Source organism: Agromyces aurantiacus (genome assembly GCF_016907355.1).
Lineage (GTDB): Bacteria > Actinomycetota > Actinomycetes > Actinomycetales > Microbacteriaceae > Agromyces > Agromyces aurantiacus.
On the sequence record NZ_JAFBBW010000001.1, the window covers coordinates 3,444,335 to 3,499,465 of the forward strand.

The following is a 55,131-nucleotide window of genomic DNA, read 5'->3' on the forward strand; positions in this document are numbered from 1 at the left end:
GGCCTCGCGCAGCGAGAGCTCGAGCACCTTCTTGGCGCGCGGCGTGAACGGGATGTGCCCGGTCGGCTGCTGCTGGCCCTGTCCGATGATGTCCTGCACCTGCTCGCGCACGGCGTCGAGCGAGATCCCGAGGGACTCGAGCGCCTTGGCGGCCACGCCCTCACCCTCGTGGATGAGGCCGAGCAGGATGTGCTCGGTGCCGATGTAGTTGTGGTTGAGCATCTTGGCCTCTTCTTGGGCCAGGACGACGACACGTCGGGCGCGGTCGGTGAATCTCTCGAACATCATCAACTCCTCACGGCGCCGGGTAGGGGCGTCGATACAACAACGGTAACGACCGCGATCGCGCGGCGGGTGCGTGTTCGCCGTGGGCGCATCGCTGCCGGGGCGCGCTTCGTCATGCGAGCCGGGCGGATGTCGCGAGCCCCCGGGATGCCGATTGACAGCGACGCGCGGCATCCGTAGCTTATCGAATATCGTTGTTATCGTTCTTCGATATGAAAGGCAACTCCATGGACCCGAACTCCGTCACCGCAACACGCCTCCCCTCGCGCGCCGACACCGTCGGCATCTGGGCCTTCATGGTCGCCGGCACCGGCATCGTCGCCTGGGCGGTGGTCGGCGCCGTCCTGCGGATCACGGACGCGCTCTCCTCCCCCGAGGTCCGCGTGCTCGCCGAGTTCGCCGGAACGCCCGCCGAAGCGCCGATCGGCCCCGGCGGTGCGCCCGTCGCGATCGAGCTCGACCGCGCGTTCCTCTTCACCGACGAACTGCCCGGCCCGTCGCTCGTGGCGCTCGTGCTCTCGGAGATCGCGTTCGCGGTCAGCGTCGCCGCCGTGGTGGCATGCCTGCTCCTGCTGAGCGCGTCCACCCTGCGCGGCCGGGTGTTCAGCCGGCGCAACACGCGCCTCGTCGCCACGGCCGGCACGGCCGGCCTGGTCGGTGCGGCCGCGGTGCCGTTCCTCGCCAACATGGTCGCCAACGGCGCGTTCGCGCGCATCTCCGACGGCGAGTTCGACAACGTGCTGATGTCCGTCGACCTCATGCCGTTCGTCCTCGCCGCCTTCGTGGTCGCGATCATCACGACGGCCTTCGCCGTCGGCGAGCGCCTGCAGCGCGACACCGAGGGCCTCGTCTGATGGCGCCGGCCGAGCCCGATGACGCGCACGACGTGCACTGCCGCCTCGACGAGCTCCTCGCCGCGCGCGGGATGACCCTGACGAGGCTCGCCGAGCTCGTCGGCGTGAGCGTGGTGAACCTCAGCGTGCTGAAGAACGATCGCGCGCGCGCCATCCGGTTCTCGACGCTGCAGGCGATCTGCCGTGCCCTCGACTGCGAGATCGGCGAGCTGCTGGTGCTGCGACGAACGGATGACCCGGGGGCCGCGTCGGAGGCGACGGCCCGCTGACCGCCTCGACGCACCGGCCCGCGCGTGGTTGGATGCACGCATGCCCAGACTCGTGCTGACCGTCATCGGAGACGACCGCGCAGGCCTCGTCGAGGCCCTCGCCGACGCCGTGAACGCCCACGGCGGCAACTGGGAGCAGAGCCAGATGGCCGAGCTCGCCGGCCAGTTCGCGGGGATCGTCGTGGTGACGGTGCCGGCCGAGCGGGCCGACGAGCTGCGCGAGGCGCTCGACGGGCTCGAGGGGCTGCTCGAGGTCGCGGCGCACCCGGGCTCCGAGGAGCCGGCGGGGGCCGACCACTGGCGTCGCCTGCGCATCGACCTCGTCGGCAGCGACCGGCCGGGCATCGTGCACGACGTGTCGGCCGTGCTCGCGCGTCACGGGCTCAGCATCGAGACCATCACGACCGAGCGCCGCGACGCGCCCATGTCGGGCGGCATCCTCTTCGAGGCGCACATCGCGGTGCGCGTGCCCCCGGGCGGCGACCCCGCCGACGTGCGGCAGGACCTCGAGCAGGTCGCGAGCGAGCTGTTCGTCGACCTCACGGTCGGGCAGGAGTAGGGCGCCCGGGCCGTCGGCCGGCTCCGGCGCTACTTGATCGGCACCGTGACGACCGCGTCGCCGACGGTGACCTCGAGCGGCTCGGTCGTCGTCACGTCGTAGGGCGTCGAGAATACCGTCGTGTGGGGCACGAAGTCGGCCGTGCACGGGCCATCCTCGGGCTCGGGCAGCACGGCCTCGACGGCGTTGCCCTCGCCCGCCGGCGCGGTCACGCGGAGGTCGGTCGACACGACGGGGCAGGTCGACGAGCCCCAGATGGTGATCGCGAGCCGGCCGCCGTCCTGGAGGTACTGCACGTAGGGCTCGTCTCCGGTCGGCTCGGGGACCTCCTCGGCCGAGCCCTGCTCGGTCTCATCCTCGGTCTCGCCACCCTGGTCGGTGTTCTCGGCCTCGCCCGCGGCCTCCTGCTCCTCGTCGAGCACCGGGAGGCCCGCGAAGTCCTCGACCGGACCCGACCCGGGCGCGCAGCCCGCGAGCAGGAGCGTCGCGGCGACGGCGACGGTGGTGAACAGGAGGCGGCGGACGTCTGCGTGCGGGGCCATGTGCGACATGCTAGCCCGCGGCATCCGCTCAGGGCAGGATGTCGCGCCGCGACCCGCGCGTAGGATGCGGGAATGAGCAACCTCGAGCGCGACCCCGTCGAACTGCTCTGCCCGCCCGAGACGCCGCACGGCCCGGCCGTGCAGGTGCTCGAGTTCCGCGAGGTGCCGCTCGGCGGGCCGCGCGCGATGCCGGTGCGGCGCACCCTCCCGCAGCGCGGGCGCACGACCATCGGCGCGTGGTGCTTCGCCGACCACTACGGGCCCGACGACGTGTCGGACACGGGCGGCATGGTCGTGCCGCCGCACCCCCACACGGGCCTGCAGACCGTGAGCTGGCTGTTCGAGGGCGAGATCGAGCACCGCGACTCGACCGGCAGCCACGAGCTCGTGCGCCCCGGCGGGGTGAACCTGATGACCGCCGGTCGCGGCATCTCGCACTCCGAGGTCTCGACCGCCGCGACGACGCGACTGCACGGCGTGCAGCTGTGGGTCGCGCTGCCCGAGGCCTCCCGGCACGTCGCGCCGTTCTTCGAGCACGCCGACACGACGCCGTTCCGGCTGGGCGACGCCACGGTGCGCGTCTTCGTGGGCGAGCTCGCGGGCGAGGGCGAGTCCGCCGCGTCGGCCGAGACGACGGATGCCGCGTCCGCGGCGGTCACCGTCTTCTCGCCGCTGCTCGGGGCCCAGGTCGACCTGCCCGCGGGCGGCACGGTCGACGTGCCGCTCGACCCGCGCTTCGAACACGGCGTGCTCGTCGACGCCGGACCCGCGCACGTCGAAGTCGCCGGGGCAGGTGCCGCGACCGAGGTTGCGTGGTCGAACCTGGCCTACCTCGAGCCGGGGCACGCGAGCCTGCGGCTGCGCGCCGACGCCGACCCCGTGCGCGTGGTGCTGCTCGGCGGCGTGCCGTTCGGCGAGGAGCTCGTGATGTGGTGGAACTTCATCGGACGCTCGCACGACGAGGTGGTCGAGTTCCGGCGCCGTTGGCAGTCCGACGTGATCGACCGAAACGACCCCGACGGGCCGTTCGGCACCGTGGCGGGCTACGACGGGCGCCCGCTGCCCGCGCCCGAGCTGCCGACGGTGCGGCTGAAGCCGCGGCGGTGAGGCGCGCGCCGCGACATCCGCAGACGCGCCGACGGCCGGTGCCCAGGAGGGAGCACCGGCCGCCGGGGTGATCGCGTGGCCGATCAGGCCACGGCCACCTCAGGCGCACCCACCGCCTGCTCTTCCCGCACCGGGCGCCGGTGGGCCCAGCGCTTGAGTGCGATGACCACCAGGGCACCGACCACCGAGCCGGCGATGATCGCGAGGACGAACCAGAGCAGGTTGCCGATCGCGAAGAACACGAAGATGCCGCCGTGGGGCGCCTGCGACGTCACGTCCATGCCCATGCAGATCGCGCCGGCCACGGCACCGCCGATGACGGTCGCCGGGATGACCCGGAAGATGTCGGCCGCCGCGAACGGGATCGCACCCTCCGAGATGAACGCCGCACCGAGCAGCCACGCGGCCTTGCCGTTCTCGCGCTCGACCGGGGTGAACAGCCGGCGATCGATCACGGTCGCGAGGGCCATGGCGAGCGGCGGGACCATCCCGGCGGCCATGACCGCGGCCATGATCGCCCACGGCGCCTGGTTGTCGGGCGAGCCCGCACCGAGGCCGGCGACCGCGAACGCGTAGGCGACCTTGTTGACCGGACCGCCGAGGTCGAAGCCCATCATCGCGCCGAGGATGAGGCCGAGCAGCACCGCGCCGGCACCCGAGAGGCTCGACAGCCAGTCGTTGAGCGCGGTCGAGAACGCCGAGATCGGTCCGGCGAGCACGACGATCATGAGGCCGGAGGCCACGATCGACGCGAGCAGCGGGATGATCACGACCGGCATCAGGCCCTTGAGCCAGCGCGGCACGTCGAGTCGCGCGAGCATGAGCGCGATCCATCCGGCGAGCAGGCCGCCCACGAGGCCGCCGATGAAGCCGGCGCCCATGAGCCCCGCGACCGAGCCCGCGACGAAGCCGGGCGCGATGCCCGGGCGGTCCGCGATGGCGTAGGCGATGTAGCCGGCCAGCGCCGGCACGAGGAAGCCCATCGAGATCGCGCCGATCGAGAAGAACACGGCGCCGAGGTAGATGCCCAGGCCGCCCTCGGGGAGGTTCCAGAGCGCGTTGGTCGTGACGATCTCGGTCGCGTTCTCGGTGATGTCGTACCCGCCGAGGAGGAACCCGAGCGCGATGAGCAGACCACCGCCCGCGACGAACGGGATCATGTAGCTGACGCCGGTGAGCAGCACGCGCTTGATCTTCTGGCCGAAGTGCTCGTGCGCCACCGCGGCCGCCGCACTCTCGGCGGCGGCGTCGCCCGCGACGCGCGGTGCCGCCGGGTCGTCGATCGCGGCGACGGCCTCGCGGATCATCTCGGCGGGGTGGTCGATGCCGCGCTTGACCGGTCCGGCCACGACGGGCTTGCCGGCGAACCGGGACTTGTCGCGCACGTCGACGTCGACCGCGAAGATGACGGCGTCGGCCCGCTCGATGACGGACGGCGCGACCGGGGTCGCTCCCGCCGAGCCCTGGGTCTCGACGTGCAGCTCGACCCCCGCCTCATCGCCCGCCTTGGCGAGCGCGTCGGCGGCCATGTACGTGTGGGCGATGCCCGTGGGGCACGCGGTGACGGCGATGATCACGGGCTTGCCCGTGTGGTGCGCGGCAGCGGGCGCGGTCGCGGTCGCGGTCCCGCCGGACGCAGCGGTGGCGGCCGCCGTCGCGCCGGTCGCCGCGGCCGCGGCCGCCGCGGGAGCGGGCTCGGGCGCGAGCGCGGCCTCGACGTGCGCGACGAACGTCGCGGCGTCGGGCGCCGATCGCAGCGACGCGACGAAGTCGTCCTTGATGAGCGAGCGCGCGAGCGTCGAGAGCACCGCGAGGTGGTCCTGCGTCGAGGCGGTCGGCACCGCGATGAGGAACACGAGGTCGGCGGGCCCGTCGAACGAGCCGAAGTCGACCCCCTCGGGCAGGCGCGCCGCCGCGAGCGTCGGACGCGTGACCGCGTCGGACTTGGCGTGCGGGATGGCGATGCCGCCGGGCACCCCCGTGGAGTCCTTCTCCTCGCGGGCCCATGCGTCGGCGAAGAGCGCCTCCGCGTCGGTGGCGCGGCCGGCCGCGACGACGCGCTCGGCGAGCGCGCGGATCACGTCGGCCTTGTCGGCGCCGAGCGGCGCGTCGAGGCTCACGAGCCCCTGGTCGATGACGTCGGACATCGGATTCCCTCCTATGGGATGACCGGGGCGACGGCGCCCCGGATTCGGGTGACGGTGATGGCGGACGCATCGGCGATCTCCCGCGAGGGGACCGCCGAGCCCGGGAGCGACGCAGCCGCCGCCCCGTGTGCGACCGCCTGGGCGAGCGCCCGCTCGGGCGCCGCCCCTTCGGTCACGGCGAGCAGGAAGCCGGCGAGCGAGCTGTCGCCCGCGCCGACCGTGCTGCGCGGCACGATGCGCGGCGCCGGGGCGAACCACGCCCCGTCGCCGTCGACGAGCACGGCTCCGGTGGAGCCGAGCGTGACGAGGGCCGAACGGATGCCGCGGGGCACGAGCGTCGCGGCGACCTCGGCGACCCGCTCGGGGTCGGCCTCGAGTGCCTCGGCGTCGGCCAGGCCGACCAGCTCGGCGAGCTCCTCGCCGTTGGGCTTGATGAGGTCGACGGGCTCGCCGGCCTCCACGATCGCGGCGAGCGGGGCGCCCGAGGTGTCGACCGCGATGCGGGCGACGACGCCCGCGGCGCGCGCCTCACGCACGACTCGCACGTAGAAGTCGGCCGGGAGCGACGGCGGCAGCGAGCCGGCGAGCACGAGCCACGAGGCATCCGCCGACTGGGCGATGACCGCCGCGATGAGCGCCCGCTGCTCGGCCTCGGTGAGCTCGGGGCCGAGCTCGTTGAGCTTGGTGGTGACGCCGTCGGGCTCGGTGACCGTGATGTTCGAGCGCAGGCGCGCGGTGATCGGCACGGTCGCGACCGGCACGCCGGCCGACGCGAGCGCCACGACGAGCGGGTCGTCACCGCGGCCCGGCAGCACGGCGACGGATGCCGCGCCCGCGGCGTCGAGCGCCCGCGTGACGTTGACCCCCTTGCCGCCGGGCTCCTCGACGCTGCGGAGGACGCGCTGCACCTCGCCGCGCGAGAGCGCCTGCTCGAGCTCGACCGTGCGGTCGAGCGACGGGTTGACGGTCAGCGTGATGATCATGCGACCCGCACCTCCACCTCGGCGTCGTCGAGCGCCTCGGCGAGTGCCGGGGGCGGCGGCGCATCCGTGATCAGCACGTCGACCTCGTCGAGGCATGCGAACCGGTGCAGCGCCTCGTCGTCGTGCTTGGAGGCGTCGACGAGCACGACCGCGAGCCGCGACCGCTCGACCATGGCGCGCTTGACCTGCGCCTCGAGCTCGTCGGGCGTCGAGAGCCCGAACTCGGCGCTCACGCCGTTGGTGCCGACGAACGAGATGTCTGGGCGGATGTCGGCGAGCTGGGCGACCGCGGTCGGTCCGACCGCGGCACTGGTCACGCCGCGGACGGTGCCGCCGATGACGCGGACGATGAGGTCGGCGTTGCCGTGCAGGAGCGCCGCGATGGGCACCGAGTTCGTGTAGACGGTGAGCGGTGCGATGCCGGCCGCCGGGTGCCATCCGGCGAGTGCCTCGGCGAATGCGCCCGTGGTCGTGCCCGCGTCGAGCAGGATCGAGCCGGTGAACGTGGGCGGCACGAGCGCGAGCGCAGCCTGCGCGATCGCGCGCTTGGCGTCGGTGTGGCGCTCGGTGCGCTCGAGCACCGTCGTCTCGGCGAGGCTCGCGCGCGACGCGCTCACGGCGCCGCCGTGGACGCGACGGACGTGGCCCGCCTTCTCGAGCGCGTCGAGGTCGCGCCGGATGGTCTCGGCGGTGACGTCGAGCTCGGCGGCGAGGTCGGCGACCGAGACGCGGCCCGTGCGGGCGAGCGCGTCGAGGATGTGCTCGTGTCGCTCCATCGCGTACATGCGGCCCCCTTGCCGGATCGAACTGCAACCTGCGTTTGTGTGAGTTTAGCTCGTTATCTCAGCGTAATGCAAGACATTCGCAGAAATTCCCACAGACCCCAACATTCTCGCGTGCGCCGAGCCCTTCACGAGTCCCGGGTTTCTGCGGGTGCACCCGCAGAACCGCGGGACTCGCACGCATGGAGGCGCAGCCGGCCCCCGATCCCACCACCCGAATCCCGGATTTCTGCGGGTGCATTCGCGACAACCCGGGACTCGCGCACCCCCAGGCACACCCGAACGCCCCCAGACCACCCGAATCCCGGATTCGTGCGGGTGCACCCGCGACAACCCGGGACTCGCGCACCCTCAGCACACCCGAACGCCCCCAGACCACCCGAATCCCGGACTCGCGCGGGTGCACCCGCGACAACCCGGGACTCGGGAAGGCGACCGGGCGCGCGAGAGAGCGAGGGCGCGAGAGCGAGCGAGCGCGCGAGCGCGGCGCGCGCGCCATCCGCCCCGCTACTGCAGCGCCGAGGTGAGCCGCGCGAGGTTGTCGAGGATGGTGGAGCGCAGCGGCTGCCGCATCCACTCCTCGAGCGTGAGCTCGCGGCTGTCGCGCCGGTAGCCGTCCTCGACGGCGCGCATCTCGCGCACGAACGACTCGCCGCGCACCAGCAGCGAGACCTCCATGTTGAGCTCGAACGAGCGGATGTCCATGTTGCTCGAGCCGATGACGGCGACGTCGTCGTCGATCGTGAAGTGCTTCGCGTGCAGGATGAACGGCGCCTTGTACATGTAGATGCGCACGCCGGCGCGCAGCAGCGCCTCGTAGTACGACCGCTGCGCGTGGTACACGAGCGCCTGGTCGCCGATCTCGGAGACGAACAGCTCGACGTGCACGCCCCGCTGGGTCGCTCCGCTGATGGCGCGCAGCATCGCCTCGTCGGGCACGAAGTACGGGCTCGTGATGATGATGCGCTCGCGCGCCGCGTAGAGCAGCGCGAGGAAGAGCTTGAGGTTGTTCTCGTTCGCGTAACCGGGGCCGCTCGGCACGACCTGGCAGTCGAGGTCCTGCTGCTCCGCCTCCTGCTCGAACGGGATCAGCTCGTCGCGCGAGGGCGCCTCGCCGGTCTCGAGGTACCAGTCGGTCGCGAAGATCGCGTCGAGGCCCGACACGATCGGCCCCTCGACCTCGGCGACGAGCTCCTGCCACTTCAGTCCGCGGCGGATGTTGCTGCGCTTGTGGTAGCTGCGGTCGACGATGTTCTGCGAGCCGAGGTAGCCGATCTCGCCGTCGACCACGAGGATCTTGCGGTGGTTGCGGAGGTCGGGCCGCTGGTACTTGCCCTTGAGCGGCATGACCGGCAGCATGAGCCGCCAGGCGACGCCCATGTCGGTGAGGCGCCGGATGGTGCGCCGGTAGCCCTTCACGCGCCGCGACGCGATGTGGTCGATGAGCACCTTCACCTCGACGCCGCGCGCGACGGCGTCGCCGAGGGCGTCGACGAAGCGCTCCGTCGTCGAGTCGTACGCGAAGATGTAGAACTCGGCGTGCACGTAGCGCTCGGCGCCGGCGATGGCGTCGGTCATCGCGTCGAGCGAGGCCTGGTAGTCGCCGATGAGGCGTGCGCCGTTCGAGCCGATGAGCGGCATCGCGCCGAGGTTGCGGTTCAGGCGCACGACGCCCTCGAACCAGGTCGGCCACTTCGTGCTGTCGCTCACGCGCTCGACGCCGTGGGTGCTCTCGCGGATGAACCGGTCGACCTCGTCCTGCTTGGCGCGCCGCGCCTTGGGCAGCTTGGGGTTGCCGATGAGCAGGAAGAACAGGATCCCGAGGTACGGGATGAAGAAGATGGCGAGCAGCCACGCCATCCCGGCAGTGGGCCGGCGGTTGCGCGGCACCACGATGATCGCGATGACGCGGATGACGAGGTCGACGATCACCAGCAGGGCGGCGATGATCGCCGTCGTCTGCGCCTCGGTCATGCCGGGCTACGCGGCTCGGTGTTCAGCGGCTCGCTTGGCCCGCTCTTCGGCCTCGATCTTGGCGTACGCGTCGCGTTCGCTGCGGTCGGCGCGCACCACCGCGCGCATCACGAACCAGAACAGCAGTCCGATCAGCACGGTCGGCGCGAGCGACCAGATCGCGTTCACCCAGAAGTCGTCCATAGCCACTCCAGAATACGGGGGTTTCCTCGGGTTCGCTGCGTCAGCCGCCCGTGACGATGCCCCAGATGCCGGACCCGAGGAGGTAGAGCCCGACGGCGCCGACGATGATCCAGATGGCCACGCGCGTGTTCGAGGGCTTCCGCGGGTCGCGGGGCTCGAGCTCGGACTTCGGCAGGTAGTCGTTCATCGCGGCGTCCGTCTCACTTGACCAGCGGGAAGAGGATGGTCTCGCGGATGCCGAGGCCGGTGATCGCCATGAGCAGGCGGTCGATGCCCATGCCCATGCCGCCCGTGGGCGGCATGCCGAACTCGAGCGCCCGCAGGAACTCCTCGTCGAGGCGCATGGCCTCGGGGTCGCCGCCGGCCGCGAGGCGCGCCTGCTCGACGAAGCGCTCGCGCTGCACGACGGGGTCGACGAGCTCGGAGTAGCCGGTCGCGAGCTCGAAGCCGCGCACGTAGAGGTCCCACTTCTCCACGACGCCGGCGCGCGTGCGGTGCTGGCGCACGAGGGGCGACGTGTCGAGCGGGAAGTCCATGACGAAGGTCGGCCGCTCGAGGCGCGACTTCACGTGGTGCTCCCAGAGCTCCTCGACGTACTTGCCGGGCAGCGGGTGGTCGACGTCAATCTCGACCGCGTCGGCCAGTTCCTTCAGGCGCGACATGGGCGTCTCGGGCGTGATCTCCTCGCCGACGGCCTCGGAGAGCGAGTCGTACATCGACAGCCGCTCCCAGTCGCCGCCGAGGTCGTACTCGGTGCTGTCGGCCCACGTGACGACGTGCGAGCCCGCGACGGCGTACGCGGCATCCTGCACGAGCTGCTGCGTGAGGTCGGCGATGCCGTGGTAGTCGGTGTAGGCCTGGTAGGCCTCGAGCATCGCGAACTCGGGGCTGTGCGTGGAGTCGGCGCCCTCGTTGCGGAAGTTGCGGTTGATCTCGTAGACGCGCTCGATACCGCCCACGACCGCGCGCTTGAGGTAGAGCTCGGGCGCGATGCGCAGGTAGAGCTCGGTGTCGAACGCGTTCGAGCGGGTGACGAACGGGCGCGCCGACGCGCCGCCGTGCATGACCTGCAGCATGGGCGTCTCGACCTCGATGAAACCGAGGCTCGAGAACGTCGAGCGCAGGCTCGCGTTCACCTTCGCCCGGTCGACGACGTTGCGGCGCGCCTGCTCGCGCGCGATGAGGTCGAGGTACCGGCTGCGGACGCGAGTCTCCTCCGACAGCTCGTTGTGCAGGTTCGGCAGCGGGTTGATGGACTTCGAGGCCATGCGCCACTCGGTCACCATGATCGACAGCTCGCCGCGGCGGCTCGTGATCACCTCGCCGGTCACCGCGACGTGGTCGCCGAGGTCGACCAGCTCCTTCCACGCCCCGAGCGACTCCTCGCCGACCTCGCCGAGCGAGACCATGGCCTGGATGCGGCTGCCGTCGCCCGACTGCAGCGCGGCGAAGCAGAGCTTGCCGGTGTTGCGCAGGTGCACGACGCGGCCGGCGAGCGAGACGGTCTCGCCGCTCTGCTCGTCAACGCCGAGGCCGACGAACCGCGAGCGGACCTCGGGGATCGTCGTCGTGATCGGCACCGTCACCGGGTAGGCGCCGGCACCGAGGTCGTCGGATGCCGCGTTGAGCCGCTCGCGCTTGGCCAGCCGCACGGCCTTCTGCTCCGAGATCTCCTCGGCGGTGGGCTCGTGCGTGGTCTCGTCGGCCATGGGGTCTCCGGATGGTTCGGCGGGCATGCGGGCACGGCGTCCGTGCGGACGCCATGGACCAGCGTAGTCCGCCGCCGTGCGGCGATCCTGACCGGCCGCCGGATGCCGCCGGCCTCAGCCGAGCGTGACGAGCGCGTTGTCGACGAGGCGGGTCGTGCCCACGCGCGCCGCGACGAGCACGCGAGCGAGCCCCGTCGTGCCCTCGACCACGGGCAGGAACGTGTCGGGGTCGACCACGACGAGGTAGTCGAGCTCGATGCCGTCGTGGTCGCCGAACGCACCGGCCGCCTCGGCGAGCACCTCGTCGAGCCCGTCGGCTCCCGCGGCCTCGGCGGCCGCGAGCGACTCGGAGAGCGCGAGCGCGATGCGCCGCTGCGCGGCGTCGAGGTAGCGGTTGCGGCTCGACAGGGCCAGGCCGTCGGGCTCGCGCACGGTCGGCACGACCTCGATGCGGACGGGGATGTCGAGGTCGCGCACCATCCGCTGCACGAGGAAGACCTGCTGGGCGTCCTTCTGCCCGAACAGCGCGTGGTCGGGCGTGACGATGTGGAACAGCTTCGAGACGACGGTGAGCACGCCGTCGAAGTGGCCGGGGCGCGATGCGCCCTCGTAGAGCGTGCCGACGTGCCCGGCCGTGACGCGGGTCTCGACCTCGCCGACGGGGTACATCTCGGCCGCGGTCGGCGCGAACACGAGCGCGACGCCCTCGCGGGCGAGCGCGGCGAGGTCGGCCTCGAGCGTGCGCGGGTAGCGGTCGAGGTCTTCCCCGGTGCCGAACTGCAGCGGGTTCACGAAGATCGAGACCACGACGACGTCGGCGAGCTCGCGGGCGCGGCGCACGAGCGCCAGGTGGCCGTCGTGCAGCGCCCCCATGGTGGGCACGAGCGCGACGGTGCGTCCCGCCATCCGGTGCTCGCGGACGGCGCCGCGGATGCCCGCGATCGTGTCGGCGACCAGCGGTGCGGATGTCGCGGTGCCGCCGCCTCGCGTCGCTTCGCCCGTCACACCGCACCTCCCGACGGCCAACCGTCGTCGGCCCCGTCGATCGTAGCGGCCCCGTCGACGCCCGCGCCCGGGTCGTGCCGGGCGAGCGCGTTCTCGACCGCGCTGCGCACGAGTGGTGCGAGCACCGAGCCGGCGCGCGCGACGCCGATGCGGTCGAGGATCCCCGACGCCTGGTCGACGATCGCGGTCGAGAAGGACACGGCCGTGTCGATCGCCTCGGCGTAGGCCGGCCGGTCCGCCTCGGCGACCACGAACGGCTCGCCGCCCATCTCGACGACGAGGGCCTGGGCGATGGGCAGCACGGGTGCCGGCGCCGTCACGGCGAACCAGGTGCCGGCGAGCCGGCCGAGGTCGATGCTCGTGCCCGTGAAGGTCATGGCCGGATGGATGGCGAGCGGGATCGCGCCCGCGCGGAACGCCGGCTCGAGCACGTCGACGCCGTGGCGCGCCGCCGTGTGCACGACGAGCTGGCCGGGTCGCCACGCGCCCGCCGCGGCGAGTCCGTCGACGAGCGAGGGGAGCTCGTCGGCCGGCACCGCGAGCAGCACGAGCTCGCTGCGTTCGATGATCTCGGGGATCGGGAGGATCGGCACCTCGGGGAGCATGGCGGACGCGCGTTCGCGGCTCGCGTCGGAGACCGCCGCGATGCCCGTGAGCGCGTGCCCCGCACCGCCGAGCGCCGACGCGAGCACCGCGCCGACGCGTCCGGCGCCGATCGTGCCGACGCCGAGGCGCCCGGCCCGCTGCTCAGCGCGCATCGAGGCCGACCCCCCAACGGTCGCTCCGGTCCCGGATGGCGCGGGCCACCGCCTCGGTCGCGATCGCGTCGAACGCGGCGTCGGCGTCGGCGCGTGCGAGCGCAGGCACGTCGGGCGTGACGGGTCCGGCGACGGTGTGCAGGCGCAGCGACGCGAGCCCGAGCGCGCGACGCACGGGGCCGCGCGCGACCGCGACGGACTGCAGGCGCGCGAGCGGCACCAGCACGAGGCTGCGCAGCACCCAGCCCCGGCGCAGCAGTGCGACGCCGCCCGCGAGCGCGAGGCCGATCCGTCGCCACGAGGTCGGACGGATCCACGCCGCACGGCGCGGTGCGGCGACGAAGCCGCCGTCGCCGCCGCGGCCGGTGAGCCCGGCGTCGAGGGCGGGGCCGATCTCGACCGCGGCGTCGGGCGCGAGCAGGCCGACCACGCGCCGCACGTCGTCGGCGGTGCCGACGGGCAGCACGAGCGTGCGCTGGATGGCGTCGCCGCCGCCCGTCACGGACTGCCCCGCGACGTTGATGCGGACCGTCCACCACCCGAACGGCCGCCACAGCAGCCACTGCGTCGCCTCGATCGCGTGCACGCGCCCGGGCGGGATGGTCTGGTTCGTGGTCGACAGCAGTCCCGAGCCGATGCGCACGCCGTCGGGCGTGCCGGCGATGGAGTACCGCAGCGACTTCGTGATGCGCGACCAGAGGTAGCTGACCAGGCCGATCGCGGCCGGCACGAACGTGAAGAGCAGCCACGGCGCGCCAGTCGCCACCCCGATCGTGATCGCCGCGACCAGCACGACGAACCAGACCATCGAGCCGCCGAGCAGCGACGAGGCGATCACGCGCGCCAAGGGGATCCGCACGACCGACTCGGGCGGGGCGAGCGTCGGATCCAGCTCGGGCGCGAGGAACTCGTCGACCCGCCGGTTCACGAGGCCGCCCGCGCGGGCCGCGAGCGACGCCGCCGACGGCGCGCCATCGAGTGCGGCGCCGGGCGCGGCATCCGGACCGACGGATTCGGCGGCGGCACGGCGCGCGCCCGACGCGAGTCGCAGCAGGTCGGCGCGCAACCGGTCGGCCTGCGCGGAGCCGAGATACGACAGGTCGACGTTGCCCGACTGCCCCGCGACCGAGACGTCGAGCTTCGCCGCGCCGAAGAGCCTCGCGAACACCGGCCGGGCGACGTTGATGCCCTGGATGCGGTCGAGGCGCGCGCTGCGGTGCGAGCGGATCAGGATGCCGCTGCGCACCTCGAGCGCCTCGTTCGTCACGCGGAAGCTGTGCATGCGCCACGCCAGCCAGAAGCCGAGCACGACGAGCACGATGACGGCGGCGAGGCCGGCGAGCGCCCAGCCCACGAGCCCGTTGGCGACGATGCCCGTGATCGGATCCTCGGCCCAGTCGCCCTCGAAGTCACCGGGCGCGAACCCGCGGTCGTCGCCGCCGGGTGCGACGAGGAGGAGGAACACCTCGACGAGCCGTTCCCGCAGGTTCGCGAGCACGAAGCCGAGCACGGCGATGAACACGAGGCCGCCGCGGAGCAGCGGGCTCGCGGGGTGCAGGCGGTGCCACTCGCCGTCGGCGAGGTCGCGCGCCGAGGTGCGGGGATCGACGGAGGTCACGGCGCTCCTCCGCCCGCGCCGCCGCTCGGGCCGCGCGCCGTCGGCGTGCGCCGTGCCCGCCGCCTGCTCACAGCCCGGCCCGGCGGGTCTCGGCGAGCGCGACGAGGTGGTCGCGCAGGCGCTCCGCCTCCTCGAGCGGCAGGCCGGGCAGCGTGACCGCGGTGGCGGCGGCGGCCGTGACGAACTTCAGGTCGGCGAGCCCGAGCGCGCGCGAGACGGGGCCGCGCGTGATGTCGACGAGCTGCATGCGGCCGTAGGGCACCGCGACCTGGCGCTGGTACATGATGCCGCGGCGGAAGACCAGGTCGTCGGCGCGCAGCAGGTACCGGATGGAACGGACGCGCCGCGGCTCGAGCGCAATCGAGACGAGCGCGAGGAGCCCGACGCCCGCCGCGATCCACGCGAGGAACGGCAGGCCGAGCCACGCGCTCGCGACGAGCAGCCCCGCGACGGCGAGGCCGGCGCCGATGATCGAGCCGACGACCTCGACGACGACGTGCTTGGGCGAGACGCCGCGCCACTCGGGCTCGGCCGGCCCGGCTGCGTGCGCTGGCGGGACCTCGGGCCCGGGACCGGCCGACTCGATCGTCTCGGCCGGCTCGGCCGCCTGGACCGGCGGCACCTGCTCGGGCTCAGGCATGCGCCGACCCCTCCTCCTCGTCGGGTTCGTCGGGCGGGAGCGTGCAGAAGTGCTCGGCGACCAGGCCGCCCGCGAGCAGCAGCGCCGCGCCCACGGCGGTGGCCACCGCCATCCAGATCGTCCCGGCCGGCGGCAGCACGCTGCGCGTCAGCAGGAACAGCGTGATGCCGAGCCCGACCCCGAGCACGAGCGCGCCCGTCACGCTGCTCGCCTTGGCGAGCACGGCGACCCGCGCCGCGCGGAACGGGTCGATACGGCGCGTGGTGCTGCCGCGCACGGCCTGCCGGATGGGCCAGGCCATCGCGACCACGATGGCCGCGACGCCGACCAGCGTGACCGCGAGCGAGACGGGCGGCACGATCGCGGACGCGCCGCCGCTGACGAGCGCGAGCTCGCCGAGGTAGCCGAACGCGAGGCCGCCGACGGTGAACGCGACGAGCGTGGAGGGGTGGGTGCGCTTCATCGCCGCTCCACCTCGTCGGTCGCGGCGGCGCGCAGGTCGGCGACCCGGCCGCGGCCCGCGAGCTCGGCGTCGGGCTCGACGTCGAGCCAGGGCTGGAGCACGAAGGCCCGCTCCCACGCGCGCGGGTGCGGGAGCACGAGCCGCTCGTCGGCGAGCACGAGGCCGTCGACGTCGATGAGGTCGAGGTCGAGCGTGCGGTCGCCCCAGCGCGTCTCGCGCGTGCGGCCGTGCTCGTGCTCGATGCGCTGGAGCAGGTCGAGGAGCGCGTGCGGCTCGAGGCGGGTCTCGACCACCACGACGCCGTTGAGGTAGCGGGGGGCGTCGGCGTCGACGCCGTCGAGCTTGATCGCGGGCGTCTCGTAGACCGGCGACACCGCGACGAGCCGCACGCCGGGCGCGTCGGCGAGCTCGCGCGTGGCGGCGGCGATCGTGCCCTCGCGGTCGCCGAGGTTCGCCCCGAACGCGATGACGGCGCGGCTCATGCGCGCCCTCGCACGATCGTGACCGACACGTCGTCGAACGGCACCGCGATCGGCGCCTGCGGCTTGTGCACCGTCACCGTGGCCTCCTCGACGCCCGCGAACCCCAGCGCGACGCCCGCCACGCGCTCGGCGACGGTCTCGATGAGGTCGACGGGATCGCGCTCGACGGCCTCGGCGACCGCGACCGCGAGCTCCCCGTAGTGCACGGTGCGCGCGAGCTCGTCGCCCGATGCGGCGGCCGCGAGGTCGACGGCGACGGTCACGTCGATCACGAACTCCTGCCCCTGCTCGCGCTCGAAGTCGAAGACGCCGTGGTGCGCGCGCACCCGGATCCCGGTCACCGAGATCCGATCACGAGTGCTGGCCACGTCGTCCACTCTGCCATGCGCGGGCGACGTCGAGCGCGACCCGGGTCGAGGCGACATCGTGCACCCGCACGCCCCAGGCGCCCGCCTGCGCGGCGAGCGCGCTGACCACGGCCGTGGGCAGGTCGCGCTGCTCGACGGGCGTGCCCTCGGGCAGCAGCGCGCCGAGGAACCGCTTGCGCGAGGCGCCCACGAGGATCGGGTGGCCGAGCCCGGCGAGCACGTCGAGGTTCGCGAGCAGCTCCCAGTTCTGCGCGCCGCGCTTGGCGAAGCCGAGGCCCGGGTCGAGGATGATCCGGTCGGCCGCGACGCCGGCGTCGAGCAGCGCGTCGACGCGTCGTGCGAGCTCGTCCCGGACCTCGACGGCGACGTCGGCGTACTCGGCGAGATCGTCCATCCGGTCGGAGTGCCCGCGCCAGTGCATGGCGACGTAGCGCGCGCCGGTCTCGGCGGCGATCCGCGCCATCGCCTCGTCGGCGAGGCCCGCGGACACGTCGTTGATGATCTCGGCGCCGGCCGCGACCGCCGCGGCGGCGGTGGACGCGCGCATGGTGTCGACGCTCACCCGCAGGCCGCGCGAGGCGAGTTCGCGGATGACGGGGATCACGCGCCGCAGCTCCTCGTCGGGGTCGACGCGCGCGGCGCCCGGCCGGGTCGACTCGCCGCCCACGTCGAGGAGGTCGGCCCCGGCCTCGGCGAGCTCGACGCCGTGCGCGACGGCGGCGTCGGCGTCGAACCAGCGCCCGCCGTCGCTGAACGAGTCGGGCGTGACGTTCACGACGCCCATCACGAGCGTCCCGCGACCGGGGTCGGCCGGCGCCGCGGGGGGCGCGCCCGCCTCAGGCACCTCGGCTCGATCCGATGAGCCCGATGATCTCGGCCCGTGCGGCGGGCTCGGCGAGCGCGCCGCGGCTCGCGATCGTGATCGTCGAGCTGTGCTCCTGGCGGGCGCCTCGCGTGGTCACGCAGCCGTGCACGGCGTCGAGCACGACGAGCACGCCCCGCGGCTCGAGACCAGCCTCGAGCGCGTCGGCGATCTCCTCCGCGAGGCGCTCCTGCACCTGCGGGCGACTGGCGAGCGTGTCGACGACGGCCGGGATGCGGCTGAGGCCGACGACCTTGGCGCCGGGCAGGTACGCCACGTGCGCGGTGCCGATGAAGGGCAGCAGGTGGTGCTCGCACACCGAACGGAAGTGGAGGTCGCGCAGCACGACGGCGTCGCCCGTGGCGGGCTCGCCGTCGTCGGCCGAGCCGGTGTCGACGGAGTCGGCGAGGAGGGCCTGCGGGTCGGCGCCGATGCCGCGGAAGTACTCGGCGTACGCCTCGGCGACGCGGGCGGGGGTGCGCTCGAGCCCGGGCCGTTCGGGGTCCTCGCCGATGGCGAGCAGCAGCTCGCGCACGGCGCGCTCGATGCGGGCGGTGTCGACCCCCGTCATGGCACCCTCCTCACCGGCCGGCTCACGCCGTCGCGGGACGCGGCTTCGTGCGCGGCGTGCGGGACGCCTTCGCCTCCTCGACGGGCTTGCCCGAGTCGACGCCGCCGTCGACGGCGCCCTGGTCGATCGGCGCCTTCTGGTGCGGGAACTGGATCGGCGGGCGGTCGGAGACCGGCCGCTTGTCGCTCGAGAGCCAGAGCGGGCGCGGCGGCAGCTTCGAGACGTCCTTGAAGATCTCGGCGATCTGGTGCTGGTCGAGCGTCTCGTGCTCGAGCAGCTCGGCGGCGAGGCGGTCGAGGATGTCGCGGTTGTCGTTGAGCACCTGCCAGGCCTCGTCGTGCGCCTGCTCGATGAGCGCGCGCACCTCGGCATCGACGGTCTCGGCGATCTCCTCGGAGTAGTCGCGCTGGTGGCCCATGTCGCGGCCGAGGAACACCTCGCCCTGCGACTGGCCGAGCTTGACGGCGCCCACGGTCGCGCTCATGCCGTACTCGGTGACCATCTTGCGGGCCGTCGACGTGGCCTTCTCGATGTCGTTCGACGCGCCGGTCGAGGGGTCGTGGAACACGATCTCCTCGGCGACGCGGCCGCCCATGGCGTAGGTGAGCTGGTCGAGCAGCTCGTTGCGCGTGACGGAGTACTTGTCCTCCAGCGGCAGCACCATCGTGTAGCCGAGCGCGCGGCCGCGCGGGAGGATCGTGATCTTGGTCACGGGGTCGGTGTAGTTCATCGCCGCCGCCGCGAGCGCGTGACCGCCCTCGTGGTACGCCGTGATGAGCTTCTCCTTGTCCTTCATCACGCGCGAGCGGCGCTGCGGGCCCGCGATCACGCGGTCGACGGCCTCGTCGAGCGCGCGGTTGTCGATGAGCTGCGCGTTCGAGCGCGCGGTGAGCAGCGCGGCCTCGTTGAGCACGTTCGCGAGGTCGGCGCCGGTGAAGCCGGGCGTCTTGCGAGCGAGCACCTCGAGGTCGACGCCCTTGGCGAGCGGCTTGCCCTTGGAGTGCACCTCGAGGATCTTCTGGCGGCCCTTGAGGTCGGGGGCGTCGACGCCGATCTGGCGGTCGAAGCGGCCGGGGCGCAGCAGGGCCGGGTCGAGGATGTCGGGACGGTTCGTGGCCGCGATGAGGATCACGTTGGTCTTGGGGTCGAAGCCGTCCATCTCGACGAGCAGCTGGTTCAGCGTCTGCTCGCGCTCGTCGTGCCCGCCGCCGAGGCCGGCGCCGCGGTGGCGGCCGACCGCGTCGATCTCGTCGACGAAGATGATCGCGGGCGCGTTCTGCTTGGCCTGGTCGAACAGGTCGCGCACGCGGCTCGCGCCGACGCCGACGAACATCTCGACGAAGTCGGAGCCGGAGATCGAGTAGAACGGCACGCCGGCCTCGCCCGCGACGGCGCGCGCGAGCAGGGTCTTGCCGGTGCCGGGAGGGCCGTAGAGCAGCACGCCCTTGGGGATCCGCGCGCCGACGGCCTGGAACTTGGCCGGGTCCTTGAGGAAGTCCTTGATCTCGTGCAGTTCCTCGATGGCCTCGTCGGCGCCCGCGACGTCGTCGAAGGTGACCTTCGGGCTCTCCTTGGAGACGAGCTTGGCCTTGGACTTGCCGAACTGCATGACGCGGTTGCCGCCGCCCTGCATGCCCGAGAGCATGATCCAGAAGAAGAGGCCGATGAGCACGAGCGGCAGCAGGATGCCGAGCATCGAGAGGAACCAGTTCGGCTGGGGCACCTCGTCGTTGTAGCCGTCCTTCGGGTTCGCCGCGTCGACCGCGTTGATCACGTCTTCGCCGCGCGGCGTGACGTAGTAGAACTGCACCTGGGTGCCGAGGTCCTTCTCGGCCTCCTTCAGCGTCAGGTCCACCCGGTTCTCGACGTCGACGATCTTCACCGCGGCGACCTTGCCCTGGTCGAGGAGCTCGAGGCCCTTCTGGGTCGAGACCTCCCGGAAGCCGGACTGGCTGATGAGGCTGGATCCGATCCACACGGCGACGATCGCGAGCAGGATGTAGAGGATCGGCCCGCGCAGGATCTTCTTCACGTTCATGGTCCTGCAAGGCTACAGCGGTGCCGCTGTGGACCGGCTCCCTGTTCGCTGAAAGCGGTGCGGGGCGGATGCCGCGGCGCGCCTACGACGTCGGCGGCTCCTCGAACGGCTCGCGCGGTCCGCGCTCCTGCCACTGCCCGAGGCGGTCGTCCATGTCGACCTCGGCCTGCCGCGCGCTGGGCGTGTACCCGAGCACGATGGGCAGGAAGCGGTCGCACGTCAGCGCCTGCAGCCGGAGGTCGCTCGTGGCCAGCACGGTGGCCGTGCGCGGGGTGCGCCGCAGCAGCGCGATCTCGCCGAAGCCCTCGCCCGGGCCGAGGGCGGCGACGACGCGCCCGTCGCCGACCACGTCGGCGTCGCCCGACTCGATGACGTAGAACCGGTCGCCGGCCTCGCCCTGCGTGAACACCGGCACGCCCGCGGGGACCGCGACCGGCTCGAGCGCCCGCGCGAGCTGCTCGATCGAGGGCAGCGGCAGCGTGTTCAGCATCGGCACCTGCCGGAGCAGCCCGACGTGCTGGTCGAGGTCGCCGACGGTGCGGTCGAGCGCGCGCAACCGGCGCCACGACAGCGCGGCGAGCACGGGGCACAGCAGCCCGATCGCGATGAGGGCCGCCTGCACGCCGAGCCACTCGACGAGCACGGATGCCACGACCGCGCCGATCCCGACGAACACCGCGACGAGGCTCTCGAGCACGCCGAAGATGCGGGCGAGCACCTCGTCGGGCGCCATCCTCGCGATGAGCGTGAAGCCGGCGACGTCGACGAGGGCGTTGCCGATCCCGACGAACGAGAGCAGCGCCAGCGCGGTCGCCTGCTGCGGGAACACGCCGATGAGCGCGATCGGCAGGCCCCACAGTCCGATGCCGACCGCGAACCATCCGCCCAGCCGACTCGTGCCGACGAGGAGCGACGCCCCGAGCGACCCGAGCACGGCGCCGACACCCACCGCCGTCATGAGCGCCCCGACGCCGGGCTCGCCCGTCGCGAGCAGCTCGATCGCGACCACGACCGAGAACACGGTGAGCGCGCCGCGCGTGAGCGCCTGCGCGGCGGCGAGCGCGAGGATCAGCACGAGGTCGCGGTTGCGCGCGACGGCCCTGAGCCCGTCGGCGGCCTCCCTCGCGAGGTTCGGGCGGCTCGGCGCCGGAGGACGCGGGGGCGCCTCGTAGCGGAGCCCCACGAGCACGGCCGCGGCGGCGAACGAGGCGGCGGCCGCGACGGCGAACACCACGTCGACGCCGGTGAACTGGAGCAGCACCGCCGCCAGGAGCGGACCCACGAGCGTGGCCGCCGAGTCGAGCAGGCCCCGGACCATGTTGGCGCTCGCGAGCTCGTACCCGGTGCGGCAGAGCGAGGGCAGCAGGGCGGAGTGCGCCGGCCGGTAGAGCGTCGCCGCGATCGTCGAGACGACCGCGAGGGCGTAGACGATGCCGGTCTCGCCTCCGACCGCGACGACCACGGCGGCGCCCGCGGTCGCGACCCCGCGGACGAGCGAGACCAGGATGAGCACGCGCTCGCGCCGGCCGCGGTCGGCGATCGGCGCGAGCAGCGGCGCGAAGACCGCGGACGGCACCATCCGGAGCAGCCCGACGAGCCCCACGGCCACCGCGCCGCCGGCGCGATACGCGACGATCCCGAGCGCCACGGTGAACGCCCACTCGGCGGTCCAGGCGCCGAGGAAGCTGAGCTGCGCACGGCGCAGGTCGGGATTGACCCACTTGCTCGCGAACGCGGCGGCGGCGCCGCGCACCCGGCTCCGACGCCCCCCTCGGCTCATGAGGAGACTCTAGGCCGGGGCGGCCCGGCTGTCAGCTGTAGACGTGCGGCGCGAGGATCGCGACATCCCGCAGGTTGCGGTACTTCTCGGCGAAGTCGAGCCCGTACCCCACGACGAACTGGTTCGGGATGTCGAAGCCGAGGTACTTCACGTCGACCTCGACCTTCGCCGCGTCGGGCTTGCGGAGCAGGGCGCAGATCTCGACCGACTCGGCGCCGCGCGACTCGAGGTTGCCGCGCAGCCAGCTGAGGGTCAGGCCCGAGTCGATGATGTCCTCGACGATGAGCACGTGCCGGCCGGTGAGGTCGGTGTCCAGGTCCTTCAGGATTCGCACGACGCCCGAGGACTGCGTGCCGGCGCCGTACGAGGACACCGCCATCCAGTCCATGTTCACGTGCGGCCGGAGCTCGCGCGCGAGGTCGGCCATGACCATGACCGCGCCCTTCAGCACGCCGACGAGCAGGATGTCGAGGCCCTCGTAGTCGGCCTCGATGCGGCGGGCGAGCTCGGCGAGCTTGTCGCGGATCTGCTGCTCGGTGACCAGCACCTCGGTCAGGTCGGCCTCGATCTCGCGCGAATCCATCCCGGGCTCCTCCATCTGGTCCATGGGCGAACGGATGGCACGAGCCTAGCCCGCGCGCGTTCAGGCCGAGGCGCCCGCCGTGAACTCGATCCGGGCGCCGACCCGCGCGGCGCGGCATCCCGGCAGGTCGATCGGGCCCTGCCCGCGCCAGTCGGTCACGAGACGGGCGACCTCGAGCGTCTGCCGGCGGCTCAGCGCGACGCCGAACTCGCTCGCGACCACGTGCCGGATGATCCGCTGGCGTAGGGCGGCAGGGTTCGCGGCAAGCGCGCCGACCGAGACGGCGATGCCGGCCTCGGCGGGCTCGCAGATCTCCTCGATGAACTCCTCGATCTGCTCGGCGAACGCCTGCTCGTCCTCCCGGAGCTGCTCGGCCGTGCGCGCGAGGGCCTCGGCGACGCCCGGCCCGAGCTCGGCCTCGAGCACCGGCAGCACGCGCTCGCGCACGCGCACGCGCGCATACGCGGGATCGGTGTTGTGCGGGTCGTCCCACGGCACGAGACCCGCGTCGAGGCAGGCCTGCCGCGTGGTCGCGCGGCGGATGCCGAGCAGCGGCCGCGCGTACCGCCCCGACCGGGGTGCCATGCCGGCGAGGCTCGCGGCGCCCGAGCCGCGCGCGAGTCCGAGCAGCACGGTCTCGGCCTGATCGTCGAGCGTGTGGCCGAGCAGCACGAGCTCGGCTCCGGTCTCGCCGGCGGCCGCGTCGAGCGCGGCGTAGCGTGCGGCGCGCGCGGCGCCCTCGGGTCCCGCGCCACCGGGTGCGGCGCCCGCGTCGACGCGGCGCACGAGCACCGGCTCGAGGCCGAGGTCGCGGGCGACGGATGCCGCGGCATCCGCCTGCTCGCCCGACCCCGGCTGCAGGCCGTGGTCGACGATCACCGCGCCCGCGCGCCATTCGGCCCTCGGGGCCTCGAACGCAGCGGCCGCGGCGAGCGCGAGCGAGTCGGGCCCGCCCGACAAGGCGACGAGCGCGAGGGGGGCATCCTCCCGGGACGCCAGCACCGAGCGCACCGCGCGCCGCACGTCGGCGATCGGCGGCGTCAGGCGTGGACGGCGCTCGGAGGGCATCACGTAACCTTATTCCGGCCATCCGGGCGCGAGCGCGCCATCCGGACACGAGGAGAACAGCATGGGCGAGTACGCCGCCGTCATCGAGATCCCCAAGGGGAGCCGCAACAAGTACGAGGTCGACCACGAGACCGGCCGGGTCTTCCTCGACCGCGTGCTCTACACGAACTTCGTCTACCCGACCGACTACGGGTTCTTCGAGAACACGCTCGGCGACGACGGCGACCCGCTCGACGTGCTCGTGCTCACCCAGTACCCGCTGTTCCCGGGCGTGGGCGTGAAGGTTCGCCCGGTCGGCGTCTTCAACATGGTCGACGACGGCGGCGGCGACGCGAAGATCATCGCGGTGCCCGCGGGCGACCCCCGCTGGGACTACATCCAGGACGTCGACTCGATCCCCGAGTACACGAAGAAGGAGATCGAGCACTTCTTCGAGCACTACAAGGACCTCGAGCCCGGCAAGTGGGTCAAGACCGAGGGGTGGGCGAACGCGGCCGAGGCCGAGGCGCTCATCGCGAAGGCGATCGAGGCGTTCCCGGGCCACGGGCACTGAGCATCGGGCGGATGTCGCGACATCCGCCGCACGCATCGAACGGGGCGAGCCGACCGGCTCGCCCCGTTCCGCGTCTCAGCCCAGGTAGACCCCGCGTGCCGCCATGAAGGGCACCGGGTCGATGCGGCTCCAGCCGTTGTAGACCTCGAAGTGCAGGTGGCATCCGGTGGATGCGCCCGTGGTGCCGCTCGAGGCGATGACCTGGCCCGAACTCACCCACTGGCCGTAGCCGACGAACAGGCCGCCGTCCCGGATGTGCGCGTAGCCGGTGTAGATGCCGCCGCCGTGGTCGATCTTCAGGTAGTTGCCGTAGCTGCCCGACCAGCCGGCGTAGACGACCGTGCCGGAGTAGGCGGCGTAGATCGGCGCCGAGCATCCGGTGGCGATGTCGGTCGCGTAGTGGAACGGGTTCGAGCAGTAGCCGCCACTGCAGATCACTTCGCGCGGGCCGTAGTTGCCCGAGATGTAGCCGTACGCCGGCTTCGACCATCCCGAGGAGGATGGCGCACCCGCGCCGCCTCCACCACTGCCGCCTCCGCCGCCGGCCGCTGCGGCCTCCGCCTCGCGACGGCGCCGCTCCTCCTCGGCCTTGCGCCGGCGCTCCTCCTCTTCCTTGCGCTTGCGCTCGCCCTCCTGGTACGCGGCGGTCGTCTTCGCCTCCGTGTCCTTCAGGAACTTCAGCTGCTGGTCGAGCTCGATCTTGCGCGCCTCCGACTCGGCGAGCGCCGCCTCGGCCGCGGCCTGCGCGGCCTGCGCCGCGGCGAGCGCCTCCTCGGCGGCGATGCGCAGCTTCTCGCGCTCGGCCCGCGCGACCTCGGCCTGGTCGGCGAGCGATTGCGCGGTGTTGGTCGACTCCTTGGCCTCGGCGTAGATGTCGGCGGTGCGCTCGACGAGCTTCTCCATCGAGCCGAGCTTCGCCAGCAGCTCGTCGGTGCGCGCGGACTCCCCCGCGTCGAGCATGAGGTTCACGCCGAGGTCGGTGCCGCCCGTGCGGTACAGCTGCGCGGCGAGCTGGCCGGCGTTGCGCTCGGCGTCGGCCGCCTCGGCCGCGGCGCTGTCGGCCTGCGCCTGGATCTCGTCGGCGCGGCGCACGGCATCGTCGTACTGCTGCTGCGCGACCAGCAGCTCCTCGGTGCGGCGCTCGGCCTCGGCACGCGCGACCGCGACGTTCTCCTCGAGCTGGGCGATGAGCCCGATGATCTGGTCCACGGCCTTCGCGGCGGCGGCGGTGTCGGCCTTGGCCTTCTGCACCTCGTCCCACGTGGGGTAGTCGGCGGCGATCGCCGGAACCGGATCGGCCACGACGCCGCCCGTCGCCGCGATCACGAGGGCGAGCACGGCGGCGAAGGCACGCAGGCGCGAGCCCACCCGGCCGAACGCTCGGCGCTCTGCGGTTCGCGACATGATTCCCCATCCGCGCGGGCCCTGCGGCGCCGCGCTCATGACTCTCGTGCGGGCAGTGGCCCTTGCCACACTAAGGACGCACGGGCCGGTCCCCCGGCATTTCCGCGGGCATCGGCGTGTCGCGGACGCGCTCGTTTTGGAATCTCGCAGCCGACCGCGTATGCTCTCTTCTCGGCGGTCGTGCCCAGCACGGCCACTGCCGGAACATCCGGCCCCATCGTTTAGCGGCCTAGGACACCGCCCTTTCACGGCGGCAGCACGGGTTCGAATCCCGTTGGGGTCACTCGATGGGTCCGGTACAATTGAACAGCTTCTTTACGAGGCCCTGTGGCGCAGTTGGTTAGCGTGCCGCCCTGTCACGGCGGAGGTCGCGGGTTCAAGTCCCGTCAGGGTCGCTCAGGCGACAAGCCCTTTCCCTTTCGAGAGAAGGGGCTTTCTCCTTATCGAGGCACCGTCCGGTTCGCCGGCGGATGTCGCGAGGCTCTGTAGCTCAGTTGGTAGAGCGTTCGACTGAAAATCGAAAGGTCACCGGATCGATGCCGGTCGGAGCCACATCGAGATGAAGACCCCCGGGCAGGCGCCCGGGGGTCTTCTCGTTCCGGCCGGGCCGGCGGGTGCGGTTCCGCGGCCGATTCAGGCAATCCGCGCGCACGCAACGTGATCGGAGACCACGGCCGCCTCGGAGCCTGGGGCACCCGTCAGCCATCGCGACGGCCCCGGCGTCGGATGGCACGTCCGTGGGGCACCCCGGCCGTGCGCCGTCTGACTGGTTTCGGGCGAATCGGAATACCCCCTAGGGGTATTTGGTTACACAGGTATCCCGACCCGGTCCTCGCAGGAGGAAGACCATGCGACTGTTCAAGATCCGCGACTACCGCCACCTCTTCAGCGCGCAGGTGATCGCACTGTTCGGCACCGGGCTGACGACCGTCGCCCTCGGCCTGCTGGCCTATGATCTCGCCGGACCCCAGGCCGGTCAGGTGCTCGGCACGGCGCTGACGATCAAGATGGTCCTCTATGTGATCATCGCCCCGATCGCAGCGGCATACATCGACCGGCTTCCCCGGCGGGTGTTCCTCGTCACGCTGGACGCCCTGCGCGCCATCGTCGTCCTCGCGCTTCCGTTCATCACCGAGGTCTGGCACGTGTACGTCCTGATCGGCCTCCTCCAGGCCTCCTCCGCGGCGTTCACCCCGACGTTCCAAGCGGTGATCCCCGACATCGTGACCGACAAGGCCGACTACACGCGGGCCCTGTCCGCCTCGCAGGTCGCCTACACGATGGAGAGCCTGCTCAGCCCGGTGCTGGCCGCCATCGCGCTCAGCTTCATGAGCTTCAGCTGGCTGTTCCTCGGCACGTCGCTCGGCTTCATCCTCTCCACCCTGCTCGTCCTCTCGACCCGCATCCCGAACGCCGGCCGAGGCACGCGCTCCGGCGCCTGGGACCGTGCCACCTCGGGGATCAGGACATTCCTGCGCACACCGAAGCTCCGCGGCGTGATCGCCCTCAACCTGGTCGTCGCGGCCGCCGGCTCGATCGTGATCGTCAACACGGTCACCTACGTGCGCGACGAACTCGGCGGCTCGCAATCGGCCGTCGCCTGGATGCTCGCCGCGTCCGGCACGGGCTCACTGATCGCAGCCCTCACCCTCCCCCGCGTGCTGGACCGGATCGCCGAACGCACGGTCATGCTGACCGGCGCCGCAGTGCTGTCGGTCGCCACGATCACGGCCGCCGCGCTCACCGCCGCCGGGATCATCACGTGGGCCGGCACCGCCATCCTCTGGCTCCTGATCGGATCGGGCATGGCCATGATCGTCACGCCCACGGGACGGATCCTTCGCGGATCAGTGGAACCCACGAGGCTGCCCCAGGTCTTCGCCGCGCAGTTCTCGCTGTCGCACCTGGCCTGGCTCCTGACGTACCCGATCGCGGGATGGCTCGGTACGGCCATGGGGCTTACGATCACCTGGTCCGCGCTCGCCATCCTGGCGGTGGCCGGAGCAGTCGCCGCCCGCTCGCTCTGGACCCGGAACGGAGCGCGCGGACCGGCTCAGGCACCGGCGACCTCGCTCCGGGCTCGCGGCCCGCTGGGCTCGGTCGAGCACGCCTGATTCCCAGACCTTCGCTGATCTAGCCGGTGACGGCGGTCATCCGGATGGAGACGAGGATGCCGGGGAATTCGACGCCGAGCTTCGCGACGTACCGCGTCGGCGGAGCCGACGGGAACCAGCGTGCGTACTCTTCGTTGAGGCCGGGGAAGTCCTCGGGGCGGGTGAGCAGCACGCCGACCTCGACGACGTCGTCGAGCGTCGCCCCGCCCGCCTTCAGGATCGCCTCGCAGTTCGCGAGCGCCTGCCGGGTCTGCTCCTGGATGGTGTCACCCGCGAGCACCCCGCTTCTCACGTCGACGCCCACCGTGCCCGAGACGTAGACGTGCGCCCCGACTCGCACGCCCTGGCTGTAGAACGGCGACGTCGGTGCATCCGGGGTGCTGATGATCTCCTTGGCCATTGCGAGCCTCCTCCCTCGGCGCACGCACCCGATCGATGGTGTGCATCGTGGCAGAGGTCGGCGCGCGCCGCACGCCTCATTCCGATCGATCGCGCTTCCACGCGTCGATCTCGCCGTGGAGTCGCGCCCGTCCGACCGGATCGAGGAAGGCGGAATCGACGGAGTTCCTCGCCAACTGCTCGACCGCTCCGGCATCCAGGCCGAACTGCGTGACGACGGCGTCGAAGTTCGCGTCGAGGTAGCCGCCGAAGTACGCCGGGTCGTCGGAGTTCACGCTCACGAGGAGGCCGAGCTCGAGCATCCGGGGCAGCGGATGGTCGGCCATCGTGTCGACCGTGCGCAGTCGCACGTTCGACAGCGGGCAGACGGTGAGCGGAACGCGATCGCGGACCAGGCGCTCGACGAGGTCGGGGTCCTCCAGGCTCCGGATGCCGTGGTCGACGCGTTCGACGTGCAGCAGGTCGAGCGCCTCCCGGACGTACTCGGCCGGGCCCTCCTCGCCGGCGTGCGCCACGACGTGGAGCCCCGCGTCGCGAGCCATCCGGTAGACCTCGACGAAGAGCGACGGCGGGTAGCCGACCTCCGCCGAGTCCAAGCCGATGCCGTCGATCGGCAGGCCGGCGTCGAGCACGTGGGCGAGGGCATCCATCGCATCCCCCGGCGGGAGGTCGCGCCAGAACGACATGATGAGCTTCGTCGTCATCCCGTGGTCGGTGAGGCCTCGGTCCAGTGCGCTGCGGATGCCGCCGATCACTGTCTCGGCCGGGATGCCGCGTCGCGTGTGCGCCTGGATGTCGAAGAAGATCTCGGCGTGCCGCACGCCCGCGGCCGAGGCGCGAGCGAGGTAGCGATGGGTGACCGCTGCGAAGTCGTCCGCGTCGCGCAGGACCTCGAGGTTCACGTAGAGCAGGTCGAGGAACGACTGGAGATCGGTGAAGTCGTACTGCGCCTCGAGGTGCTCGAGCGACCGCCACGGGAGGTCGATGCCGTTCTCCCCCGCAGTCTCGATGATGAACGCGGGCTCGAGGGTTCCCTCGAGGTGGACGTGGAGTTCCGCGACCGGGGGTCTCGCGACGCGTAGACGATCGGTCATCCGGATGCCACCGGGAGGGGGAAGTGCGTCCAGGATCCCTCTGACACGACTCGGACCGCGCCGGCGGCGACCACGATGGCCGTGTCGTCGTCGATGGCGTATGCCGCGTTCGGCAGGGTGGCGGCCCATCGTTCCGCGTGGGCGAGGGTGTTCTGCGGGAGGTTCGGATGGTCCAGGTGCGGGAAGATCGAGAAGTCGACGACGCCCAGGGCCTCGTTTCCGCCGCCGGGCGGCTGCCACTCGACGAAGTACTCGCCGATCCGGGGCGTGAGCGCCATGCTCCCGGCGCTCAGGCCCACCCAGACGGTATTCGACAGGGTGGGGAGCAGGTCGACGAACCCGGACTCGCGCATCCAGTGCGCCAGGTACAGGGAGTCACCTCCGCCGGCCAGCAGGACGTCGGCCTGCTCCAGGACCGGGACCCAGAGCTCCCGCTCGATGCTCGGCAGGGCGGTGAGTTCCAGGACGCCCAGGGACTTCCACCCCTGGTCGACCATGTGCAACGGGGAACGCCCGCTGATGAAGCGCCATGCTCCCTCGCTCGAACCGTGGCCGTACGCGGCCGTGGGGATGCACAGGGCGCTGCACTCCTCGATGGGCTTGCCCAGCAGGTCGACCAGTGCAGCGCGGATCGTCGGATTGCCGACGCCGGCAGAGGTGAGCAGGAGCTTCATCGGGTCTCTCCATTCCGTCTTCGCAATCGATCGTGAAATGGAAGTGGTCGTCGGGGCGACCGTACCAAACGAGGCAGCCAACGCGCCGCACGGTCACGGACGAGCGGATGAGAGGTCGGCGAGATCGACGTCCTGATCCGCGCTCCGAGCGGCGCCCGAGCGGGAACCGCCGCGGTCGGCCCGAGGCACGAGAAGCCAGGAGGCGACGGCCGCCGCGGCAGCGAAGCCGGCTGCGACCCGGAAGGCCGCGGACAGGTCGGAGGTGAGCACCGCCGCCTGGTCGGCGCCGGTACCCGTCGCGACGGCGGCGAGCACCGCCAGGCCGATGGCGCCGCCGACCTGCTGCGAGGTGGTGTAGACGCCTCCGGCGATCCCCGCCCGCTCGACGGGCACCCGGCTCGTGGCGGCCACGGTGCCGGCGACGAAGGCGAGGCCGAATCCGATGCCGGTGACCAGCTGCGGCAGCACGAGGTCGGCGAGGAAGGACGACTGCGGGTCGAGGATGGAAGTCCACGCCAGCCCGACGGCCGCGACGAGCAGGCCGACGGCCAGCGGCATCCGCACCCCGAACCGCCCGATGATGCGCGGGGCGAGGGCATTGAAGAGGACGAGCATCGCCACGGTGGGCAGGACGCCGAGGCCCGCGACCACCGGTCCGGCGCCGCGAATCGCCTGCAGGTAGACGGTGAGCAGGAACCACATCGGCATCATGGCCATGGCGCTCAGCAGCACGGCGAGGTTGGCGCCGCGCAGGCCGCGCACGGCGAGCAGCGACGGCGGGAGGAGCGGGTCGGCCGCGCGCCGCTCGAGCATCGCGAACGCCGTCAGCAGGAGCACTCCGGCCAGGAGCGGGAGCAGCACCCTGATCGAGAGCCATCCGTCCTCCGAGACGCCGATCAGGCCGAACACGACGGCGACCAGTCCCCCGGTCGCGGTGATCGCCCCGCCGAGGTCGAGGGCGGGCCGCGCGGCACGGAGCGGGGTCGCCGGCAGGCGCACGAGCGCGCCCACGACGATGAGGATGCCGATCGGCATGTTGATCCAGAGGATCGCGGGCCACCCCCAGGCTTCGGTGAGCAGGCCGCCGAGGATCGCCCCGGATGCGCCGCCGAGCCCGGCGGCCGCGCCCATCAGGCCGAGCGCCCGGTTGCGCCGCGGCCCCGGCGCGAAGATCGTCATGACGAGGGCCATCGCCGCGGGCGCGGTGAGGGCCGCACCGAGCCCCTGGGCCGCCCTCGCGGCGACGAGGGCGCCGGCGGTCGGCGCGAGCGCGCCGACGACGGAGGCGACGACGAAGACCAGCAGCCCCGCGACGAACACGCGCCGCGCACCGGCGACGTCGGCAAGGCGACCGCCGAAGAGCAGGAGGCCCCCGAAGAGCAGCGCGTAGGCGTTGACGACCCACGTGACGCCGCCCGCCGTGAAGTCGAGATCGGCCTGCATCGAGGGCAGGGCGACGTTCACGATGGCCGAGTCCAGGACGAGGACGAACTGGGTCGCGGCGAGCAGGAGCAGCGCGAGGCGCGACGGGCGCGCGAGGTGCGGATACGACGGGTTCATGGTCCCCTCCGGGAATAGAAGTACACAATCTGTGTCGTTTCTGAACGACACACCATGTAACCTCTATTCCCGGAGGTGCGATGGATCCGCAGAACGCCCGGAGCCGGCGCACGCGCGCCGCGCTCCTCGAGGCCGCGCGCGAGATCGTCGAAGGGCAGGGCCTCGAGGCCCTCACGATGGGGGCGGTGGGCGACCGGGCCGGCGTCACCCGGCGCACGGTCTACCTCCGCTTCGAGTCGCGCACCGCCCTGGTCACCGCGCTCTTCGAACACGTCAACGAGGCCGAGGAGCTGGCCGAGTCGCTGCGCCCCGTGCACGACGCATCCGATGCCGCGGCCGCCCTTGCCGCCTGGGCCGCGCATGTCGCCCGCTTCCACCCCCGGATCGCGCGCGTCGCCCGCGCCGTCCAGGCCATGCGCGACGCCGACGCGGATGCCGCCGAGCACTGGAGGCTCGTCCAGGCGGACTGGTACCGCATCTGCCGCGAGCTCGCCGAACGCACGCGCGACGAGGGCGTGCTCGCCGACGGCTGGACCGTCGAGCGCATGGCCGACATGCTGCAGGCGTTGATGTCCTTCGACATCCTGGACACCCTGGTCGGACTCCACGGCTGGTCGGCCGATGCCTGCGCGGCGCAGCTGGGGCGACTGGCGCACTCGACCTTCCTGCGCCCCGGCACGCCGATCACCGCTCAGGCGGGCGCCGGCACCACCGAACGGCGGGGTGCCGGACGGCCGAGCGCTCGGAACTCCCAGCCGGCGCCGCGATAGGCATCCGCGTCGAGCGCGTGGCGACCGTCGACGATGCGGCGGCGGCCGACGAGCTCCCCGAGCGCCTCCGGATCGGCCTCGCCGAATTCGCGCCACTCGGTCAGGAGCGCCACGACGTCGGCATCGGTCACGGCCTCCGCGAGCGAATCGACGTAGTCGAGGTCGGGGTACGCGCGGTGCGCGTTCGCGTTCGCCTCGGGGTCGTACACGACGACGTGCGCCCCCTCGAGCGAGAGCATGCGCGCCACGTCGAGCGCCGGGGCGTCGCGCACGTCGTCCGAGTCCGGCTTGAACGCGGCGCCGAGGGCCGCGATGCGCGCACCGTCGAGGTCGCCTCCGGCGAGCTCGCGGACCAGGTCGACCATCCGCAGCCGCCGGCGCGTGTTGATGTCGTCGACCTGGTGCAGGAAGGCGACGGCCTCGCCCACGCCCAGCTCCTCCGCGCGGTGGGCGAACGCGCGGATGTCCTTCGGGAGGCACCCGCCGCCGAACCCGAGCCCCGGCTTGAGGAAGCGGCCGCCGATGCGGGCGTCGTGCGACAGCGCGGCGGCGAGCAGGTCGACATCGGCGCCGGTGGCCTCGCACACCTCGGCCATCGCGTTGATGTACGAGATCTTGGTCGCGAGGAAGGAGTTCGCGGCGACCTTGACGAGCTCCGCGGTGGGCAGATCGGCCACCACGAGCGGCGTGCCCTGCGCGAGGATCGGCGCGTACACGGCGCGCAGCTGGCGCTCCGCCCACTCCGAGGCGACCCCGAACACGAGCCGGTCGGGGTGCAGCGTGTCCTCGACCGCGAAGCCCTCACGCAGGAACTCGGGGTTCCAGGCCAGTTCGAGCCGGTCCCCGATGGGCGAGCGCTCGCGCACCATCCGCGTCAGGCGCTCGGCGGTGCCGATGGGGACGGTCGACTTGCCGACGAGCAGGGCCCGTCGGTCGATGCGCGACGCCAGCGCCTCGAACGCCTGGTCGACGAAGGCGAGGTCGGCGGCATCCGAGTCGCCGGCCTGCGGCGTGCCGACGCAGACGAAGTGGACGTCGCCGAAGCGCGCGGCCTCGTCGAACTCGGTCGTGAACGCGAGCCGTCCGGTCGCCAGCATCTCGGAGAGCTTCGCCTGCAGACCGGGCTCGAAGAACGGCACGCGGCCGGCGGCGAGCTCGGCGACCTTCCGCTCGTCGACGTCGACGCCGAGCACGTCGAAGCCGAGCGCGGCCATGCAGACGGCGTGGGTCGCGCCGAGGTAGCCGACGCCGACGACCGTGATCCTCGGGCGCTCGGCGATGGGATGGCTCGTGGACTCGGGGTGTCGGGTGGTGCCCATGTGTTCCTCCTGGGATGGCATCGGGTTCGGGGTCATTCGTCGCGGCACTCGACATTGCTCAGCTCGGCGCCTGAGCCGGAGACGGTGTTGTCGCAGGTCACGACGTTGTCGCGCTCGGGCTTCAACGAGAAGCCGAGGCCGTCGGCGCCGAGGTCGGCGGTGTTGCTGCGGAAGACGTTGCCGGTTCCCCAGCCGTCGAGGATCTCGTGGGTCTGGAAGCCGTCGGCCGGCGAGGTGGTGCCGGTGTTGCCCTCGATCAGCCAGCCGTTGCCCTTGACGTCGACCCACGAGTCGGCCTCGACCATCCCGGCGCCGTCGAACGTGTTGTCGCGCAGCACGCCGTCGGACGTGCCCTCCTTGAGGTCGACGCTCTCGGAGGTCGTGTTCGAGATGGCGTTGCCCTCGATCAGGTTGCGGTCGCTCGCGTCGGGCTCGCAGTCGCTGATGTCGCACCAGTTCGATTCGGCGGTGCCGATGTAGATGCCCTCGCCGAACTTCGGCTTCCGCAGTCCGGTGTCGCTGATCGTGTTGTGCAGCACCTGGTTGTCGGTGCTGCCGGCGCGGAGGTGGATGGCCTCGTCGCCGATGTGCGAGACGTCGAGGTCGCGGATGACGGTGTCGGTCGTAGCATCCGCCATCACGCCCTTCTGGCCGTTGCGCACGGTGAAGCCCTGCAGCACCCAGTGGCTGGCGCCGTCGAGGTGGACGACGTAGCCGTCGTCGGTGCCGCCGCCGTCGAGGATGGCGTCTCGCGACCCGCACAGCGTGATCGGGGCGTCGGGCTTCCCAGCGGCGGTCATGGTGAACCGACCGTCGTACCGCCCGGGTGCCATCGCGATCACGTCGCCCGGTCGCGCCGCATCGAGCGCGGCCCGGAGCTCGTCGGCGTCGGTGACGTCGACGGTCGCCTCGGTGCAATCGGGGCCGTCCGCCTCCCCGGTCGGCGCGTCGCTCGCGCCGCTCGAGCCGCTGCCGGCCGAGCCGCCGCTCTCCCCTGAGCCGCCGGAGGTTGCATCCTGCCTCGCCGCCCAGCCGATCGCGGCCGCACCGGCGACGATCACCGCGAGCACGGCGACGACGATGGCGACGAGGGCGCCGCGACCGGGAGCGGCCGCCGTGTGCTGCTCCGCAAGGTTGCTGCCTGCGTGGTTCGTCATGCCTTCCCTCTCAGTTCCTCGGCGGTCACGATGCCGGGCGAGAGCTCGGTGAGCGGTCGACGCTCGGCCTCGCGCTCGGCCCGACCGTGGTGATGCCGGAATCCGGCGACGGCGGTGAACAGCAGCAGGACCCCGAGTGCCACCCAGACGATGGTCAGGGGCTGCGCGATGGTGCGCACCACCGAGGTGGCCGTGACGCGCTGCTCCCAGGCGTCGACGTCGTTGCGCGCGAAGTACCCGCCCGACGCACGGTCGGAGAACGGCTTGGCGCCGTCGCCCGCGACGGTGTTGCCCGTCACCCGCACGCCGGTCGCGGTGCCGACCAGCGTCACGGCATGGTTCGTGATGTCGGTGAACTCGTTGTCGGCGACGACGGCCGACGCGTCGTGGATGCGCACGCCGGTGTCGACACCGGAGATCCGGTTGTCGTGCACCCGGCCCTCGACACCACCGTTGATGGACAGGGCCTGCCGGCTCTGCCCCGCCAGCCGGTTGCCCGCGACCTCCACGCCGGAGGCGCCGTCGTCGAGCGCGATGCCGACCACGCCGCCGGTGACGTCGGTTCCGGTCACCGTGATGCCCTCGCCGCCGTCGATGCGCAGGCCGTATCCCGCGTTGCCGGCCACGGTGCCGCCGTCGAGGTGCACGTCGCCGTACTCGACCGCCGGCGAGCCCGTCGCGCTCGGGCCGAGCGCCATCGGGCGCGCATCGATCGAGAGGCCGTTCCGGCCGTTGTGCGAGGCGGTGACCCCGGTCATGGTGATGCCCGAGCTCGATCGCTCGACGACGATGCCGTCCACGGCGTTGCCGGTGGACTCGGAGGACTCGATGGTGGTGGCCGTCACCGAGCGGTTCAGCACGATGCCGTCCACGAGGCTGCCGTGCACCCTGAGGCCGCTGACGGCGAGCTTCGTGGTCCACGACGCGAACAGGCCGAACGCGTTGCCCGTCGCCGTGACGTCGCTGATGGTTCCGCTCACCGTGCCGCCGGGGCGGGCGACGCCGTCGGTCAGCGCGGCGAGCTCCGATGCCGAGAGGGTCGGCGTCACGCCCGACTCGGTGCCCGCGTCGCCCGTCTCGGGCTGGGCGGGCACGTCGGTGCCTGTGAGGGCGAGACCGCCGGTCTCGCCGCTCCAGAAGCCGAGGTCCTCGAGCGCCGCGTGCTGGAGATCCACGGTGCCCCCGATGACGCGGAGGTAGGCGCGACCGTCGGAGGTGTCGGCATCCGTCCCGCCCGAAGCAGGGTCGAAGCTGGTGATCGCGAGCGGCGCCTGATCGGCGCCGTGGGCGATGAGGCCGCCGCCGAGCGTGATGATGGAAACGAACCCGTCGGCACCGCTGCGCAGCCGGAGGGCATCACCGCCCGTGCTCAGGTCGAGCGTGGCGCCGGCCAGCGCGACGACGTTCTCCTGGACCAGGATGGACCCGTCCGCCTGGGTGGCGACGCTGTCGGGCGCCGCCTCCTCGAGTTCGGCGAGGGTGTACGGATCCTCCCGGGGCGGGAGCACGAGCGTGGCTGCGGGCGTCGTGGGAACGCGGTACGGCCCGGTGAGCCAGGTCATCCTCGACGGCGCGGTCGCCGACACCTCGCGCACGAGATCGAGGCGACCGCGTTCGGCGCTCACGAGTGCCGCCTCCCGCTCGGCGTCACCGCGGTACGGACGCCCCTGGACCGAGTCGTCGGAGGCGACGCCGTATCCGCCCACCTCGTCGGTGGCGGCCGGCTTGCCGAAGAGGATGCCTGCGCCGAGGGCGCCGGCGACGATGAGCACGCCGAGCGCGATGGTGGCCAGGAGCCTGCGGAGCGTGGTCATGCGGCCACCTCCTCACGGACGGGCAGTTCCTCGATGGCGGCCCCGGCACCGTGCTCGAGCGAGTCGGAGGCCTGTCCGTCGCCGCCGACCTGGCCCGCGCGTCGGGTGAGCCATCCCTGCGTGTTCATGGTCGCGAAGGCGAGCAGCTTGACCGGCAGCGCGATGAAGATCACGGTCAGGGCGAGCAGCGGCAGGATCAGCAGGTCCTCGGGGTTCCGGCGCAGGTGCGAGAAGCCGCGGATGCCGCGACCGAGCAGGAGCCAGGCCGCCGCCGCCGTCACGCCGAGCGCGGTCGGCTCGAGGCGGGCGAACAGCAGGTAGAACAGGGTCATCCCCATCGTGACGGGCGTGAGCAGGATCTGCAGGACGGTCACCTGGGTGACGAACGGCACGCGCCAGAGCCACCCCGTGCCGACGGCGGTCAGGTAGCAGCGGTAGGAGTTGCGGCTCCAGCGCACCCGCTGCTTCACGAACGCGCGCATGGTGTCGGGGAACATCGACAGCGCCCGGGCACTCGACTGGTGCACGGTCTTCCAGCCCGACGAGAGCACCAGCCACGTCAGTCGGCCGTCGTCGCCCGCGATGCAGCGACGACCGAGGAAGAACTCGTTCTCGAGCTGCTCGAGCACCGGGAGCACCGCGGCACGCCGGTAGACGGCGGTGCGGCCCGAGAGGCACGGCACCGCGCCGGCGCGTCCCATCGCCGGGACGTAGTCGTAGTAGCGGAGGTTCACGAGCCAGTCGGCGATGCGGCGCCAGACGCTCGTGCCGCGCTGGTAGACGTTCTGGTGCGTGCCCACGCCGCCGACGTCGGGATCGGCGAACGGCATCTGGACGTTGCGCAGCAGCCCGGGCTGCCAGCGCGTGTCGGAGTCGGTGAGCACGAGCAGGTCGAACCTGGCCAGTCGGATGCCGGCGCCGAGCGCCGAGCGCTTGCCGACGTGGTGGAAGAGGATGGGGCGCACGCGTTCATCGCCCAGGGCGACGATGCGGTCGTAGGCCTCGAGGTCGGCGACGTCGAGCACGACGATGATCTCGTCGGGATCCTGCGCGCGCCACGAGTCGAGGCACTCCATGAGGATGCCGGGGTCCTCGTGGAACGACGGGACCACGACCGAGGTGGTCGCCCGGTGGTCGGTCACGATGGGGCGAGCGCGCCGGGAGAGCACGAAGCGGTAGACCCACAGCCCCCACACGATCGTTCCGGCGATCGCCACCGGGAAGTACGGGGAGATCGAGCCGAAGAAGTCCTGGATGGCGCCCCAGTCGATGGCCGAGATGATCTCCTCGAACCAGCCGATCAGGCCGTCGAGGGCAGACGTGCCGTCGGTGAAGGTCATCGGGTTCCTCGCTTTCCTGGGTGGGCGACCGGATGTCGCATCCGATCGCGGCTCAGCGTTGAACCGGGTCTCGAACGGCGTGGGGGTTGCGGGTCGCACGCCGCCGATCAAGTCGTCCACGTTAGGCAGGACCGGCCCGAAGCGTTTGGGGGTTTACGCGGTGGGGCGAGCGATCTACCCTGACTCCGCCGGGTCATTCGGGCCCGGGTCCGGTCGATGAGCGATTCTCCACGCCGATCAGGCGTTTCAGCGCCGACACGGACGGCGTGCGGGTCGCGAGACCACCTCGGCCGGGCACCCGATCGCCGTTCTGCGTGCTGGGCGCACGCTGGCCCCCCGCTGCGAGGTTCGGAAGAAGCGGAGAACGGGCGCCGCGTCGGCCGACGGTCCGCCGGTCCTGCGAATTCACCGCAGACCCTCACGCTCGGCCCGAACCAGGCGTAGATTGCGTTATATCGCGTTTCACGCCGGCGAGGCGGCGACGACGGAGGGGGCCATCGTGGACGTCATCTTCGGGGTGCTGCTCGCGCTCATGATCATCGTCGCGGTGTCGCTGACGACGGTCTTCCTCGTGGTCCGGGCCATCGCGAAGCGCATCCGGCGGAGCCCCGCGATCGGCGGCGCCGTGCTGCGGACGCGCGCACGCGTGGCCACCGGCCCGCGCGGCAAGGTGCTCCGCCTGCGCGTCCGGCTGCGTGAGACGCTCGAGAGCGGGCGCGCCGCGGTCGCCCTGGCCGCGAGCGGCACGGCCCCGCGCGGCGAGCTCTCGCGGCTCTTCCGCCGCATCGAGCACGAGGGCGAGGCGCTCGACCTGCAGCTGCGCCTCATGGAGAGCGAGCCCGACGCCGCGGTCCTCGCCGAGGAGCTGCCGGCCGCCGGGCGCCGCGTCGACCAGGTCGCCGACCTCGTGCACCGCCTCCGCGCGTCGGTCGGCGCCGGTCTCGGCGGCGTCTCCGACGACGCGCTCACCGCGCTCCGCGCCGAGGTCGACCGCGAGGTCGTCGCCCTTCACGCCGGGGTCGGGGAGCTGCGGACGCTGAACGCCCACGACGCATCCGGCCCGGGCCGGATCACCCCGCGGACCGCAGCGCCCGCACCCGCACCGAACAGGGGGAACCGCCCATGAGCAACAGCAACACCTCACGCATGCGGAGCATCTTCCGCACCAAGACCTCGAAGGCCCTCGACCGCATGGAGGACCCGAGGGACATGCTCGACGACAGCTACGACCAGCAGGTCAAGCTGCTGCAGCAGGTGCGCCAGGCGCTCGCCGAGGTCGCCACCGCGAAGAAGCGCGTCGACCTCCAGGGGCAGGAGCTCGGCAACCGCTACCAGCGGCTGGGCGCGCAGGCCAAGGAGGCGATCAGCCAGGGGCGTGAGGACCTGGCGCGTGCGGCGCTCGAACGACGCTCGCTCATCGAGCGGCAGGTGGCGCAGCTCCAGCAGCAGTACGCGGGCATGCAGGCCCAGACGAGCCAGCTCGAAGACCGCGAGCGCCGTCTCTCGGAGCAGATCGCGGCGTTCCGCATCGAGAAGGAGACCATCAAGGCGACCTATACCGCCTCCGAGGCGCAGGTGAAGGCCAACGAGGCGGTCGCCGGCATCGGGGCGACCATCGACGACGTCGGCACGAGCCTCGACCGGGCCCGCGACCGCGTGGCCCAGATGCAGGCGCGCGCCGCGGCGACCGACGAGCTCCTCGCGAGCGGCGCGCTGAAGGACCTCACCGCCCCGCCCGACGCCGACATCGAGCGCCAGCTCGCGGCGCTCAGCGCGAAGGCCGAGGTCGACCGTCAGATCGCCGAGCTGAAGGGCACCGAGGGCGGCTCCGGCGGCCGTCGGACCGGCGGCGCCGACGACGCGGGCGAGTGGCTGAGCATCGGGCAGGGCCCGACCGGCTGACCCCCGCGATCGCCTAGCGCGCCGCGACGAGCACCTGCGGCGCCGACTGCTTCATGCGCGTCACGAGCCACGCGAGCTGCACCGCGGTCTCGTGGTCGCAGCCCTCGACGACCTGCAGCAGTTCGGCGTCGCGCAGGGCCTGCGCGGCCTGCTCGACCATGACCCAGGTGACGTCGACCAACGTGGCGAGCAGGTAGAGGTCCTGCAGGTCGCGGAGCAGCCCGAGTGGGCCGGTGCGCGGCTCCCCGACGCCGTCATGGTGGAGGCGTTCGGGCTCGCCGCCCGACCCCGTCGTGCCGTAGCGCTCGATGACGGGCGCGAGCTTCGCGCGGTGCTCCTCGCACTGCGTCGCGTGGGCGAGGCACAGGAAGTGGATGTCGGGCTCGTCGCCGTGCGCGTTCGCCATCTGGCGGTACGCGTCGGCGAGCGACTTCTCCGACTCGTCGATGAGCGAGAGGTACACGGGCAGCTTCATCATTCGCCCTTCGCTCGGGCCACCTGCACGGCGGCGGTCTTGAACACGGGCTGCTTCGAGACCGGGTCCCACTCGGTGACCGTCAGCTCGTTGGCCGCGGTCGGATGGCGCTCCTCCGCGCCGGGCGGAGCGTCCCAGTAGCCGTAGTGGAACGGCGCGAACACGGTGCCCGGCTGGATGGCGGTGATGCGCACCGGTGCGACGATGCGCCCGCGGCGCGACGTCACCTCGACGGCGTCGCCGTCCGCAAGGCCGCGCTCCGCGGCATCCGCCTCGGCCATCTCGAGCCAGACCGACGGCGCGGCCGCGTCGAGCTCGGGCGAGCGCCCGGTCTTGGTGCGGGTGTGGAAGTGGTGGGTGGCGCGCCCCGTCGTGAACCGGAGCGGGTACTCGTCGTCCGGGGGCTCGTGCGGTCCGGTGTAGGGGGCGGACTTCAGGTGCGCCCGGCCGTCGGCCCGCAGGGCCTTCGCCTTCTCGGGACCGACGTCCGCCCCTGTGAGCAGGTCGTGCCCGTAGTTCTCGCACTCGTCGGGGCTCGTCGGGAACCGCCCGTCGGCGTAGAGCCGATCGGTGCTCGTCGTCTCGCCCTCGCGTCGCGGCCAGCGGATGCCGCTCTCCCGGCGCAGGTCGTCGTACGAGATGCCGGTGTAGTCGCACGGGCGCCCGCGCGAGCACTCCTGCCAGGCGCGGTAGGCGTCCTCCGGCCCCGCCCAGTCGAGCAGCGGGCCGCCGTCGTTCCGGCGGAAGTCCATGCGCCGCGCGTAGTCCAGGAAGATGTCGAGGTCGGACCGGGCCTCGCCCGGCGGCTCCACGGCCTGCTCCGAGAGGTGCACGGTCCGCGTCGTGTTCGTGAACGTGCCCGTCTTCTCGCCCCACGCGGCCGCGGGCAGCACGACGTCGGCGAGCGCGGCGGTCGCGGTCAGGTAGAGGTCCTGCACGACCGTGAAGGTCTCGGGCCTCGACAGGATGTCGCGGATGCGCGCGAGCTGCGGCAGCGACACCGCGGGGTTGGTCGCCGAGATCCACAGGAACCGGATCGAGCCCTGCTCGACGTACCGGAAGAGCTGCATGGCGTGCGTCGGCGGCGCCCAGTGGGGGATCTTCTGGGCGTCGACGCCCCAGAGCGTCGCGAGCTCCTGGACGTGCTCCGGGTTCTCCCAGTTCCGGAAGCCCGAGAGGTCGCCGTCGGCGCCGGTCTCGCGGTTGTTCTGCGCGGTCGGCTGGCCGTTCATCTGCAGCAGCCCCGCGCCGGGCTTGCCGATCATGCCGCGCAGCAGGTGCAGGTTGTCGACCTGGCACGACGAGGCGGTCGCCTGCGCCGACTGGTAGAAGCCCTGCAGCACGGTCGAGACGACCCGGTCGGTCGTGCCGAAGATGCGGGCGGCCTCGCGGATGTCGTCGGCGGCGACGCCGCACACCTCGGCGGCGCGTTCGGGCGTCCAGGGCTTCACCTGCTCGGCGAGCTCCTCGAATCCGACCGTGTGCTCGGCGACCCACGCGTCATCCGTCCACCCGTTGGCGATGAGCTCTCGGACGAGCGCCAGCATGAGCGCGAGGTTCGTGCCGGGATTCACGGCGAGGTGCACGGTCGCGCGCTTCGCGACCGGCGTGCGGCGTGGGTCGACGACGACGAGCGCGGGCGGCTCCGGCCCGTCGAGTCGGTCGAGCACGCGCGACCAGGCGACCGTCTGCGTCGCGGCCATGTTGTGGCCGTAGAGGAACAGCGCCTCGCACTCGTCGAGGTCCTCGTAGCAGCCGGGCTGGCCGTCGGCCCCGAACGACTCCTTGAGGGATGCCGCGGCCGTCGCCGTGCAGAGCCGCGTGTTGCCGTCCATGTGGGGCGTGCCGACGCCGGCCTTGCCGATGACCGCGAGCGCGTAGTACTCCTCGAGGAAGAGCTGCCCGCTCGTGTAGAAGCCGTGGCTGAGCGGCCCGATCTCCTCGAGCAGCGCGCGGCTGCGCTCGACGATGAGGTCCATCGCCTCGTCCCAGCTCGCGGGCTCGAGCACGCCGTCGCGACGCACGAGCGGCGTGGTCAGCCGGTCGCGGTGCTCGACGCCCTGCCAGCTGGCGTAGAGGCCCTTGGGCCCGAGCCGGCCGTGGTTGATCGGGTCGTCGGCGCGGCCGCGGATGCCCACCATCCGGCCGTCCTTGACGGCGATGTCGCACCCGCAGCCGTTGCTGCACAGCACGCACGCCGAGCGCACCCAGCGATCCACGTCGCCCTCGGCGACGCCGTCGGCCAGGAGCTGGTCGACGCGCTCCGGCCAGTGCGCACCCCGTCCGAACGGGGTCCGGGTTCCCCAGACGTCCTCGACCCGATCACGCGAACCCGGCGTCGTGATGGTCCTGCCCTGCTCGGTCATGTCGACGACTGTCGGACGCGTGGATCGATCGGGCAACCCCCTTGCGATCGGCGACCGTGAGTGCGACCCCGGCTGGTAGCATCCGGCCATCGAGCGCCGAAGGAGGCCGCCGTGTCGAACTGGTACGTCATCACGGGCGGCCCCAGCTCGGGCAAGACCACCACGGTCGACCTGTTGGCGCGGCGCGGCTACCGCACGGCGATCGAGCAGTCCCGCCACTACATCGACCTGCAGCGACTCGGCGGCCGGTCCGTCGCCGACATCCGCTCGCGCCAGGTCGAGTTCCAGCGCAACGTGCTCGACCTGCAGCTCGCGCAGGAGGCCGCCCTCGATCCCGACGAGATCGTGTTCCTCGACCGCGGGCTGCCCGACTCGCTGGCGTACTACCGGTTCCTCGGGCTCGAGCCCGATGCCCGATTGCTCGAGGCGCTGGCGCACCTGCGCTACCGGAAGGCGTTCATCCTGAGCCTGCTCCCGCTGCACCCCGACTACGCCCGCACCGAGGACGCCTCCGCGCAACGGCGCATCCACGACCTGCTGCTCGAGGTGTACTCCGAACTGCCCATCCCGCTCGTAGAGGTCCCGGCGGTCGGACCGGAGGAGCGGGCCGACTACATCCTGTCGCGCCTGTAGAGCGGCTCAGGCGGCGAGACCGCGGCGGTACCGCGTCGCCGAGGGGAGTTCGCCGTACTCGCGTTCGTACGCCTCGGCGAACCGGGAGAGGTGCACGAACCCCCACCGCCGCGCGATCGCTCCGACGCGTTCGGCGGGATCGGCGAAGCGGAGCTCGTCGCGCACCCCCGCGAGGCGGATGGCACGCAGGTGCTCCGACGGCGGCCGCCCGGTCTCGCTGACGAATGCCGAGTGCAGGCCGCGGACCGAGATGTGCACGGCCTGCGCGACGTGCTGCACGGTCAGGGGCGTGTGCGCCCGGGCGTGCATGACCTCGAGCGCGGCGCGCACCACGGCCGAGCGAGCGCCCGGTCGGACGAGGCCCCCCGTGACGCCGGGGACGCCGAGATCGAACGCGTGCAGGTATGCGACCGCGAGCCGATGGAACGCCGCTTCGGCGATCAGGGGCTCGTCGAACGCCTCGGGCGCGCCAGCGATCGCCCGCTTCACGGTCTGGACCGTCGACTCCCAACGACGGCCGAGCTCGGCCGACCGCGCGGGCAGCTCGATCGGCTGCAGGCGGAGCACGGGCTCGCCGTACGTCATCGCGGCAACCTCCTCGAGCCTCGACCGATCGAGCACGACGGCCCGTGCGGCGAAGCTCTCCCAGTCGGCCGTGATGCCCTCGGTGGCGTTGACGTAGGGTCGGCTGGCGTCGACCGCGCGCCGGCCATGGCGCAGTTCGAACCCGCGCCCGCGCCCGGAGACGACCACGACGTCGTCGGCCTCGGCGTCGACATCGGCGGCGGTCGTGAACGCATAGTCGAACACCGAGAACCCGGGCGCGCTCTCGGTGCGCATGACGAGGCCGAACGTGTCGCGGTCGACGCGGGCGAACTCGAGACGGGGCACGATGGGCGCGAAGGCTTCACGAGCCGCCTCGGGATCGTTCGTCGTGAACGTGGACCGTTGCAGTCCTGGCATCAGCAATCCTTCGCGTCCGACGCGCGGGTCGCGGCGGAGTCCGAGCAGTCTACGTGCGCCTGACTCCGAGCACGCCGTACTGGACGAATCCGGTGGATTCCGCTAGGGCTCGACCGTCGCCGCGCGAGAGCCGGTCCCCCAGCGATGTCCGCAATCGGCACGGTATCGCCGCTGGGCGACGCATCCCAGCACCGGTGGGCGAGGATTGGGATCGCGGCCGGGTCAGCGTCGGGTCAGGGGGACAACGGCGCCGACCCGTTCCGTGCCCATCGAGCGACGGGGCGCCCCGGCGGCGTGGGGATGCCGCTCAGAGCTCGACGACGGTCATGCCCGACCCCGCGCCGCCCGCGCGGCCCATCGCGGCGAGCGCCTCGGGAACGTCGTCGAGTCCGATCGTCCGGCCCACGAGCTCGATCGGCCGGAACGCCTCAGAGGCGACCGCGCCGAGCAGGTCGGGATACTCGTGAGCGGCCATGCCGTGGCTGCCGAGGATCTCGAGCTCGCCGGCGATCACCGCGTCCATGGGCATCGCGGCGGTCGCCTCGTCGGCGAGCATGAGCCCGATCTGCACGTGACGGCCGCGCTTGCGGAGGCTGCGCACCGACGCGAAGGAGGTCTCGGGGCTGCCGAACGCGTCGACCGAGAGGTCGACTCCCCCGCCGCTGGCCTCGCGGATGCGCTCGGCGGCGCCGTCGCCACCCTGGATCGGGATGGCGCCGAGCTCGGCCGCCGCGGCGAGCGCGGCCTCGGACACGTCGACGCCGTAGACGGGGACGCCGGCCGCGACGGCGATCATGATCGCGGAGAGCCCGACGCCGCCGCATCCGTGCACCGCGACCTGCTCGCCGGGCTGCAGCCGGCCGCGCGCGATGATCGCACGGTAGGCCGTGGCGAACCGGCAGCCGAGCGAGGCGGCCTCGACGAAGCCGAGCGAGTCGGGCAGGCGGATGAGGTTGAGCTCGGCCTCGTCGACGACGACGTACTCGGCGAACGAGCCCCAGTGCGTGAAGCCGGGCTGCCGCTGGGCGTCGCAGACCTGCTCGTTGCCCGAACGGCACTCGTCGCACCGGCCGCACGCGCAGATGAACGGCGCGGTGACCCGGTCGCCCACGTGCCATCCGCTCGCCTCGCCGATCTCCGCGCCGAGCTCGGCGATCTCGCCGGCGAACTCGTGCCCGGGCACGTGGGGCAGCGCGATGGCCTCGTCATGGCCCATCCAACCGTGCCAGTCGCTGCGGCACAGCCCGGTGGCGCGCACGCGCACGACGGCGCCGCGCGGAGGGCAGGCGGGGCGGTCCACGTCGACGAGCTCGGGCTGGTCGCCGAAGCCGCGGTACATGACGGCGCGCACGGGTTCCTCCTCAGGGTTCGACCGGCCGCCGGCCGGCACCGTGCGCCGGGTCGCGCGCCCCCTCGGCGATGACGTGAACGGATGCCTCGGCGAGGCGACCTCCGGAATCCTATCGGGACTCGCGGGAATAGCCGGCGATGGGCTACAGTTCGAGTGTGTAGATACCCCTACCGGGTATTAGTATTGAGATTCGGAGGACCCCATGTCGGACGCATCGCGCCCCGCGCCCCGCCGGTGGCTCGGGCTCGCGCTCATCGCCACCGCGCAGTTCATCGTCATCATGGACACGTCGATCATCGGCGTGGCCCTGCCCGACATCCAGGCCGACCTGGGCTTCACGCCCGAGTCGCTCTCCTGGGTGTTCAACGCCTACGTCATCGCCTTCGGCGGACTGCTCCTGCTCGGCGGGCGCCTGTCCGACGTGTTCGGCGCGCGCCGCATGTTCGCGACCGGATGGGCGACGCTCCTCGTCGGCTCGATCCTGGCCGGCGCCGCCGACGGCGTGGCCCTCGAGCTCGCCGGCCGCGTGGTCCAGGGCGCCGGATCCGCGCTCATCGCCCCCGCCGCGCTCACGCTGCTCATGACGCTCTTCGGCGGCACCGCCGAGCTGCCCAAGGCCTTCGCCGTCTACGGCGCGGCCGCGCCGATCGGCGGCACCGCGGGCGTGTTCCTCGGCGGCGTGCTCACCGAGTACGCGAGCTGGCCGTGGGTGTTCTACGTGACCGTCCCGATCGCGGCCATCGTGCTCGCGCTCACACCCCTCGCGCTGCCCCGCGTGGCCGGGGCACGCGCCCGCATCGACCTCGCCGGCGCGGTGACCGCCACGCTCGGCCTCGCGGCCGTCGTCTACGGCGTGGTCCGCGCACCCGAGGCCGGCTGGGGGTCGACCGAGGTGCTCGTCGCGCTCGGTGCAGGCGTGGTGCTGCTCCTCGCCTTCTTCGCCATCCAGGCTCGCCGTCGCACGCCGCTGCTGCGGCTGGGGATCCTGCGCGAACCACAGCTCGGTGCCGCGAACCTCGCGCAGGTGCTGCTTGGGGCGGCGTGGGTGCCGATGTGGTTCTTCCTGAACCTCTACCTGCAGCAGGTGCTCGGCGCCGGTGCCTTCGCCGCGGGTGCGGCGCTCCTGCCGATGACCGGCCTCATCGTCGTGGGCATGATCGTGCTCGCGCCGCGCCTGCAGGCGCGCTTCGGCACCAAGGCGATGGTCGTCTCGGGCTTCGCGCTGCTCGCCGCCGGCCTCGGCTGGCTCGCCCTGGTCCGACCCGACGGCTCGTACGTGGTCGACGTGCTCGGCCCGTCGCTCGTCGCCGCGCTCGGCATGGCCCTCGCGTTCGTCCCGTCGCTCGGCACCGCGATCGGCGCCGCGCCGATGGCCGAGACCGGCGTCGCGTCGGGCCTCGTGAACACGAGCTACCAGATCGGCTCGGCCGTCGGCCTCGCGGCGCTCACCGCGGTGTCGGCCGCCGTCACGGCCGGGGCGACGGATGTCGCGTCGCTGACCGACGGCTACAGCGCCGCGTTCGTCGGTGCGGGCATCATCGCGGTGCTCGGCCTGATCGCGGCCGCCGCCATGCTGGCCGGCCGGGCACGGTCGGCCGCGGGCTCGACCCCGGCCGAGGCCGAGTCCGTGCCCGCCTGACCCGCGGCGCTTACGACCGGACGGGATCCGGCGCCTCCTCACCGGCGCCGGGTCCCGTCCTCGTCATCCGCCGCCTCGGTGCCGTCGCCGAGCGGATTGTGTAACAATGCAGCATGCGCTCCGTCCTGCTCGTGCTCGCCGCGGCGGTCTGCTTCGGCACGACCGGCACCGCCCAGGCGCTCGGCCCCGACGCCGACCCGCTCTCGCTCGGCACGGCGCGCATCCTCATCGGCGGAGGGGCCCTCGCGGCCGTGGCCCTCTCCCTCCATCTCGCCGGGCGCCGCGGCGACGCGACCGGGACATCCGTCGCCCCGGCGCTCGGCGGCTCGGCGCCCGGCGGTTCGGCGCCCGGCGGTTCGGCCACAGGTGGCCGCACACCGCGCCTGGTTCCCGCGCTCGCGGTGCTCGTCGGCGCCGCCGGCGTCCTCGCCTACCAGCCGGCATTCTTCGCCGGCACGGCCGCGAACGGCGTCGCCGTCGGCACGGTCGTCGCGCTCGGCTCCGCACCGGTCCTCACCGGGGCGCTCGACTGGGCGCTCCGCCGACGGTTCCCCGGCCGCGCGTGGATCGTCGCGACCGTGCTCGCGACGACCGGTGTCGGCATTCTCGCGGCCGCGACCGGAACCGGCACCGGGCCGTCGGGCGTCGACCCGCTCGGCGTCGCCGCCTCCGTCGGCGCGGGTGCCTCGTACGCGGTCTACACGCTCGCGGGCAAGTCCCTGCTCGACCGCGGCTGGAACTCGTCGGCGAGCATGGGTGCGATCTTCGGCGTCGCCGCGGCCGCCAGCCTGCCCATGCTCCTCATGACGGATACCTCGTGGCTCGCGGCGCCCGACGGCCTCGCCATGGCCCTCTGGCTCGGGCTGGTCACCACCACCGTGGCGTACCTGATGTTCGGCGCCGGGCTCCGCCGCCTCGCGCCCGCGACCGTCTCGACCCTCACGCTCGCCGAGCCCCTCACCGCGACCCTGCTCGGGGTGCTCGTCCTGCAGGAGCAACTGCCGGCCACGGCCATCGCGGGCCTCGGGGTGCTCGCGTCGGGCATCATGCTGCTCGCGGTGTCGAGCAGCCTCCCGATGCCGCGGCGCGGCGCCGCGCGAGCCGCATCTCCCGCGCCCGCCGATGTCGGGGGTGCGGCCTAGCCTCGCAGGATGGACGTCATCCTCATCCCCGGCTTCTGGCTCGACGCGAGCTCGTGGAGCGACGTGACGCCGGCGCTCGAGGCGGCCGGTCACCGCGTGCACGCCGTGACCCTCCCCGGGCTCGAGTCCGCCGATGCGGCGAGGGCCGGGATCAGCCTCGACGACCACGTGGAGGCCGTGGTGCACCTGGTCGACGACCTCGCCGGCTCGGTCGTGCTGGTCGGGCACTCGGGCGGCGGGGCGATCGCGCAGGCCGTCTCCGATCGGCGGCCCGACCGGGTCGCGCGCGTGGTCTACGTCGATGCCGGGCCACTGGCCCCCGGCGACCCGATCAACGACGACCTGCCGGTCGTCGGCGACGAGATCCCGCTGCCGGAATGGTCGGTCTTCGGCGAGGGCATGCTCGCCGACCTCGACGAGGAGCACCGCCGGCGGTTCCGCGAGCGCGCGATCCCCGAGCCCGCGCGGGTCGCCTCCGACCCGCTGCGCCTCGGCGACGAGCGCCGACGCGACGTGCCGACGACCGTCATCACGTGCGAGTACCCGAGTGCCCAGCTGAAGGAATGGGTCGCCGGCGGCGCCCCGTTCGTGCGTGAGCTCGCCGCGATGCGCGAAGTCGAGTACGTCGACCTTCCCACCGGACACTGGCCGCAGTTCACCCGGCCCGCCGAACTCGGCCGCCTGCTCGTCGACGCGATCGACCGCTGAGGCGCTGGGAGGGCCGCGGCGCCGCCGCGCGGGCCGGGCCGCTCGATCAGCCCGCCGGCGCGGCGTCGGCGAGGAACCTGGCGACCGCCCCGGCGATCCCGTCCCGCGCGGCCTGCCGGTCGATCGTCGCCTCGCCGTCGCCCGGCTGGGCGCCGTAGTCGCCGAACGACGCGTGGTTGGCCCCCTCGATGAGCACCGACACCGCGTCGTCGGGCAGCATCCCGGCGCGCGCTGCCACCTCGTCGGGCGTGCTGAGACCGTCGTGCTCGGCCACGATCGAGAGCACCGCGAGGCCCGAGTCCGAGAGGTCGTCGACGCAGTAGCTGCCGAACAGCATGAGTCCGACCACGTCGAGGTCGGGGTCCGATCCGTCGGCCGCCTCCGCCGCGAGCTGGCACGCGCGCACGCCGCCGAGGGAGTGCCCGCCGACGAACCACTGCTCGACCTCGGGCGCGTCCGCCGTGAACGCCGACAGCGGGCGCGTGTCGAAGAACGCGAGGTTCAGCGTCGGCCGCGTGATGACGACCGTCATCCCGGTCTCCTCGGCGATGCCGGCCATCTTGTAGAGGTAGGCCGAGGGATGGACCTTCGCTCCCGGCACGAACACCAAGCCCATGCCCGACCCGCCGTCCGTCGGGGTGATCACGAACGAGCGGTCGGTCGACGTGATCTCCACGGCGTCCGAACGCCACGCGTCGAGCGAGGCGGGGCGGTCCCCCGCGAACACGATGTTCGCGTACACGAGGAACGCCACGACCCCGAGCACGAGCACGGCCGCGACCGCGGCGAGCACGGCGCCGAGGCGCCGCATCAGAGGTCGTTCCCGCTCACGCCGAACGTGTCGCAGGCGCCAGCGCCCTGCTCGTAGCCGGTCTCGAACCACCGCACGCGCTGCTCGCTCGTGCCGTGCGTGAACGCGTGCGGGTTGACCTGGCCCTGGGTCGTCTCCTGGATCCGGTCGTCGCCCACGGCCGCGGCGGCGCTCAGCGCCTCGGTGTACTGCTCGCGCGTGATCGGCTGCAGGAACGTCACCCCGTTCGCATCCTCGGTCGTCGAGGCCGCGCCGGCCCACGCACCCGCGAAGCAGTCGGCCTGCAGCTCGACGCGCACGGCGTTCGAGGTGGGCCCGGTCTGCCCGTCCTGCGACGACTGGAGGATGCCCGCGAGGTTCTGCACGTGGTGGCCCCACTCGTGCGCGACCACGTACATCTCGGCGAGCGGGCCGCTCTCGGCGCCGAACTGCTGCTCGAGCGTGTCGTAGAACGACGTGTCGATGTAGATGGTCTGGTCGGGCGGGCAGTAGAACGGACCCGTCGCCGACGACGCGTTGCCGCACCCCGTGGCGACCGCCTGGCTGAACAGGACGAAGTCCTGCGGGCCCACGTAGTCGACGCCGATGCTCGGCGCCGCCTCCTGCCAGTAGTCCTCGAGCGACGCCGACGCGCCCTGCATGCGGCAGTCGATGCGCTCGTTGGCGTCCTGTCCGGTCTGGCACTGCTCGAGCGCGGAGTCCTCCTGAGTGGTCCCTTGGTCGCCGCCGCCCAGAAGGCCGGTCAGGTTCACGCCGAGGAACTGCGACAACAGGACGAGGGCCAGGGCGCCGAGACCGCCGCCGACGGCGATGCCCGTGGTGCGGCCGCGTCGCGACGCCTTGCCGCTGCTGATGTCGGAGTCGGGGTTGAACGTCATGCCCCGACGCTACTCCGCGGGTGCGTCGGGAGCATCCACCTTCCGTTCGGTCTGCGCCGACGATACGCTTTCGGGTTCATCACCGGATGACGCGTCCTCGTCATCGTCGTCGGACTCATCGTCATCGTCATCGTCGTCGGACTCATCGTCGTCATCGTCATCGTCGTCGTCGGACTCATCGCCGTCGTCGTCATCGTCATCGTCATCGTCGTCATCGTCATCGTCATCGTCGTCGGACTCGTCGGATTCGTCGTCGGACTCGTCGGATTCGTCGTCGGACTCGTCGGATTCGTCGTCGGACTCGTCGGACTCGTCCTCGGACTTGTCGTCGTCGTCCGAATCGGCGTCACCGGCCGGCTCCACGCGCTCCGCCGACTCCTCGCCGTCCTCCGACTCCTCGCGATCCTCCGACTCCTCGCGCTCCGCCGACTCCTCGCGATCCTCCGACTCCTCGCGCTCGGCCTCCTCGACGGCGGCGGCCGTCACCGCGGCGTCCGCCCGCTCCGCCTCCGCCCCGAGCGCGGCGAACCGGTCGGTCGCGGCGATCAGCGCGTCGAGGATCCCGGGCTCGTCGAACGCGTGGCCGGCGTCGTCGATGATGCGCAGCTCGGCCTCGGGCCAGGCCCGGTGCAGTTCCCACGCGGTCATCATCGGCGTGCACATGTCGTAGCGGCCCTGGACGATCACCGCGGGGATGCCGCGCAGCCGCTCGGCATCGCGGATGAGCTGGCCCTCGTCCCACCATCCGCCGTGCCGGAAGTAGTGGTTCTCGATGCGCGCGAACGCGGTCGCGTACTCGGCCGCCGTGAACCGGGCGATCGTCTCGGCCTGCGGGAGCAGCGTGATGGTGGACGACTCCCAGCGCGACCAGGCGATGGCGGCGGGTTGGTGCACGCCGGGGTCGGGGTCGCTGAGCAGCCGGTGGTAGGCCTCGATGAGGTGCACACGCTCGCCGATCGGCACGGGCTCGAGGAAGCCCTCCCACAGGTCGGGGAAGATCGCCGACGCGCCGCCCTCGTAGAACCAGTCGAGCTCCTGCCGGCGCAGCGTGAAGATCCCGCGGAGCACGAGCTCGGTCACGCGCTCGGGGTGCGTCTGGGCGTACGCGAGCGCGAGCGCGCTGCCCCAGGATCCGCCGAACACCTGCCAGCGGTCGATGCCGAGGTGCGCGCGCAGGCGCTCCATGTCGGCGACCAGGTGCCAGGTCGTGTTCGCCGAGAGGTCGGCGTCGGGCTCGGATGCGTGCGGGATCGAGAACCCGCACCCGCGCTGGTCGAACAGCACGATGCGGTACTTCGCGGGGTCGAACAGGCGTCGGTGCGTCGGCGTCGTGCCACCGCCGGGTCCGCCGTGCAGGAAGACCACCGGCTTGCCCTCGCGGTTGCCGGACACCTCCCAGTAGATGTGCTGGCCGTCGCCCACGTCGAGCATGCCCGTCTCGAGCGGTTCGATCTCCGGATAGAGCTCTCTCATGCTGTCCCCTCAGTCCGGCCCACGGTCGTTCCGTTCACGCCCCCGAGTGCAACGCTAGCGGGGGCGCATGGTGCTCCACGACGGCGCGCCGCCGCGAGACGGCCGCTCGGGCGCCATCCTCGGCTCCGTCTCAGGTGCGCGTCCTACCGTGCGGCCATGCGACCAGTCCGTGATCCCGTGGCGCCGGGTCAGGAGTCCGTCTGGGACTACCCGCGCCCGCCCCGGCTCGAGCACGTGGACGTGCGGGTGACCGTCGACCTGGGCGGCGAGCGCATCGTCGACACCCGCGATGTCGTGCGCGTGCTCGAAACGAGCCATCCGCCCGTCTACTACCTGCCGTTCGCGGCGTTCGCCGAGGGGTCGCTGACGCCCACCTCCGGGTCGTCCTTCTGCGAGTTCAAGGGCGCCGCGGGCTACCTCAGCGTGCACGGCGGCGGGCGCACGGCCGAACGCGCCGCGTGGTACTACCCGGACCCGTCGCCCGGATTCGAGGATCTCAGCGGCCGGGTGGCGCTCTACGCCGGCCCGATGGACGCGTGCACGGTCGACGGTGAGCGCGTGGTGCCGCAGCCCGGTTCGTTCTACGGCGGGTGGATCACGTCGCGCGTCGCGGGCCCGTTCAAGGGCGCGCCGGGCACCATGGGGTGGTGACCCGGTGCGGATGCCGCGGCCCGCAGCCCCGGCGTAGGCTCGCCGTATGAGCCGCACTCCCGTCACGATCACCATCACCGGAGCCGGCGGGCAGATCGGCTACGCGCTGCTGTTCCGCATCGCGTCGGGCGCGATGCTCGGGCCCGACACGACCGTGCGCCTGCGCCTGCTCGAGATCCCGCAGGGACTGCGCGCCGCCGAGGGCGCGGCCCTCGAGCTCCAGGACTCGGCCTTCCCCCTGCTCTCGCACGTCGAGATCACCGACGATCCCGCGGTCGCGTTCCGCGGCGCGAACGTCGCGTTGCTCGTGGGCGCGCGGCCCCGCACCGCGGGCATGGAGCGCGGCGACCTGCTCGAGGCGAACGGCGGCATCTTCGGCCCGCAGGGTCGCGCGATCAACGAGCACGCCGCCGACGACGTCCGCGTCGTGGTCGTGGGCAACCCGGCGAACACGAACGCCCTCATCGCCGCCGCGAACGCCCCGGATGTCCCGAAGGACCGCTTCACCGCGCTCACGCGCCTGGACCACAACCGCGCGCTCGGCCAGCTGGCCGCCGCCGTCGAGACGCCGGTCGGCGACATCCGCGGCATCACGATCTGGGGCAATCACTCGGCGACCCAGTTCCCGGATGTCGCGCACGCGACCGCGGCCGGCGACCCGGTGCCCGCGCTGCTCGCGGCCCGGCTCGGCGGCGTCGACGCCGCCCGCGAATGGCTCGACGGCACGTTCATCCCCCGCGTGGCCAAGCGCGGCGCCGAGATCATCGAGGTGCGCGGGTCGTCCTCGGTCGCGTCGGCGGCGTCGGCGACCATCGACCACGTGCGCGACTGGGTGCTCGGCACCGGCGAGCGCGGCTGGACGAGCGCCGCGCTCTGGTCGAACGGCGAGTACGGCGTGGCCGAGGGTGTGATCTCGTCGTTCCCCGTCACGTCCGAGGGCGGCGCATGGAAGGTCGTCGAGGGCCTGTCGGTCGACGAGTTCGCCCGACCGCGCATCGACGCGTCGGTCGCCGAGCTCGTCGACGAACGCGAAGCGGTGCGGGCGCTCGGCCTGATCTGACCCGGGCGGATGGCACGGCCGTCCTACGCTGGGATCATGGCCGATCGCGAACCGATGTCCCCTGCACGCCGACGCCAGCTCATCCTGGGCCTCGTCGTCGGCGTGATCGTCGGCGTGGCGGTGAGCGTGTGGACGGGCTTCTGGCTGTGGCTCGCCGCGGGAGTGGCCGTCGGACTCGCCGCGGGCGCCATCATGACGCCGCCCGGGGAGGACGACGGCCGGCCTTCCGGTCGCTGATCCGAGCCCGACGCTCGACCGCGCCCGCAGACGGGAACGGGCCGGGCGCCGTCGCGCCCGGCCCGCCCCGCGGCATCCGTTACCGCTTGGCCTTCTCGGACTTCTCGGGCACGGGCAGCGTGCCCGCCTCGCGCTGGGCGGCGTAGTACGCGCGCGCCTCGTCCTGCCGCTGCTGCTCCGCGCCCGACGCGATCGCCGCCCGCAGGTGCTCGGGCGCGAAGCCGAATGCGTCGACGAGGTCGAGCGCATACGGGCGCAGCCGCTCGACCAGGCGGTCGATGTACGCCGTGACGGCCTGCGCGCGCTGGGGCGAGAGGCGGCCGTGGATCAGGTACCACTCGAGGTGCTTCTCGATGAGGCCGAGGCCGAACAGGTCGCGCAGCCACGTGAGCACCTGCGTGGTGCCCGGGTCCTCGGTGGCGGCGAGGCCTCGCGTGAACGCCTCCCACTGCAGCAGCTCGGCATGCGCGCGCGCGGCCTCGATGAGCTCGTTCTGGTTGCGGTTGAACAGCGCCGCCGCCTCGGCCTTCGCGAGCTTGCGCGAGTCGCGCAGGCGCCCGGCGATCTCGGCGATCATCGCCTCGACCCGGTCGGTGAGCAGCTCGCGCTGGGTCTCCTCCTCGCGCAGCTCGTGCACCGAGCGGGCGGTCGAGCCGAAGTCGGCGATGGTCTGCGCGAGCCGGCGCAGGCCCGTGCCGTGGTAGGCGCGGTCGGCGGTCTGCGCCACGACGTACCGGGCCATCGCCCCCGCGTCGGCCTTGGCGAACTGCTTCGAGTAGTCGGTGAGCAGGCGCTTGGCGACCAGCTGGAGCAGCACGTTGTTGTCGCCCTCGAACGTGACGTAGACGTCGAGGTCCTGACGCAGGCCGACGATGCGGTTCTCGGCGAGGAAGCCGGCGCCGCCGCACGCCTCGCGCGCTTCCTGCAGCGTCTCGAGCGCGTGCCACGTGGAGAGCGGCTTGAGGGCGGCCGCGATGGTCTCGAGGTCCTGCCGGTCCTCGTCGGTGTCGGCGG

The 55,131-nt window shown here is 72.6% G+C and carries 54 protein-coding genes, 3 tRNA genes and 1 pseudogene (2 of these 58 only partly in view); 19 read left to right on the top strand and 39 right to left on the bottom strand.

The features are described 5' to 3' along the window. Positions 1–285, bottom strand: partial view of an ATP-dependent Clp protease ATP-binding subunit gene (locus JOD46_RS16280; protein ID WP_204395514.1) — the 5' portion only. It extends 2,238 nt beyond the left edge of the window; 285 of the gene's 2,523 nt are visible here — the first part of the coding sequence; the start codon lies at positions 283–285; the stop codon falls past the left edge of the window. A gap of 227 nt (positions 286–512) precedes the next feature. Between JOD46_RS16280 and JOD46_RS16285 the strand changes: the two genes are divergently transcribed. From JOD46_RS16285 to JOD46_RS16295, 3 genes are read left to right on the top strand one after another with little or no spacing between them, the layout of a single operon-like run. Continuing rightward, complete coding sequence (locus JOD46_RS16285; protein ID WP_204395515.1) at positions 513–1,139, top strand: hypothetical protein; 627 nt, start codon at positions 513–515, stop codon at positions 1,137–1,139. Continuing rightward, positions 1,139–1,408 carry a helix-turn-helix domain-containing protein gene (locus tag JOD46_RS16290; protein WP_204395516.1) on the top strand — a complete coding sequence of 90 codons (270 nt, stop codon included), beginning with the start codon at positions 1,139–1,141 and terminating at the stop codon, positions 1,406–1,408. The genes JOD46_RS16285 and JOD46_RS16290 overlap by 1 nt, the downstream gene beginning before the upstream one ends. A 40-nt stretch (positions 1,409–1,448) precedes the next feature. Then, positions 1,449–1,967 carry a glycine cleavage system transcriptional repressor gene (locus JOD46_RS16295; RefSeq protein ID WP_204395517.1) on the top strand — a complete coding sequence of 173 codons (519 nt, stop codon included), beginning with the start codon at positions 1,449–1,451 and terminating at the stop codon, positions 1,965–1,967. Between the two features lie 29 nt (positions 1,968–1,996). Here the strand turns inward: JOD46_RS16295 and JOD46_RS16300 are convergent, their stop codons facing one another. Continuing rightward, complete coding sequence (locus JOD46_RS16300; protein WP_204395518.1) at positions 1,997–2,509, bottom strand: hypothetical protein; 513 nt, start codon at positions 2,507–2,509, stop codon at positions 1,997–1,999. A 72-nt stretch (positions 2,510–2,581) separates the two neighbouring features. Here JOD46_RS16300 and JOD46_RS16305 point away from each other — a divergent pair, with 72 nt between their 5' ends. Further along, positions 2,582–3,616: a pirin family protein gene (locus JOD46_RS16305; protein ID WP_204395519.1), complete on the top strand. Its 1,035-nt coding sequence runs from the start codon at positions 2,582–2,584 to the stop codon at positions 3,614–3,616. Between the two features lie 83 nt (positions 3,617–3,699). Here the strand turns inward: JOD46_RS16305 and JOD46_RS16310 are convergent, their stop codons facing one another. From JOD46_RS16310 to tilS, 20 genes are all read right to left on the bottom strand, one after another. Continuing rightward, positions 3,700–5,763, bottom strand: a complete 2,064-nt coding sequence (locus JOD46_RS16310; protein ID WP_204395520.1) for a PTS fructose transporter subunit IIABC — start codon at positions 5,761–5,763, stop codon at positions 3,700–3,702. An 11-nt stretch (positions 5,764–5,774) separates the two neighbouring features. Continuing rightward, on the bottom strand, positions 5,775–6,746 hold the full coding sequence (locus JOD46_RS16315) for a 1-phosphofructokinase family hexose kinase (RefSeq protein WP_204395521.1): 972 nt from the start codon (positions 6,744–6,746) through the stop codon (positions 5,775–5,777). Then, positions 6,743–7,531: a DeoR/GlpR family DNA-binding transcription regulator gene (locus JOD46_RS16320; RefSeq protein WP_204395522.1), complete on the bottom strand. Its 789-nt coding sequence runs from the start codon at positions 7,529–7,531 to the stop codon at positions 6,743–6,745. Before JOD46_RS16320 ends, JOD46_RS16315 begins: the two co-directional genes overlap by 4 nt. Before the next feature lie 504 nt (positions 7,532–8,035). Continuing rightward, positions 8,036–9,502, bottom strand: coding sequence for a cardiolipin synthase (cls, locus tag JOD46_RS16325; protein ID WP_204395523.1), 1,467 nt, complete (start codon positions 9,500–9,502; stop codon positions 8,036–8,038). A 6-nt stretch (positions 9,503–9,508) separates the two neighbouring features. After that, positions 9,509–9,685 (bottom strand): hypothetical protein, encoded by a 177-nt coding sequence (locus tag JOD46_RS16330; protein ID WP_204395524.1) that lies wholly within the window; start codon positions 9,683–9,685, stop codon positions 9,509–9,511. A gap of 40 nt (positions 9,686–9,725) precedes the next feature. Then, on the bottom strand, positions 9,726–9,872 hold the full coding sequence (locus JOD46_RS16335; RefSeq protein ID WP_204395525.1) for a hypothetical protein: 147 nt from the start codon (positions 9,870–9,872) through the stop codon (positions 9,726–9,728). A gap of 13 nt (positions 9,873–9,885) precedes the next feature. Beyond that, positions 9,886–11,394 (bottom strand): lysine--tRNA ligase, encoded by a 1,509-nt coding sequence (lysS, locus tag JOD46_RS16340; RefSeq protein WP_204395526.1) that lies wholly within the window; start codon positions 11,392–11,394, stop codon positions 9,886–9,888. Between the two features lie 114 nt (positions 11,395–11,508). Next, complete coding sequence (panC, locus tag JOD46_RS16345; protein WP_372432726.1) at positions 11,509–12,399, bottom strand: pantoate--beta-alanine ligase; 891 nt, start codon at positions 12,397–12,399, stop codon at positions 11,509–11,511. Then, complete coding sequence (locus tag JOD46_RS16350; protein ID WP_204395527.1) at positions 12,396–13,157, bottom strand: Rossmann-like and DUF2520 domain-containing protein; 762 nt, start codon at positions 13,155–13,157, stop codon at positions 12,396–12,398. Before JOD46_RS16350 ends, panC begins: the two co-directional genes overlap by 4 nt. Then, positions 13,147–14,775, bottom strand: coding sequence for a PH domain-containing protein (locus JOD46_RS16355; RefSeq protein ID WP_204395528.1), 1,629 nt, complete (start codon positions 14,773–14,775; stop codon positions 13,147–13,149). Before JOD46_RS16355 ends, JOD46_RS16350 begins: the two co-directional genes overlap by 11 nt. A gap of 67 nt (positions 14,776–14,842) precedes the next feature. Further along, complete coding sequence (locus JOD46_RS16360) at positions 14,843–15,415, bottom strand: PH domain-containing protein (RefSeq protein ID WP_204395529.1); 573 nt, start codon at positions 15,413–15,415, stop codon at positions 14,843–14,845. Beyond that, on the bottom strand, positions 15,408–15,878 hold the full coding sequence (locus JOD46_RS16365) for a DUF3180 domain-containing protein (RefSeq protein WP_204395530.1): 471 nt from the start codon (positions 15,876–15,878) through the stop codon (positions 15,408–15,410). Before JOD46_RS16365 ends, JOD46_RS16360 begins: the two co-directional genes overlap by 8 nt. Next, the gene (folK, locus tag JOD46_RS16370; RefSeq protein ID WP_204395531.1) at positions 15,875–16,360 is read right to left on the bottom strand and encodes a 2-amino-4-hydroxy-6-hydroxymethyldihydropteridine diphosphokinase; all 486 of its coding nucleotides are present in this window, start codon (positions 16,358–16,360) and stop codon (positions 15,875–15,877) included. The genes JOD46_RS16365 and folK overlap by 4 nt, the downstream gene beginning before the upstream one ends. Continuing rightward, entirely contained in the window at positions 16,357–16,728 is a 372-nt protein-coding gene (gene folB, locus JOD46_RS16375; RefSeq protein WP_307835075.1) for a dihydroneopterin aldolase, read from the bottom strand. The genes folK and folB overlap by 4 nt, the downstream gene beginning before the upstream one ends. Continuing rightward, the gene (folP, locus tag JOD46_RS16380) at positions 16,712–17,512 is read right to left on the bottom strand and encodes a dihydropteroate synthase (protein ID WP_204396790.1); all 801 of its coding nucleotides are present in this window, start codon (positions 17,510–17,512) and stop codon (positions 16,712–16,714) included. Before folP ends, folB begins: the two co-directional genes overlap by 17 nt. A gap of 52 nt (positions 17,513–17,564) precedes the next feature. Beyond that, entirely contained in the window at positions 17,565–18,161 is a 597-nt protein-coding gene (gene folE, locus JOD46_RS16385; RefSeq protein ID WP_204395533.1) for a GTP cyclohydrolase I, read from the bottom strand. Between the two features lie 22 nt (positions 18,162–18,183). Beyond that, a complete protein-coding gene (ftsH, locus tag JOD46_RS16390; RefSeq protein WP_204395534.1) occupies positions 18,184–20,199 on the bottom strand; it encodes an ATP-dependent zinc metalloprotease FtsH in 2,016 nt (671 codons plus the stop codon). 82 nt (positions 20,200–20,281) lie between these two features. After that, complete coding sequence (locus tag JOD46_RS16395) at positions 20,282–21,979, bottom strand: MFS transporter (protein WP_204395535.1); 1,698 nt, start codon at positions 21,977–21,979, stop codon at positions 20,282–20,284. 31 nt (positions 21,980–22,010) lie between these two features. Next, positions 22,011–22,562, bottom strand: coding sequence for a hypoxanthine phosphoribosyltransferase (hpt, locus tag JOD46_RS16400; RefSeq protein ID WP_204395536.1), 552 nt, complete (start codon positions 22,560–22,562; stop codon positions 22,011–22,013). 60 nt (positions 22,563–22,622) lie between these two features. Next, complete coding sequence (gene tilS / locus JOD46_RS16405) at positions 22,623–23,630, bottom strand: tRNA lysidine(34) synthetase TilS (RefSeq protein ID WP_204395537.1); 1,008 nt, start codon at positions 23,628–23,630, stop codon at positions 22,623–22,625. Between the two features lie 61 nt (positions 23,631–23,691). On the opposite strand from tilS, the gene ppa reads away from it, so the two are divergent. Next, positions 23,692–24,183, top strand: coding sequence for an inorganic diphosphatase (gene ppa, locus JOD46_RS16410; protein WP_204395538.1), 492 nt, complete (start codon positions 23,692–23,694; stop codon positions 24,181–24,183). A gap of 75 nt (positions 24,184–24,258) precedes the next feature. Here the strand turns inward: ppa and JOD46_RS16415 are convergent, their stop codons facing one another. Then, a complete protein-coding gene (locus JOD46_RS16415; protein ID WP_204395539.1) occupies positions 24,259–25,587 on the bottom strand; it encodes a M23 family metallopeptidase in 1,329 nt (442 codons plus the stop codon). Between the two features lie 210 nt (positions 25,588–25,797). On the opposite strand from JOD46_RS16415, the gene JOD46_RS16420 reads away from it, so the two are divergent. From JOD46_RS16420 to JOD46_RS16435, 4 genes are all read left to right on the top strand, one after another. Further along, positions 25,798–25,870 (top strand) — tRNA-Glu (locus tag JOD46_RS16420). 38 nt (positions 25,871–25,908) lie between these two features. Then, positions 25,909–25,982: transfer RNA gene (locus JOD46_RS16425), tRNA-Asp, on the top strand. 84 nt (positions 25,983–26,066) lie between these two features. Then, positions 26,067–26,139, top strand: a tRNA-Phe gene (locus JOD46_RS16430). Between the two features lie 296 nt (positions 26,140–26,435). Continuing rightward, the gene (locus JOD46_RS16435; RefSeq protein WP_204395540.1) at positions 26,436–27,701 is read left to right on the top strand and encodes an MFS transporter; all 1,266 of its coding nucleotides are present in this window, start codon (positions 26,436–26,438) and stop codon (positions 27,699–27,701) included. Positions 27,702–27,720: 19 nt separating this feature from the next. Here the strand turns inward: JOD46_RS16435 and JOD46_RS16440 are convergent, their stop codons facing one another. From JOD46_RS16440 to JOD46_RS16455, 4 genes are all read right to left on the bottom strand, one after another. After that, positions 27,721–28,101 (bottom strand): RidA family protein, encoded by a 381-nt coding sequence (locus tag JOD46_RS16440; protein ID WP_204395541.1) that lies wholly within the window; start codon positions 28,099–28,101, stop codon positions 27,721–27,723. A gap of 76 nt (positions 28,102–28,177) precedes the next feature. Continuing rightward, entirely contained in the window at positions 28,178–29,194 is a 1,017-nt protein-coding gene (locus JOD46_RS16445) for an adenosine deaminase (protein ID WP_204395542.1), read from the bottom strand. Beyond that, the gene (locus JOD46_RS16450) at positions 29,191–29,868 is read right to left on the bottom strand and encodes a Type 1 glutamine amidotransferase-like domain-containing protein (protein ID WP_204395543.1); all 678 of its coding nucleotides are present in this window, start codon (positions 29,866–29,868) and stop codon (positions 29,191–29,193) included. Before JOD46_RS16450 ends, JOD46_RS16445 begins: the two co-directional genes overlap by 4 nt. A 93-nt stretch (positions 29,869–29,961) precedes the next feature. Then, positions 29,962–31,428 carry an MFS transporter gene (locus JOD46_RS16455; RefSeq protein WP_204395544.1) on the bottom strand — a complete coding sequence of 489 codons (1,467 nt, stop codon included), beginning with the start codon at positions 31,426–31,428 and terminating at the stop codon, positions 29,962–29,964. Between the two features lie 80 nt (positions 31,429–31,508). On the opposite strand from JOD46_RS16455, the gene JOD46_RS16460 reads away from it, so the two are divergent. Continuing rightward, positions 31,509–32,198, top strand: a complete 690-nt coding sequence (locus JOD46_RS16460; RefSeq protein WP_204395545.1) for a TetR/AcrR family transcriptional regulator — start codon at positions 31,509–31,511, stop codon at positions 32,196–32,198. Here JOD46_RS16460 and JOD46_RS16465 read toward each other — a convergent pair. The 4 genes from JOD46_RS16465 to JOD46_RS16480 are packed head-to-tail and all read right to left on the bottom strand — an operon-like array spanning position 32,120 to position 37,828. Further along, positions 32,120–33,517, bottom strand: a complete 1,398-nt coding sequence (locus JOD46_RS16465) for a UDP-glucose dehydrogenase family protein (RefSeq protein ID WP_204395546.1) — start codon at positions 33,515–33,517, stop codon at positions 32,120–32,122. The two genes, JOD46_RS16460 and JOD46_RS16465, sit on opposite strands and share 79 nt — an antisense overlap. Before the next feature lie 32 nt (positions 33,518–33,549). After that, positions 33,550–34,674 (bottom strand): right-handed parallel beta-helix repeat-containing protein, encoded by a 1,125-nt coding sequence (locus tag JOD46_RS16470; protein WP_204395547.1) that lies wholly within the window; start codon positions 34,672–34,674, stop codon positions 33,550–33,552. After that, the gene (locus JOD46_RS16475; RefSeq protein WP_204395548.1) at positions 34,671–36,488 is read right to left on the bottom strand and encodes a right-handed parallel beta-helix repeat-containing protein; all 1,818 of its coding nucleotides are present in this window, start codon (positions 36,486–36,488) and stop codon (positions 34,671–34,673) included. Before JOD46_RS16475 ends, JOD46_RS16470 begins: the two co-directional genes overlap by 4 nt. Further along, on the bottom strand, positions 36,485–37,828 hold the full coding sequence (locus JOD46_RS16480; RefSeq protein WP_204395549.1) for a glycosyltransferase: 1,344 nt from the start codon (positions 37,826–37,828) through the stop codon (positions 36,485–36,487). Before JOD46_RS16480 ends, JOD46_RS16475 begins: the two co-directional genes overlap by 4 nt. 499 nt (positions 37,829–38,327) lie before the next feature. On the opposite strand from JOD46_RS16480, the gene JOD46_RS16485 reads away from it, so the two are divergent. Both JOD46_RS16485 and JOD46_RS16490 read left to right on the top strand, forming a co-directional pair. Continuing rightward, positions 38,328–38,954 (top strand): hypothetical protein, encoded by a 627-nt coding sequence (locus JOD46_RS16485; protein WP_204395550.1) that lies wholly within the window; start codon positions 38,328–38,330, stop codon positions 38,952–38,954. Beyond that, positions 38,951–39,730, top strand: a complete 780-nt coding sequence (locus JOD46_RS16490; protein WP_204395551.1) for a PspA/IM30 family protein — start codon at positions 38,951–38,953, stop codon at positions 39,728–39,730. Before JOD46_RS16485 ends, JOD46_RS16490 begins: the two co-directional genes overlap by 4 nt. Before the next feature lie 13 nt (positions 39,731–39,743). Here the strand turns inward: JOD46_RS16490 and JOD46_RS16495 are convergent, their stop codons facing one another. After that, complete coding sequence (locus JOD46_RS16495) at positions 39,744–40,205, bottom strand: hypothetical protein (protein ID WP_204395552.1); 462 nt, start codon at positions 40,203–40,205, stop codon at positions 39,744–39,746. Further along, positions 40,205–42,571: a molybdopterin oxidoreductase family protein gene (locus JOD46_RS16500; protein WP_204395553.1), complete on the bottom strand. Its 2,367-nt coding sequence runs from the start codon at positions 42,569–42,571 to the stop codon at positions 40,205–40,207. Before JOD46_RS16500 ends, JOD46_RS16495 begins: the two co-directional genes overlap by 1 nt. Positions 42,572–42,682: 111 nt before the next feature. Between JOD46_RS16500 and JOD46_RS16505 the strand changes: the two genes are divergently transcribed. Continuing rightward, positions 42,683–43,204, top strand: coding sequence for an AAA family ATPase (locus JOD46_RS16505; protein WP_307835076.1), 522 nt, complete (start codon positions 42,683–42,685; stop codon positions 43,202–43,204). A gap of 6 nt (positions 43,205–43,210) precedes the next feature. On the opposite strand, the gene JOD46_RS16510 is transcribed toward JOD46_RS16505, so the two are convergent. Together JOD46_RS16510 and JOD46_RS16515 are read right to left on the bottom strand one after the other, a co-directional pair. After that, complete coding sequence (locus JOD46_RS16510) at positions 43,211–44,167, bottom strand: helix-turn-helix transcriptional regulator (RefSeq protein WP_204395554.1); 957 nt, start codon at positions 44,165–44,167, stop codon at positions 43,211–43,213. A gap of 307 nt (positions 44,168–44,474) precedes the next feature. Continuing rightward, complete coding sequence (locus JOD46_RS16515; RefSeq protein WP_204395555.1) at positions 44,475–45,518, bottom strand: alcohol dehydrogenase catalytic domain-containing protein; 1,044 nt, start codon at positions 45,516–45,518, stop codon at positions 44,475–44,477. 202 nt (positions 45,519–45,720) lie between these two features. Between JOD46_RS16515 and JOD46_RS16520 the strand changes: the two genes are divergently transcribed. From JOD46_RS16520 to JOD46_RS16530, 3 genes are all read left to right on the top strand, one after another. Continuing rightward, positions 45,721–47,157: an MFS transporter gene (locus JOD46_RS16520; RefSeq protein WP_204395556.1), complete on the top strand. Its 1,437-nt coding sequence runs from the start codon at positions 45,721–45,723 to the stop codon at positions 47,155–47,157. Positions 47,158–47,270: 113 nt separating this feature from the next. Continuing rightward, the gene (locus JOD46_RS16525) at positions 47,271–48,299 is read left to right on the top strand and encodes an EamA family transporter (protein WP_204395557.1); all 1,029 of its coding nucleotides are present in this window, start codon (positions 47,271–47,273) and stop codon (positions 48,297–48,299) included. A 9-nt stretch (positions 48,300–48,308) separates the two neighbouring features. Further along, a complete protein-coding gene (locus JOD46_RS16530; RefSeq protein WP_204395558.1) occupies positions 48,309–49,007 on the top strand; it encodes an alpha/beta fold hydrolase in 699 nt (232 codons plus the stop codon). Between the two features lie 46 nt (positions 49,008–49,053). Here JOD46_RS16530 and JOD46_RS16535 read toward each other — a convergent pair whose 3' ends face one another. The 3 genes and pseudogenes from JOD46_RS16535 to pip form a co-directional block, all read right to left on the bottom strand. Beyond that, positions 49,054–49,818 (bottom strand): alpha/beta hydrolase, encoded by a 765-nt coding sequence (locus tag JOD46_RS16535; RefSeq protein WP_204395559.1) that lies wholly within the window; start codon positions 49,816–49,818, stop codon positions 49,054–49,056. Further along, positions 49,818–50,696: a KPN_02809 family neutral zinc metallopeptidase gene (gene ypfJ, locus JOD46_RS16540; protein ID WP_204395560.1), complete on the bottom strand. Its 879-nt coding sequence runs from the start codon at positions 50,694–50,696 to the stop codon at positions 49,818–49,820. Before ypfJ ends, JOD46_RS16535 begins: the two co-directional genes overlap by 1 nt. Positions 50,697–51,218: 522 nt before the next feature. Then, positions 51,219–52,169 (bottom strand): annotated as a pseudogene (gene pip, locus JOD46_RS16545) (prolyl aminopeptidase); the annotation flags it as partial. Positions 52,170–52,325: 156 nt separating this feature from the next. On the opposite strand from pip, the gene JOD46_RS16550 reads away from it, so the two are divergent. Genes JOD46_RS16550 through JOD46_RS16560 form a run of 3 tightly spaced genes read left to right on the top strand, consistent with a single transcriptional unit; the run spans position 52,326 to position 54,117 of the window. After that, positions 52,326–52,820 carry a DUF427 domain-containing protein gene (locus tag JOD46_RS16550; RefSeq protein ID WP_204395561.1) on the top strand — a complete coding sequence of 165 codons (495 nt, stop codon included), beginning with the start codon at positions 52,326–52,328 and terminating at the stop codon, positions 52,818–52,820. Between the two features lie 46 nt (positions 52,821–52,866). Further along, positions 52,867–53,880 (top strand): malate dehydrogenase, encoded by a 1,014-nt coding sequence (locus tag JOD46_RS16555; RefSeq protein WP_204395562.1) that lies wholly within the window; start codon positions 52,867–52,869, stop codon positions 53,878–53,880. A gap of 36 nt (positions 53,881–53,916) precedes the next feature. Beyond that, on the top strand, positions 53,917–54,117 hold the full coding sequence (locus JOD46_RS16560; protein ID WP_239562833.1) for an HPP family protein: 201 nt from the start codon (positions 53,917–53,919) through the stop codon (positions 54,115–54,117). Between the two features lie 79 nt (positions 54,118–54,196). Here the strand turns inward: JOD46_RS16560 and JOD46_RS16565 are convergent, their stop codons facing one another. Beyond that, on the bottom strand, positions 54,197–55,131 hold the final stretch of the coding sequence (locus tag JOD46_RS16565; protein ID WP_204395564.1) for an acyl-CoA dehydrogenase family protein. 1,192 nt of this gene lie beyond the right edge of the window; the window shows 935 of its 2,127 coding nt (coding positions 1,193–2,127); the start codon falls outside the window, past its right edge — the gene reads right to left on this strand; the stop codon is at positions 54,197–54,199.

Bases quoted from the DNA above. Each gene is read 5' to 3' on its own strand.
- JOD46_RS16520 (WP_204395556.1), top strand. From the start codon at position 45,721: ATGTCGGACGCATCGCGCCCCGCGCCCCGCCGGTGGCTCGGGCTCGCG.
- JOD46_RS16310 (WP_204395520.1), bottom strand. From the start codon at position 5,763: ATGTCCGACGTCATCGACCAGGGGCTCGTGAGCCTCGACGCGCCGCTC.
- JOD46_RS16490 (WP_204395551.1), top strand. From the start codon at position 38,951: ATGAGCAACAGCAACACCTCACGCATGCGGAGCATCTTCCGCACCAAG.
- JOD46_RS16470 (WP_204395547.1), bottom strand. From the start codon at position 34,674: ATGACGAACCACGCAGGCAGCAACCTTGCGGAGCAGCACACGGCGGCC.
- JOD46_RS16550 (WP_204395561.1), top strand. From the start codon at position 52,326: ATGCGACCAGTCCGTGATCCCGTGGCGCCGGGTCAGGAGTCCGTCTGG.
- JOD46_RS16525 (WP_204395557.1), top strand. From the start codon at position 47,271: ATGCGCTCCGTCCTGCTCGTGCTCGCCGCGGCGGTCTGCTTCGGCACG.
- JOD46_RS16360 (WP_204395529.1), bottom strand. From the start codon at position 15,415: ATGCCTGAGCCCGAGCAGGTGCCGCCGGTCCAGGCGGCCGAGCCGGCC.
- ypfJ (WP_204395560.1), bottom strand. From the start codon at position 50,696: ATGACGTTCAACCCCGACTCCGACATCAGCAGCGGCAAGGCGTCGCGA.
- ftsH (WP_204395534.1), bottom strand. From the start codon at position 20,199: ATGAACGTGAAGAAGATCCTGCGCGGGCCGATCCTCTACATCCTGCTC.
- JOD46_RS16510 (WP_204395554.1), bottom strand. From the start codon at position 44,167: ATGCCAGGACTGCAACGGTCCACGTTCACGACGAACGATCCCGAGGCG.
- JOD46_RS16290 (WP_204395516.1), top strand. From the start codon at position 1,139: ATGGCGCCGGCCGAGCCCGATGACGCGCACGACGTGCACTGCCGCCTC.
- JOD46_RS16480 (WP_204395549.1), bottom strand. From the start codon at position 37,828: ATGACCTTCACCGACGGCACGTCTGCCCTCGACGGCCTGATCGGCTGG.
- hpt (WP_204395536.1), bottom strand. From the start codon at position 22,562: ATGGATTCGCGCGAGATCGAGGCCGACCTGACCGAGGTGCTGGTCACC.
- JOD46_RS16335 (WP_204395525.1), bottom strand. From the start codon at position 9,872: ATGAACGACTACCTGCCGAAGTCCGAGCTCGAGCCCCGCGACCCGCGG.
- JOD46_RS16330 (WP_204395524.1), bottom strand. From the start codon at position 9,685: ATGGACGACTTCTGGGTGAACGCGATCTGGTCGCTCGCGCCGACCGTG.
- JOD46_RS16295 (WP_204395517.1), top strand. From the start codon at position 1,449: ATGCCCAGACTCGTGCTGACCGTCATCGGAGACGACCGCGCAGGCCTC.
- JOD46_RS16320 (WP_204395522.1), bottom strand. From the start codon at position 7,531: ATGTACGCGATGGAGCGACACGAGCACATCCTCGACGCGCTCGCCCGC.
- lysS (WP_204395526.1), bottom strand. From the start codon at position 11,394: ATGGCCGACGAGACCACGCACGAGCCCACCGCCGAGGAGATCTCGGAG.
- JOD46_RS16285 (WP_204395515.1), top strand. From the start codon at position 513: ATGGACCCGAACTCCGTCACCGCAACACGCCTCCCCTCGCGCGCCGAC.
- JOD46_RS16500 (WP_204395553.1), bottom strand. From the start codon at position 42,571: ATGACCGAGCAGGGCAGGACCATCACGACGCCGGGTTCGCGTGATCGG.
- JOD46_RS16495 (WP_204395552.1), bottom strand. From the start codon at position 40,205: ATGAAGCTGCCCGTGTACCTCTCGCTCATCGACGAGTCGGAGAAGTCG.
- JOD46_RS16535 (WP_204395559.1), bottom strand. From the start codon at position 49,818: ATGCGGCGCCTCGGCGCCGTGCTCGCCGCGGTCGCGGCCGTGCTCGTG.
- JOD46_RS16350 (WP_204395527.1), bottom strand. From the start codon at position 13,157: ATGCGCGCTGAGCAGCGGGCCGGGCGCCTCGGCGTCGGCACGATCGGC.
- JOD46_RS16450 (WP_204395543.1), bottom strand. From the start codon at position 29,868: ATGAAGCTCCTGCTCACCTCTGCCGGCGTCGGCAATCCGACGATCCGC.
- folP (WP_204396790.1), bottom strand. From the start codon at position 17,512: ATGGGCGTCGTGAACGTCACGCCCGACTCGTTCAGCGACGGCGGGCGC.
- JOD46_RS16395 (WP_204395535.1), bottom strand. From the start codon at position 21,979: ATGAGCCGAGGGGGGCGTCGGAGCCGGGTGCGCGGCGCCGCCGCCGCG.
- JOD46_RS16300 (WP_204395518.1), bottom strand. From the start codon at position 2,509: ATGGCCCCGCACGCAGACGTCCGCCGCCTCCTGTTCACCACCGTCGCC.
- JOD46_RS16460 (WP_204395545.1), top strand. From the start codon at position 31,509: ATGGATCCGCAGAACGCCCGGAGCCGGCGCACGCGCGCCGCGCTCCTC.
- ppa (WP_204395538.1), top strand. From the start codon at position 23,692: ATGGGCGAGTACGCCGCCGTCATCGAGATCCCCAAGGGGAGCCGCAAC.
- JOD46_RS16555 (WP_204395562.1), top strand. From the start codon at position 52,867: ATGAGCCGCACTCCCGTCACGATCACCATCACCGGAGCCGGCGGGCAG.
- folE (WP_204395533.1), bottom strand. From the start codon at position 18,161: ATGACGGGGGTCGACACCGCCCGCATCGAGCGCGCCGTGCGCGAGCTG.
- JOD46_RS16305 (WP_204395519.1), top strand. From the start codon at position 2,582: ATGAGCAACCTCGAGCGCGACCCCGTCGAACTGCTCTGCCCGCCCGAG.
- JOD46_RS16365 (WP_204395530.1), bottom strand. From the start codon at position 15,878: ATGAAGCGCACCCACCCCTCCACGCTCGTCGCGTTCACCGTCGGCGGC.
- JOD46_RS16415 (WP_204395539.1), bottom strand. From the start codon at position 25,587: ATGTCGCGAACCGCAGAGCGCCGAGCGTTCGGCCGGGTGGGCTCGCGC.
- JOD46_RS16445 (WP_204395542.1), bottom strand. From the start codon at position 29,194: ATGACCGATCGTCTACGCGTCGCGAGACCCCCGGTCGCGGAACTCCAC.
- JOD46_RS16475 (WP_204395548.1), bottom strand. From the start codon at position 36,488: ATGACCACGCTCCGCAGGCTCCTGGCCACCATCGCGCTCGGCGTGCTC.
- JOD46_RS16530 (WP_204395558.1), top strand. From the start codon at position 48,309: ATGGACGTCATCCTCATCCCCGGCTTCTGGCTCGACGCGAGCTCGTGG.
- JOD46_RS16440 (WP_204395541.1), bottom strand. From the start codon at position 28,101: ATGGCCAAGGAGATCATCAGCACCCCGGATGCACCGACGTCGCCGTTC.
- folK (WP_204395531.1), bottom strand. From the start codon at position 16,360: ATGAGCCGCGCCGTCATCGCGTTCGGGGCGAACCTCGGCGACCGCGAG.
- JOD46_RS16315 (WP_204395521.1), bottom strand. From the start codon at position 6,746: ATGATCATCACGCTGACCGTCAACCCGTCGCTCGACCGCACGGTCGAG.
- JOD46_RS16560 (WP_239562833.1), top strand. From the start codon at position 53,917: ATGGCCGATCGCGAACCGATGTCCCCTGCACGCCGACGCCAGCTCATC.
- JOD46_RS16465 (WP_204395546.1), bottom strand. From the start codon at position 33,517: ATGGGCACCACCCGACACCCCGAGTCCACGAGCCATCCCATCGCCGAG.
- JOD46_RS16455 (WP_204395544.1), bottom strand. From the start codon at position 31,428: ATGAACCCGTCGTATCCGCACCTCGCGCGCCCGTCGCGCCTCGCGCTG.
- JOD46_RS16435 (WP_204395540.1), top strand. From the start codon at position 26,436: ATGCGACTGTTCAAGATCCGCGACTACCGCCACCTCTTCAGCGCGCAG.
- cls (WP_204395523.1), bottom strand. From the start codon at position 9,502: ATGACCGAGGCGCAGACGACGGCGATCATCGCCGCCCTGCTGGTGATC.
- tilS (WP_204395537.1), bottom strand. From the start codon at position 23,630: ATGCCCTCCGAGCGCCGTCCACGCCTGACGCCGCCGATCGCCGACGTG.